The sequence below is a fragment of the Acinetobacter sp. WC-743 genome (genome assembly GCF_000335555.1).
Lineage (GTDB): Bacteria > Pseudomonadota > Gammaproteobacteria > Pseudomonadales > Moraxellaceae > Acinetobacter > Acinetobacter bereziniae.
Map to the genome: position 1 here is coordinate 1 of NZ_AMFQ01000069.1, position 56,492 is coordinate 56,492.

A 56,492-nucleotide genomic window follows, 5' to 3' on the forward strand; every position below is an offset into this window, starting at 1 on the left:
TATAGCTAAATATATAAAGTTTGCTACACTATAAAAAACCTTACTGACTGCTGTTATGCCTAAGCCATACTCCAATGATCTTCGATACAAAGCTCTAGACTACTACAAAGAATGCCAGAATAAGTCTAAAACATGTACTGTTTTTAAGATTGCAAGAACGACTTTAGATCTCTGGATTCAGCTCGAACATCTCCAAGGAAATGCGAATAGACCACATCCCGAAAAAGCAGGTCGACCCTATAAAATTAAAGACCTAAAGGCTTTCAAAATCTTTGTTGAAACAACATCATTTTCACAGGCTAAAGATCTGGTGCCATTATTTGAGCAAAGATTTGGTTATTCCGTCAGCTATGCCAATATCTTATTTGCTTTAAAAAAGCTGGGGTGGAGTTATAAAAAAAGAGTTTTCTCTACAGACAAGCCTGCAAAATAGGACGAGCAGTATTCCAATGGTTCCTGCCACAATGGAAACAGCAATATGGTGAAGAGTATATTTTATACATTGATGAATCAGGTATAAATACCAATGAGGTTGCTGAATATGGTTGGTCTGAGAAAGGAAAAGTTGTCGTGCATTAAGAACAGGTGGGCATGGAAGTAGACTAAATATAATCAGTGCTGTTCGATCAAGTGCAACGTTTAAATTCATTGCTCCCCTAATTTTTAAGGGCTCATGTGATCGCAATACTTTTACTGGCTGGCTTGAATATTTACTTAAAGATCTAACAAGAGATAAAAATGGTCAGCCTCAAAAATATTTACTAATTTTAGATAATGCTTCTATTCACAAAGGTCGAAAAATTGAGGAATTGGCTCGCCAGTACAATGCTAGGCTGATGTATTTGCCTGCTTATAGTCCAGACCTCAATCCAATTGAAAAAGCTTGGTCTATACTAAAAAGAAAAGTCAGACATATTGTTAGCCAACAACAGAAAACTATTCTTGAGGCTTTAGATATTGGGTTTAATCAAATGTAGCATAGTTTATTTAACTAGCTATAGTCAATCTGTTGAAAAATTCATACAGTAGAATATCATTTCTCTTGATCAATAAAATTAAAGCGATGAATATATTGTTCGATGATATAAGCCTTGCACTGCCACGCTTTAGCTCTAGAGTTTAAATTGTTTTGCGTAGGCGATACTTTACTTTTCAGAGATGAAAAGTAACAAAAATCTTCCGTTGAGCGAGGGGTACATCCTAATACCGCCGCTCAACATGGCGACATCCATGTCGCCTCGTGATAGCAATACTGTTTATGATTCAAAAGTACAAAATAAATGAATCAGCCAAATCACTTATGTGAATAATCAGGCGGTTTGACTATAAATATTAAAGTGAGTGCCAAAAGCAGTTTTATTTTTCTTAAAAAGTTTTGCACACTCATTTTCATAAGTTCAAGCCAATTATATTACTGATGATCTGCATGACGTGCATATATTAAACTGCTATGAAGTTAAAAATCCGATCAATTAAAAAATCCATATTAAGTCAAATTACTTTTAACCAATTGAATCGGTTCGAGCAATTCCTTGCCCAGTGAACTCAGCATTTCTCTTTCGATTAAACGGGTAATTGCATCTAATGGCAAATCATTTTCTTGTAAGCCAAAAGGTTCTTCGAGTTGCGCACTCAATGCATCCAAGCCTAAAAATAAATACGCAATTAAGCTAACAATCACAGGTGTCCAGATACCCAGACTGGCTTCTAAACTAAAAGGTAGAATTAAGCAGAAGCAATACACGGTACGATGTAGCAAGACTGAGTAAGAATAAGGTAGTGGCGTACTCAAAATACGATCGCAACCAGCCTGGATATTTCCCAAAGCAACAATATGTTGATTTAAACCTTGGTAGATAATATCTGAAATTTCACTTTGATGAAGAGATGACACCATTGTTTTTTGAATCTGCTCTAAAACATATTGTGAGGCATTGATGTGATGAGGCAGTTGATCGAATATAGAGTCATTTAAGGCAACTTTGTTTTTATAAAACTCAATGGGTTGATTCTGATTGCGTAGGCGATTTCTGAGCAAGCAAGTAAAAAGCATGACACGATACATGAGGACTTGACGTTGCTGTTCAAGTAAAACATGACTGTCTCGTGAAATATGGCGAGATGTGGCGATCAATGCACCCCACAATTTGCGACCTTCCCACCAGCGGTCATAACAAGCAGTATTTCTAAAGCTTAAGAAGATAGACAGGATGATACCAAATACAGTAAATCCAATTGCGGGTACGGCAGGAAAGGTAAAATAATGATGGGAGGATAAATAGACTAAAATTGTGGAGATCAGCACAACGAATGCCAATGCAGGCAAGACTTTGGGAAGAATGGTGCCATGCCAAGCAAAAAGTAGGGCAAAGCTATTACTTTTATCGCGAATGATCATACTGTCTACCTAAATGTAACGGCAACAGTGTTCCATAGGAAAAACCCTAAATGCAAGTTTCAGATAAGGAAATTAAAAAATACGGCTTAGAAAAGCCGTATTTGATTGATTTACGTCCGCCAACGTAACAACCAGTTTTCAATCCATTTCATCATGGTGTCTGTTAATTTACCAAGAACAGCCAATAAAATAATCGCGATAATTACAATATCTGGTCGTGAAGTTTCGCGACCATCACTGAGTAAATAACCAATCCCTTGTGTTGCTGCAATCAGTTCGGCTGCAATCATAAACATCCAAGCCAAGCTTAAACTATTTCTCAGCCCCACTAAAATTCCTGGTGAAGCTGCAGGAAGAACGATTTGAAAAATTATTTGCATATGGCTTAGTCGATAGACTTTTGCGACTTCAAATAATTTTTTATCTACATTATGAATGGCTGAAACTGTATTGGTATAGGTGGGGAAGAATGCACCGATGGCAATTAAAGTAATTTTTGAAGCTTCATCAATTCCTAACCACAATAGCAGTAGTGGAATCCATGCAAGGCTAGGGATTGATTTAATTGCAGAAAATGTCGGTTCTAAAAATGCTTCAATATGTTGGTTTAAACCAACAGCGATTGCAAAGATAAGCCCAAGTGCACTTCCTACAAAAAAGCCAAAGAAAACTCGCCATGTACTGGTATATACATGCGTGAATAAATCACCCTGTGCCAAATCTCGAAAAGATGCGAGTAAACTGCTGGGTGCTGGCAGTAAATAGGGTTCAATCCACCCTGTGCGAACAAGGTATTCGCATAGGAGTATGATCAAAACAGGGAGGGTGATTGCTTTTAGCCACTTCAATAAATGAGCTTTAATTACAGGGTTTTTAACAACTGTAGGCACATTTGTATGTGATGCTGAAGCAGAAATTTTGTTCATTATTTCCCTACAACCTTTTGCGCGTATTTACTGTCAAATAACTGATCGATGACTTGGTTAACATTGGTACCTTTACGTACTAACTCCTCTTCATTCAAAATCGCTCCTGCCTTCTTTAAGGCATTCAAATGTTTTGCTGTTGGAATGTTTTGGTCGAGATTGGTTCGGCTAAGTTGAAGTTTAGCAACTTCAAGTGGTAATTTTGCTTCACGGGCCAACAGTTCAGCTACTTTGTCAGGGTTGGCTTTTGCCCATTTACGTGCTTGTTCATAAGCTTTGATTACGGCATCTATAGCTTCAGGACTTTGTGCTGCAAACTGATCTTTAACACTTAAAACACTATAGCTATTAAATGAAACATTACGATAAAGCAGCTTAGCGCCAGATTGTAACTGCGCAGAAGCCATAAGTGGATCAAGCCCAGCCCAAGCATCGACCTGTCCTCGTTCTAAAGCAGTTTTACCATCTGGATGTTGTAAATGTACCAGTTGTACATCGCGTTTACTTAAGCCAACTGTTTCAAGTGCTTGGAGAGTGAAAAGGAATGGATCAGTCCCTTTGGTTGCCGCTATTTTCTTACCCTTTAAGTCCTTTAGTGATTTGATGGCTGAGTTTTTAGCCACCACCAACGCTGTCCATTCAGGTTGGCTTTGAATATAAACAGTTTTAATTGGGCTTCCATTGGCACGACTTAATACTGCAGCCAGCCCAGCTGTTGATGCAAAGTCGATACTGCCACTGTTTAGATATTCGAGCGAACGGTTACTCCCTTGGCTGAACACCCATTTGATCTCTGTTTTTGGCAAAGCTTTTTCTAAGAGTTTTTGCTCTTTGACGACTAAACTTGTTGGAGCATAATAAGCATAGTCGAGTTTTAATATTGTTGGGATAGCAGCGAAAGATGCTGTAACTGTTAAGCTAAGAGCAACGCCAGACACTAAAGCTGTTATTTTTTGACCAAAAGATTTCATAAATACCCCATAAAATTCAAAGAGAAAAACAGAGTAGATATGTATAGTTTTTATGGCATCAGTACAAAAAAGAATAATAGATAAGCACTTCAATAAAACAGAATTATCATTTTTTTTGCGATTAATTAATTGATTTTTATATACAATAATTATCCTAATCCGTTTTTGATGTATTTAGTAGATTAGTAGAAAGCGATAGTCAAAAAAATTCTTAGCACTTTTTGCGATTTAAACATAAAAAAACGGCTTGATTTCAAACCGTTTTTTATTGAACTACTTTTATATTGGATAATCTTCGAGGCTATCTGCAATTTCAACTTGGTCTAAGGCATTGGTTTCAAGTGCAAGACACAGTGCTACAATTTTCGCTGTATCTGCAATATTTTCTTTTTTCATTGCCAAACCAGATTGGATCGCTTCAATACGCTCTTGCTGGATATCAAGTGCTTGAGCAAGATCTGAAGCATTGTTGATATTCAGAAAGTCATTGATCGCATCTGCAACATCACGATCTGAAGCTTTTAAAATTCCTTCTATCAACTCATCTAAATGTTCAGTTTGAGCAGAAAGGGAATGGATAAAATTTTGAACTAGATTTTGCTCTAGTACATCAATCATCTTAATCATGTTAGTGACCTGAAAGCTGATTAAAGGGGAGGAGGGTACCACAGGAAGTAAGCAGAAAGACTGCTTTGAATTGAGTGAAAAATATACTAATAATGGCGAATTTGCAACCATGTTCAGATAAGCTGTAAAACTTTATACAAGCTTTTCAAATTTATAAGAATAAAATTAAAATACCTTAAATACATACTTGAGTAAGAACATGAAATCATTTTTGTAAAGCCATTTAAGCTTATTCTTTTAACCTAAATGTTTATGTTCGCGATAAGCACCAGGGCTTACACCAGTCCATTTTTTAAAAGCACGGTGAAATGCACTTGCATCTTGAAAGTTTAATAATTCGCTGATGTCTTGTAAGGTATGCGTTGTTTTGGTTAAAAGATCAATTGCCATGTCACAGCGAATATCATTTTTAAGCTGTTGATAGCTTGTACCTTCGCTTTTTAAACGACGCTGAATTGTTGCTTCAGAAATATTCAGTTGTTCAGCTAAATCACCTAACTCCAACCACGCACAAGGTGAAAGAGAAAGTAATTTTTTTCGTACCATAGAACTCAATGCCAAAGGATTCTTAAACCTTAACAGCAAGTTTTCAGGACTGTTTTTGATAAATGTATACCAAGATTTTTGGTCACGTTTAATTGGGATACTTAAGTAATTTGCATCGAATTGCAGATAGTTTTCGTCTGTTTGATAAGTGATATGTTCACAAAAGCGAACGCGATAATCTTGATCGTCTTCAGGAGCTGTGCATTTTAATTGTAATTGTTTGAGTAGAATACGTTGATCAGCTAACCAACAAATCAAACTATGAATCAGCATAATGTAGGTAGCATAACAGAACATGGCTTTAGTTTGTAATTTATCTGTAATGACAATGTAGGCATAATTTTCATCAATTACCAATTTACTGGAAAAATCATCAAGAACAAGATTAAAAAATTGTAGGATTTGTTCGATGGCAATGTGAAGTGTCTCGGCTTGCATCACCATCTTCGTGAGTAATTTATAGCAGCCACGGCGCATTTGATGAGAATCCATACCAAAGAATTCATCATTCATTTGATCTGCAATTTCAGTCCAAAGTTTTGCATAGCTTGAAACAGCAATTCTTGCTTTAGGCGCATTGAAAAGTTCAAGCGGAATCTCGGCATTGACTAAGATTTTTTCAATATCGAAGCCTTTGTTTTTTGCACCAATCAACGCCTCATGTACGAGTGCAATTGAGATGGTTCCTTTACTTTCAATGAAATGTTGATTGTTCACAGTATATTCCATTATCTTGTGAGCGCATTTAAGACGTGGTTAAGTGACCCAAAAATTCTAAATTGTCCAAATCCATCATACAGGATGCAACTTTTGGAAATTGTACTCAAGCTGGACTATGTTTACTCTTCATCTTAAGTCGAAAATGGGTTTAATTTAAAATCTATAGCTATTTATTTAAACAATGAATTAAGGAAGAAAAATGAAAATTGAAGGAAAAGTCTTTGTGGTAACAGGTGGTGCATCTGGACTCGGTGCTGCAACGGCAACACATTTGGTGGCTCAAGGCGCAAGCGTAATCATGGTAGATATGAACCATGAACTGGGTGAAGAAATGCAAAAACGTCTTGGTGAAAAATCCAAATTTGTACCATTGGATGTGACCAACGAAATTGCGGTAGAACAATTCTTTAAACAACTCGAACAAGATTATGGACAACTTAACGGTTTAATTAACTGTGCAGGTATTGGTCCTTCTGCAAAGGTATTAGGGAAAAACGGTATCCATGCTTTGGATGCATTTCAGAAGGTTTTAAATATTAATGTATCAGGTACATTTAATATGCTTCGTTTTGCCGCAGATGTCATCTCACGTTATGAACTTGCAGCTGGTGAAGAAGATCGTGGAGTCATTATCAACACAGCTTCAGTGGCGGCTTTTGATGGACAAATTGGGCAAACTGCATACGCGGCGTCCAAAGGAGCTGTTGTCGCAATGACTTTACCTTTGGCAAGAGAGTTGTCGCAACATGCAATTCGTGTCATGACCATTGCTCCCGGCATTATGGAGACACCGATGCTGAAAGCTTTACCACAAAATGTTCAAGATGCTCTAGGGGAAATGGTTCCTTTTCCAAAACGTCTTGCCAAACCAGAAGAATTTGCACAACTCGTTGGGCATATTTGTGAAAATAGTTATTTAAACGGAGAAACAATTCGTTTAGATGGCGCAATTCGTATGCAACCGAAATAAGCCAAACCCTCTTTATGCTTTCAGAAGCGGGTTGAGTCGTCTATTCAATACGCCATTTATAAAGCAAAACACCTGAAAAATAATGTCCCATACTGCTTAAAAGGCGGTATTGGGCAAATTTGACTTTATTTTATTGATCCGTTCCTGTGCTTGATTTTGAGATAGGAATTTAAATATTCAAAATTGTTAAAAACGAACTAAAAGGGAAGCTCGATGATACTCAATGATGATCAAAAGATGGTTCAAGAAATGATGCGGAATTATGCTCAAAATGAACTCAAGCCAACTGCTGCTGAACGAGATAAGCATTCACAATTTCCGAAACAGCAATTAGCAGCTTTGGGAGATTTGGGTGCATTAGGAATGACCGTATCAGAACAATGGGGCGGCGCAGGTTTGGACTATATGTCCTTGGTCGTTGCAATTGAAGAGATTGCGGCTGGTGATGGCGCGATTTCTACCATTGTGAGTGTACAAAACTCATTACCGTGTGGGATTATCCAAAAATATGGCTCAGAGCAACAAAAACACGATTATTTAATCCCTTTGGCAACAGGGCAATGGCTTGGTTGTTTTTGTTTAACAGAGCCACAAGCAGGTTCAGATGCTGGTGCTCTATTATGTAAAGCTGAACGGGATGGAGATACATGGGTCATTAATGGCACCAAGCAGTTCATCACTTCGGGACAAAATGCCCAAGTTTCAATTGTATTCGCCATGACGGATAAGACTGCTGGAAAAAAGGGAATTTCTTGCTTTATTGTTCCAACTGATACGGAGGGATATATTGTTTCCCGTATTGAAGACAAAATGGGGCAACACTGTTCTGATACTGCGACGATTGTTTTTGAAAACTGTCGGATTCCTGCTGGAAATTTATTGGGAAATGAGGGTGAGGGCTACAAAATTGCATTATCCAATTTAGAGTCAGGACGAATTGGCATTGCATCGCAATGTGTAGGTATGGCTCGTGCAGCATTGGATGCCGCCGTTGAATATGCCAATGCGCGTAAAGCTTTCGGTGTGGAACTGGTACAGCATCAAGCGGTGGCATTCCGACTGGCTGACATGGCAACTCAAATCGAGGCAGCACGTCAATTGATTTACCATGCCGCAAGTTTGAAAGATGCTGGCTTGCCTTGTTTAAAAGAAGCATCGATGGCGAAACTCTTTGCATCGGAAATCGCTGAAAAAGTCTGTTCAGATGCCATACAGATACATGGTGGCTATGGCTATGTTTCTGACTTTCCTGTTGAGCGGATTTATCGAGATGTGCGTGTTAGTCAGATTTATGAAGGTGCATCAGATATCCAGCGTTTGGTCATTGCACGTGCTGTGATTCAATAACACACAACTGAGAAAACTCCTTTTAAAAGCAAATATAGACCAGCTAAATGCTGGTCTTTCTATTGTTGTTTGGAACGCAAGTAGTAGTGTCCAAACACCGCAGAATGATTGAGGTATTTGGAAATTGTGTATGATTTCTAATCATGTTTATCTATACGCATAGGAACAAAATGCTGAATGATTCGGCATTTTAATAAGAGCTAGAACGCAGATATATGGAATTGCACATCGAGATGATGTGTGTAACAAATACAAGGATATTGTCATGAAAACATTGCAACAAGCTTATCTAGAATTCGACTATGCAAAGTTGATCGACGAACAACTGGCTGGAACCCCTCAATCAATCAATGCCTATGAAGAGTGTTGTGGGCGCTTTGTTGGTTTAAATAAAGTTGCTTTGATCTGGGAAGGAAAAAATGGTGAATCAGCACAATGGACGTTTGAGCAACTTGCAGAAGCTTCTGGACAGCTGGCAAATTATTTTCAATCGATTGGTTTAAAAGCAGGAGATTGTATTGCTGGATTATTGCCACGTACACCAGAATTACTCATTACTATTTTGGCAACATGGCGAATTGGTGCAATCTATCAACCTTTATTTACTGCATTTGAATCTAAGGCAATTGAACATCGTATAACAACAGCCAATACGCAGTTAATAGTCACCAATCAAGAACAACGTAGCAAATTAGATCAAATTGAATTACCTCATATTCTGACAGTCCATCTCAAGGACTCAAGTCAGATAAAAGAAGCTGATTTTTGGGAAGCGTTAACCAAGCAATCAGCCATACATAATCCGGTCATGTTAAATTTTGAAGACGATTTTTTAATGATGTTTACATCAGGAACTACGGGTTTAGCTAAATCAGTTCCTGTGCCACTCAAAGCTGTTTTAGCATTTAAAGAATATATGCGTCATGCCGTTGATTTACGCGAAGAAGATTCATTTTGGAATCTTGCCGATCCAGGTTGGGCATACGGTTTATATTATGGTATTACAGGTCCACTGGGACTCGGACACAGTATTATTATGGATGAACATGCATTCAGTGTCGATCATGCCTTAGAGGTGATACAGAAGTATAAAGTCAGTAATTTAACAGGTTCTCCTACGGCTTTTCGAATGTTCTTTGGCTTTAAAGAACAATTCGATGGTTCAATCAAAGACCATTTACGTGTAGTCAGTAGTGCGGGAGAGCCGTTGACTCCTGAAGTGATTCATTGGTTTAACCATGATCTAGGCGTTAATATATATGATCAATATGGACAAACTGAGTTAGGCATGGTGATTGGAAATCATCACGCTCTAGCACATCCAATCAAGGTAGGTTCGGCAGGTTTTGCAAATCCTGGGCATCGTTTTGCAGTTTTAAATCAAGATTATAAAGAAGTTAAAATGGGTGAGATCGGAACTTTGGCGATTGACTTCAAGCAATCACCGCTCACTTGGTTTAAAGGATATGGTGGTAATAACCGTAAATCTTTTATGGGAGATTATTATTTAACTGGAGATACAGTTCGACTTAATGAACTAGGTGGGATTGATTTTATTGGTCGTGCAGACGATGTCATTACAACGTCAGGCTATCGTGTTGGTCCGTTTGATGTAGAAAGCACTCTGTTGGAGTGTGCAGAGGTTTTAGAATCAGCCGTGATTGGTAAACCAGACCCTGAACGAACAGAAATTGTAAAAGCGTTTATTGTACTAAAACCTCAAGTTGTTTCATCTGATGAATTAAATGCAAAATTGCAAAACTATGTTCGATCACGTTTATCCAAGCATTCTTACCCACGTGAAATTGAATTTGTGGAAAGTTTGCCAAAAAGATCCAGTGGTAAAATTCAACGTAATTTACTCAAGCAACAGGAAGTGGCTAAGTTACAGCAACTGCAATTGGAGGCTTAATCTGTAATATTTTATAAAGCTGTTAAAGCCCCATGCTCTTGCACCCGAAAGGGTGCTTTTTTGTAAGAGAGCATTTGAAAATTTCCGCAATTTTAAGGGCTTATACTTACCCATATAATGTTTGATTATTCATCAATAAATAAATGCGTATAAATCTATCATTCAAATTCACGATATTGTCATTAATAAAAATTAATCTGCTGTAAATTTCAACAAACGTTAAAAATCATGCAAATTTTAAAACCTCATACGCTATGTTTAAGCCTAGCTTTATTGGGCTGTTCATTTCCAAGTTATGCTCAATTGATGTTTAGTCAATATATTGACGGCACAGCAAATAAAAAGGGATTAGAAATATATAATCCAGATGCATCCACCATTAACCTTGCAGATTATGAAATTCAACAATATACCAATGGAGTAACGAGCAAAACTGCAACATATACTTTACAAGGAAATTTAGCCAGTAAAGCAAAATTCATTCTAGGTCGTAGTGAATTACAGGCAGAAATTGGGAATAAAGTAAATCAGGTCGCTGGTTTGGCATTTAATGGTGATGATGCATTGGTGCTTTTATATAAAGGAACCCCAGTCGATCGTTTTGGGCGTATTGGTGAACGCCCAGCAAGTGGTGGATGGGGAACAACGATTACAAGCTATCAAAATAGCCTAAGTAGAATAAAAAATAAAAATGATGTGAGTTCAGTAGATCCAAATAGTGCTTTTGACTTGGATAGTGAATGGACAAAATGGTCAGATCGTAATGCCTTTAGTACCTATTTAGGAGGAGATACAGCAACACCACCAGCAACAGCAGTGAGCTGTAGTACAGCAGATACACCCATCGCAGATTTGCAATCTGCAACTCAGAATCAGCAGTACGTTGTTCGTGGTGTAATCACAGCTGACTATCGTTATCAAGATGGATTTTCAGGTTTTTATATCCAAACACCTGACACAAAAGCCAAAGCGAATTTAAGTAATGCCATTTTTGTGTATATTCCTGCTGGAAGTACAGTAACTGGTGGAAAAGTGGGTGAGGAAGTTATTCTCAAAGGACGTTTAACGACCTATCAAAATCAGTTGCAACTTGATCAACTCAACAACAATATTGGTACTTGTAATAATCAAGCTGCTAACTTGATCAGTGCAACACCGATTCAACTTCCATTTTCAAGTTTAACGGACGCAACTGGTCATTCACCTAAACGTTATCAGGGAATGTTGGTGAAAATGCCACAAACCTTAACGGTCAGTGAAAACTATGATTATGGTCGCTATGGTCAGTTGTCATTAAGTTTAGGACGTTTATATATCCCGACCAACTTATATCCAGCAAAATCAGCCGAAGCAATCGCATTAGCTAAAACCAACCTTTTATCAAAAATCATTTTAGATGATGGATATAATAATCAAAATAGAACACCTTGGCTTCCAGCGAATTTTAATGCTGCCAATACTCTACGTACAGGTTATCAGTTAAAGAATGTTGAAGGGATTTTAGAATATCGTTTCAATGCGTGGCGCATACAACCCATTCAAAATAAAACACCTCCAGAAATTGTTAAAGATACCAACCCTCGTAATTCAAATGTTCCGGCTAAAGACACTAAGCAAGTCCGTGTTGCGGCATTTAATGTATTGAACTATGACAACTCTCCGTTGATTGGTGTTAAACCTGATCGTGGTGCGAATACCTCTTCAGAATTTAATCGTCAACACGCAAAAACGGTGAGTGCGATTAAAGCAATTGATGCTGATGTCTATGGTTTGATGGAAATTGCCAACAATGGTTATGGTGATAAAAGTGCAGTCGCTTATTTGACCAAGGCTTTGGGGGCAGATTGGAAATATGTTATTCCACCAAATATGGATAAATTAGGTACTGATGTGATCGCAGTTGCGATTATCTACAACAGTAAGCGTGTCAAAACTGTGGGTAACCCAGTAGTTTATGATGACTTGACCCAGAAAAACCGTGTCACTATGGCACAAAGCTTCCAAGCGTTAACTGGGGGTAAAACCTTTACGGTCATACCGAATCATTTAAAATCCAAAGGCAGTTGTCCTGATGATAAAACGTCACCTGAAGCCAACCAAAATGATGGTCAAGGCTGCTGGAATCCAACCCGTGTAACTGCTGTACAAAAGTTAATTCAATGGATTGCAACAAATCCAACCAAAGCTGAAAAGCCTAATTATTTATTGGTTGGAGATATGAACAGTTATGCCAAAGAAGACCCAATCTTAGCCTTTGAAAAAGCCAACTATAAGGTATTGTTAAATGATGAAAAAATTGGTCAAGGTAAATTAGCATATAGCTATGTCTTTGGAGTTGCGAGTGATGCAACGGGTAATGGCGGCGCGGGTAATCTAGATCATGCCATAGCAGATGCAAACTTATATCCAATGGTTAAACGTACTTTTGCATGGCACATCAATGCAGATGAGCCAACAGCTTTAGATTATAATGAAGAGTTTAAAACAGAAGAACAAATTGCATCTTTCTATAGTGAAGATGCATTCCGTTCTTCTGATCATGATCCTGTTGTTGTAGATTTAGACTTAAATGAATCAACTACAACAAGTGGAAAAAGTAGTGGGGGAAGTACTGGATTATGGTCTTTACTTGGCTTGATGTTATTGACAGCAACATCGGTATTGGCACGCGCTAAAAAGAAATAAACTTGAACAGTCCAAACAAAGAGAAACTAGAGATCTAGTTTCTCTTTTTAAATTCAGTCATTTTTATCTTTTAAGGGCAAGATAGCACGGATGAGTGTAAATCCTTGCTGTGAATGTATTTCAAAACTCCCTCCAATTCGTTTCACACGAACCTGCATGCTTTGTAAGCCAACATGTAACCCTGACTGAACCTGATCTACTTCAAATCCGATGCCATTGTCTTGAATGGTTAAAATCAATTGCTGGCGTTCATTTTCAACTAGGGCGACCTCAACATCTGAAGCTTGACTATGTTTTATAATATTGGTCAATGCTTCTTCCGCTACACGCGACAAGGTTAAACAAATCAAAGGCGGTGGTTTGAGTAGCCAATTTTCAGCAAATACCCATGTCGATTCAATTTCCATTTCTTCGAAAAGTTGAACAAATCGATGTCTTAAAGGTGCAGCCCACATGATTGGATTTTCAGGAACTTTTTCACCTAAACTTGTACCTGAGTCAATCACTTGTCGGAGATCATTCCGTAAAAGTTTAAACATGGAGAGCACTTGTTGTTTTTCGATATGTTCACTATGCTCGAGTAAAATCATTGAACGTACAATTGAACCACCCAGCCCATCATGCAATTCATGAGACAAGTTTAAGCGTTCTTGTAAACGCATATTATCGATTTGCAGTTGGTGCTTTTTCTCTAAAGACTGTTCTAAATCAAAAGTAACTGTCTCAACGGTTTCTTCAAGCGTTTGATTGAACTTTTCAATTCGAGAAACGTTTTGTGAAATTCGATAAGCGAGAATAAAGGAAATTGCTAAACTTGTGATTGGTGCTGCAAATGGCGTCCAATAGAGCTCCTGATCATCATGATGGAGCATGATATAGAGGTCATGAACAATAATCACCAAGTAAATTAGAAAAATAAAGGCTAAAAGTAAAATGTCGACTTTGGGTTTTTTAAAAGCAATCCATTGAAACAGCAGGCAGTTAAAAATAAACACCAGACCTGCATAAAGAAATGTAATCAGTAAGCTTTTGGTCAAATATGCGTTAGGCGTAAAGAGTAATGCTATGATGCAAATCATGAAGCTTGCGAAAAGCAAACGTTCAAGATATGTGTATTGTTGAAGTGCAAAGCGCCATGCAAATAAACATAGACAATATACATAACCCACTAAAAAGACTAAATTCAGTCGAGCTGTCAATAAAGTATCTGTAAATGGAAGGGGTACGGTGGATATAATGTTATACGCAAATAACACCCAGAAAAATGAGGTTAAGCCAAACCATCCAAACGCTTTTTCTTCACGCCGAAACAACCAAATCGTAAAGCCAATGGTTCCTAGAACAAAGCTGATGATAATATTGATAAGAAATAAAGTACGTCGTTCGAAAATCAGTTGATCATTTTGATTGACAATATCTTCTGCACGCCCAAATCGAATTTTGCCTAAGCCAGAATGTTGTGATGAAACACCAACAACACGGACTAAAATTTCATTTTGCTTATTTTGCACAGAGGAAGACGGAAGAACCCAATATCTTGGCATGTTCCAACTTCTTGATAATGGTTCAACGAGAGACTTATCTTTCCATAACAATTCATTATTGCTATAAATTGCACCAGCTAAATTAATACGTTCTATCAAAAGTGCAACGGCTTGATGGTCTTGATTACATTGGTAACGCCATTGAATTTTATACCATGCGCTACCCGTATAGTGAGCCCAACGCTTTTCCCAGTCATCTGGTAATTGAACACGCTCCCAGCCAGATTGAGGAACATGTTCTGGTTGATTCGCCGTCGCTTGTGCAACCTCTATATTAAGAATTTCAAAATGACAGCTGCTATTTGCTTCAAGATGTTGATTTAAGAGATTTGCTTGAGCAAAAGATGCATTTTGCAACATAGCGAAAAGCAAATACAGAAAACCAATAATATTGAGAGTTAATCGAGTAAGCCCATGTTGCGTGCTGTATCGATGGCTTTGGCTCTGTTGCATACCGCAAGTTTCCGGTAAATATGTTTAATATGAGATTCAACGGTATAGCGAGATAAATTGAGTTGATCTGCAATTTCCTTATTGCTTAAACCCTGTGAAACCAGCTCTAAAATTCCAAGTTCTCTTTTTGATAAAATACTCTCATTTTCAATCGATTTTTGGCTATTTATCGGTTTATTTCCATTGTTTTTTTCATTGAAGTGTAATTGTTTTAAAATTTTTTGCGCGATAAATGGATCTATAGGCGCACCGCCACGTAAGACACTTTTAATTGAAAGTGCGACTTCAATATCATCACGTTCTTTAAGTACATACCCTGTTGCACCAGCACTTAATGCGTTGAGAATCGCATCTTCAGTACTCCACGCCGAGATTACTAAAACCGTAATGGTTGGATCATAGTTCTTTAAAATTTCAATAAACTCAATCCCATTTCCGTCAGGGAGACCTAAGTCAACCAAGGCAAAAGATGCAGATTGTGTTTCAAGTAATTCTTTGGCTTGCGCTAAACTTTGGGCAAAAGCTAAGTCTGATGTTGAATAGCCAATATTTACCAATATATCTGCTAGCCTTTTTTGTATAAGCGGTTCATCCTCTACTATGATGACAGGTACAGGTAAACTTAACTCATTGTTCATGATGTGAAAAAGCTCATTGATGCTTAATGTATCTAGTTTTTCAGATATTTAGATACTTCGCTATACCTGATAATAGGTATTTTTACGATTTAAACATGATTTAGAACATGAAAATTGGAGTTTTTCTGAGAGGATGTTTATGAAAAGCAAACAGCATACAACCTAAGTTGATGCCGTTTAAATTTTAAACATGCAGTTTACTCGCAGTAAAAGTACACCACATGCTTTATAACATTTCTCAAATCATGAAGTAGCGCTTGCTGTTGATGAACTAAATTGATCTACAAGCGTACGGCTTGCTTCATTCATACCGATCACTTCAACTTGAACATTATTCTGTAGAAATTTATTTTGTACCTGCTTTAACATATTGACCGAGGTGATATCCCAAATATGCGCATGAGTTAAATCAATAGTGACTTTTTCTGTTGTTTCATGAAAATCAAAAAATTGAAAAAACTTTTCGGCACTGCTAAAGAAAATCTGACCATAAACATAATAGTGACGGCTTTGGTCTTCGTATAATTCAGAACGAACACTGACTCCGCTTTCAAGTTTATTTACCAAGAACAGTGCAGATAATAGAACGCCAACCAATACACCCAAAGCTAAGTTGTGGGTCATCAATACAATAACAACCACTGTGAGCATGACTGTATTACTTTGTTTAGGATGTTTGGAAAAGTTTTTGAGCGAATCCCAATTAAAAGTTGTGAATGCCACCATAATCATAATTGCTACCAAAGCAGCCATTGGAATATATGCCAACCAATCTTTTAAAAAGACCACTAAACACAGTAAAAATACTCCAGCGACCAGCGTTGACAAACGTGTACGTGCACCAGAAGAAACATTGATAATCGATTGTCCAATCATTGCACAACCTGCCATACCGCCCATAAATCCACTGGCGATATTGGCAATACCTTGACCACGACATTCTTTATGACGATCGCCTTCAGTTTGCGTGACTTCATTGACAATTGTGGTCGTCATCATGGTTTCAAGTAAACCTACGGTTGCCAAAGTAACTGCATAAGGAAAAATGATTTTTAAAGTATCAAGGTTAAGCGGTATTTCAGGAATAAGAAAAATAGGCAAGGTATCGGGAAATTTACCTAAATCACTTACGGTACGCATATCTGTGTTGAACAGCATTGCGACCAGACTAAGTACAATGATGCATACCAAAGGTGAGGGAATCAGTCTGCCAATTTTTGGAATATATGGAAATAAATAGACAACAAGAAGTCCTAATCCAACAAATAGATAGGCGGTCAAATCCATTCGTTGCAATTCGGGAATTTGTGCGACAAAAATTAAAATTGCCAATGCATTCACAAATCCATACACCACAGATTGAGAAACAAAACGCATTAATTTTGCGACTTTGAAATAGCCCGCGAGGATTTGAATGATGCCTGTCAAGATTGTGGTAGCAAACAAATATTGTAGACCATGATCTTTGACCAAAGTCACCATAAGCAATGCCATAGCGCCTGTAGCAGCGGAAATCATGGCTGTCCGACCACCAAAAAAAGCTATGGTCACCGCAATACAAAATGAAGCATAAAGCCCGACTTGAGGGTCAACACCCGCAATTGCAGAAAATGCAATAGATTCAGGAATAAGTGCTAAGCCAACGACTAATCCAGCGAGTACATCTGTACGAATATTGGAAAACCATTCTGCTTTTTTCAGACTAATCACTACAAACCTTTCATCATTCTTTAAAGATGCGTATGTTAAAACATCTTTTAGTGAAAATGCAGCTAAGTTTGACTTGAAAAAGTCTTCGTTTTGCTGAATATTCAAGTTGTAGCAGTTTTATAAATTTAAGCTGATTTGCAAATTTCTATGTTTCTTGACTTGAAATTACCGATGAAGCCATTTACAACTTAAACAGTCATATAACAAGGATTAGATATGAAGTTATATTATTCACCAGGTGCATGTTCTTTAGCTGCTCATATTCTATTGAATGAAATTAATGTTGATTTTGATCTGGAACGTGTTGATTTAAAAACGCATAAGACAGAAAAGGGTGCTGATTATTACGAAATTAATCCGAAAGGCTATGTCCCCGCTTTAGAAATTAATCCAGGTTTGATTTTGACTGAGAATGTCGCGGTTCTTCCTTTTATCGCTCAACATGATCCAAAACAAGATTTGATCCCACCATCTGGTTTGGGACGTGCCAAAGTATTGGAATGGCTAGGTTATTTAAACTCAGAACTACATGATGAATATGCTGTATTTTTTGATCCAGCAATAACAGAAGATGAGAAAGTGCGTGGCTATGCTACATTAGATAAAATGTTGAAATATATCGATGATTATTTGGCAGAATCAGAATACGATTATTTGGTTAACGATCGTTTTGGTCCAGCAGATGCATATTTATTCGTGCTAACCAACTGGTCGAATTATATTCAACATGATTTAACACCGTTTACCAACATTGTAGCTTTACGCAATAAAGTGGCTGAACGCCAATCTGTGCAAATTGCAATGCGTGATGAAGGGTTGATTCCTTGATGCACTGATCATTTTAAAAACACCTTCGGGTGTTTTTTTATGCATGATCAATTGCCATCGCATTTCGATCAGTACTTTAAATCATGTGTTAATCATAATTGTTGATTTTTAGTCAATAATATTTTGCTTATTTTTGCATTTTTTGCGATAAAAATTATCACTATAGTGGCGCCATAAACTTAATACATAGCTGATACACAGGTGAGCAATGAGTAATATTTTGATTGTAAATGGCGCAAAACAGTTTGCACATTCAAATGGTGAATTAAACGATACCTTGACCACTTTAGCTGAACACGTATTATCTGATTTAGGGCATAACGTTAAAATCACTCGTACAGATTCATCTTATGATGCTCAAGAAGAAGTAGAAAAATACCTTTGGGCAGATACCGTGATTTATCAAATGCCAGGATGGTGGATGGGTGCACCGTGGACAATGAAAAAGTATATTGATGATGTATTTACCACTGGTCATGGAAGCTTATATGCCAATGATGGTCGAACTCGTTCTGATGCTGCAAAAAAGTATGGTTCGGGCGGCTTAATTCATGACAAAAAGTATATGTTGTCACTGACATGGAATGCACCTATAGATGCATTTGATGACCCAGAACAATTCTTTCATGGCGTGGGTGTAGATGGTGTCTATTTACCTTTCCATAAAGCCAATCAGTTTTTAGGAATGCAAAGCTTAGATACTTTTATCGTGAATGATGTCATCAAAGCACCTCACGTTGCGCAATATGAGCAGCAATATCGTGATCATTTGAATCGCCTTTTTGCTTAAGTAATGCAAATTAATAGCCCATTGACAATGCCGAGAAAGATAAAATGTTAACAATTATTGCTGAAATTTATGCTCATCCGAATGGCATACATAAACAACAGATTATTCAAGCCTTTAGGAAAATCACGCCAACAGTACTGCAAGAACAGGGCTGTCATGGCTATCAGCTTTTAGTTGATGCCAATGTCGATGTGAATTATCAAACTCAGGATGCTGATTTGATTGTCATGCTTGAAAAATGGGAAAGTATTGAGCATCTTAATGCTCACTTACAAACAGAGCATATGCAAGCATATCAGCTTGCAGTCAAAGACCATGTGGCTGAAGTTAAAATCCGTATTTTAGAGCACGGGTTCTAATACTGCTTTTCTTCAAACTGTTGCTTCTCCCTTTAGGAGAGGCTAACGGTGAACATAAAGCGCAAAGTTGATCTGCTCCAATTTGAGTAAAGGTGCTTTGTTTAATTTTGACTGTGATATTTGTGGTGAACGTTTAAGGTCAAGCTCAGGAGTGCTTAAGCTCTGTTTGAATTTTCTGGTTAAAAAATCAGTACTTTCACTACGACTATTGCCTGATGGTCGATCAAAGTAATGTAAATCGTAGCCAATTAGATAAAATGCTTGGTTTTGATAACGGAAGCTATATAAATTATTAAAAACCTCCCATGACTCACAACGAAACCCAAAATTTAGAGAGATTTTGAGTAATCCATTCTGGATAATGGGGGAGTGGTCTACGATCAGAGGGTCAATTAGGCATTTCTTTTCATTGCTGTTTTCCCTTGGCAGTGAATCGTTACTGGCGATTTGATGGTAAGTTTGATCATCTTTAAATAAAACCAGTAATTTTCGTTCATTTAGGTTCAGTCTTTGATTTTCTGAATTTTTATCATATGAGTCATGATGAACAATATTTTTGGGGTCAGTATTTTCAATAATCAAAGCAAGATCAGGTTGTTGATCACCATTTAAATCACCTTCAGCTTTACCCAGTATTTTCCAACCTTTTGGAATATACGTTTCAAGTCCAGTAGTTTCACCAATATCTGCCATAACCAAGTTTGAGCAGTTTGAGAGCGCAAAAAATAGACAGAATAAATTTTTACGATACATTGTTTTGATCCCATATAGTTTTTATTAAACTTATAATGAATTTGTTTTTATCATTCATTTAATGTCGGCTTGATCAAGTTTAAAACTTTTTTATTCATATTCTCCATAGTTTTTAAAGTCAATTCGTTCCAGTGTGAGTGCATATTTTTGTTTTAACTTTGACCATGATACTTGGGCAGTTTGTTTTTGATCTTCAAAGCCATTGCCACCCGTAGTTTTTTTGATTTTTCCTGTTAAAAAATTGATACTTTTTGCATTGGTTTCACCAGACGCACGATGGAAGTCATTAACATCATATCCAATCAGCTGAAAAGATTGATTTTGGTAGCGGAAAGTAAAAACATGATTGCTCACATACCATGAACCACAACTGAGCCAATAATGTAAATTAATTTGCACTAATCCATTTTTGATGGTGAGTGGATTACCTTCGCCTAAAGGGTCGGCAAGACAAGGAGATTCTTGGTCTCCTTCGCTGGGTAAAGTGGAATTACTTGCTGCAAGACGATAGCCTTGAGGGGATTTAAGTAAAATTAATAGCTTTCGTTGGTTTAAATTCAGTTGAGGGTTACCTAAGCGATCATTGGTCACAATATTTTTGGGATCAGTATTTTCAATAATCAAGGCAACATCAGTTTGCCGATCACCATTTAAGTCACCTTGTGCTTGACTCAATACTTTCCATTTTTTAGGAATAAATGATTGATAGGGTGTGGTGTTGTTTGCACAAGCTAAAGTTGAACAGGTCGTCAATGCACAAAATAAAACTAAATCAATTTTGTTTTTCATTATTTTTTTCTCCAATAAATTGAGCACTAAAATTGAAAACTAACGCTTCACTCTCCCAAGGTACAGTTTCCACAGTGTGGCTTTTGGCTGAATTGATTGTTTTCCAAATCACTTTAGGTGGCGTTTCAACTTCAGCAAAAATATTTGGAGTTGTGCTGAGTTTGGCTTTGTGTGTCAAAAAGTTAATACTAATTTCGTCTTGTTGACCAGTAATTTTATCCAGATAAGATGAGTCATAGCCAATTAAATGGAAGTGATTTCGGTTTAGTTTAAAACTATATGTGGTAATTAAACCATAGGTATTGCTACACGATGACATACTATTGAATAACAATTCCAAACGTTGATTTTTTATGTTTAAAGATGAATCATCAAGCGTATCTTCCGCACAAGGCTCATTTGCACGGTAGGTCCACTTTGGAATGTGTTGACTTAGTTTGAGTTGTAATTGCTGATCCGTTTTTAACAATATCAAAAGTTTACGTTTGTTTTGATGTTTGTTTTTCGCTTGGATGAGCAGTGCAATATCTTCTTTTCCATCCTGATTCAAATCACCCTTGGCTTGAGAAAGTATTTCCCAATCATGCGGTACAAATTTTTGTAGAGCGCCTGTTGATTGATTTGCAAAACTTATGACCGGTGAACAAGCCATCATGAAAAGACATGTATTTATTATTTTAAAAATCATTTTTCTCAATTGATTTATTAACTGTTTATTAAGATATTTTCAGTCTAAAAGAATTTCGAAAAACCCTTTTAGACAATCTAAGTCTTTGAGTGAATCATCAACAAGCGATTTGGTTGAAGTTATTTAAAGAAATAACCTGTTTCAGGTGAACTTGCATTTGCCATTCGCTTACGTGGCATGCGACCTGCCAAATAAGCTTCACGACCCGCTTCGACAGCTTTTTTCATTGCTGAAGCCATCAAAACAGGATTTTGTGCAGCAGCAATTGCTGTATTCATTAATACACCATCACAACCCAATTCCATTGCAATAGCTGCATCACTCGCTGTACCAACACCAGCATCGACCAACACTGGAACCTTTGCATTTTCTTTGATGATGGAAATGGTATGTGGATTTAAAATTCCAAGCCCTGAACCAATGAGGCTGCCTAAAGGCATAATCGCGACACAACCCATACTTTCAAGTTCTTGTGCAACAATTGGATCATCCGATGTATAAACCATCACTTCAAACCCATCATCAATAAGCGTACGTGCTGCTTCGAGTGTTGCGGTCACATTCGGGTACAGGGTTTTTTCATCACCCAAAACTTCAAGTTTGACCAAGTTGTGTCCGTCCAAAAGCTCACGTGCCAACATACAGGTACGTACCGCACTATTGGCATCAAAACAACCTGCGGTATTTGGAAGGATGGTATATTTCTCAGGTGGAATCACCGACAATAAATTCGGTTGATCTGGATTTTGTCCAATATTTACACGTCGAATAGCAACCGTCACAATTTCAGCACCACTCGCTTGGATGGCTAAATCTGTTTCCCGCATGTCTTTATATTTGCCTGTGCCGACAAGAAGACGAGATTGGAAGGTGCGTGAACCAATAATAAGTGGCGAGTTTTCAGTCGTTAAATCTAGCATGGGAGAGCTCCAAATTAGCCGCCACCAACCGCATGAATGATTTCAATACGATCTTTTTCAGCAATAGGGGTGAGTTCAAGTTTGCTTTTAGAAATGATCATTTCATTCATTTCAACCGCAAAGCGTTTACCTTCCAGTGAAAGTTCTTGAACCAGTTGTAAAAGATTTTGGCAAGAGGTTTCTTGGGGCTCACCATTTAAGAAAATTTGCATAGACATTCCATTTGATTGCGCAAATTGTGATTTCAAAAGTCAAAACAGAATTATTTTGCGTATTTTAATGCATTCCAGGCAAGCACCAACCATCCAGCAATCATCAGTGCACCGCCAATCGGTGTAATTGCACCTAAGCCACGTGGTAAGCCAAGTGCCATGATATATAGCGAACCGCAAAAAAATAGAATTCCGATTTGGATCAGCATAAAACTGGCTTTGATTGGAAGTTGAGGAATGACTTTACTGAGTATTGCCAATGCCAATAAACCGAGGGCATGATAGAAGAAATAATCAGTTGCTGTTTGCCACCAAGCCAACTGTGCTTCTGTTGCTCGGGTTTTTAAACCATGCGCCCCAAATGCACCTAAGATTACTGCAAGTGCTAAATTCAGTGCTGAAATTGCAATCCACATAAGCCATTCATCTGCATCAATTTGCGCATAACCATAACATAAAATTTAACTCGGATTAAAGGCAAAATCTATGAAGATACGAGATTCAATAAAACTTTAAGCAAAATAAAAGGGCAGATCGCCCTTTTATTAAAACCGATATTTTCACGGATAGAAGTTAGTTGGATGACATGGCAATCTTAATTTTATCCATGGCATTTTTTTCTAATTGGCGAATACGTTCAGCTGAAACATTATATTCTGCCGCTAACTCGTGTAATGTAGATTTATCATCATCTAACCAACGGCGTTGCAAGATATTTCTTGAACGATCATCTAACTGTTCCATCGCATCATGTAAAGCCGAAGTACTTTGTTCTTCATAATCTTCTTCTTCAACCAAACGCGCAGGATCATAACGGTTATCTTCTAGATATAATGCAGGGGCAACATGGGTTGAACCTTCATCATCGTCATCACCTTGAGCTTCGAAAGCTGCATCATAAGCAGTCAATCGACCTTCCATTTCCAAGACTTGTTCTGGTGTAACATTCAAGTCTTTGGCAATTGATTGTGCTTCTTCAAGGGTCAGTTTTTTGCTCGACTTTTTAAGACTACGTAAATTAAAAAATAATTTACGTTGCGCCTTTGTGGTCGCAATTTTGACAATTCGCCAGTTGCGGATCACATATTCATGAATCTCAGCCTTAATCCAGTGCACTGCAAAAGACACTAAACGCACACCCATATTAGGATCAAAACGTTTAACAGCTTTCATTAAACCGAGATTACCTTCTTGAATTAAATCACCTTGTGGCAAGCCATAACCTGCATAACTGCGGGCAATATGAACCACGAAACGTAAGTGAGACATCACTAACATTTTTGCAGCATCTAAATCTTGATCATAGAAATAACGATCAGCTAACTCTTTTTCTTGCTCAGCTGTCAAAATTGGAATCTGATTTACGGTGCTGATATAAGCACCTAAGTTAACACCTGGTGCAGATAAGGACAGGGGCATCAACTGATTGCTGCTGTCACTCATGAGTTCTCCTTATAGGAATTTCGTCGTATTACTAATGCATTCATCTTAATTCGAATATTGTACATAAGTAAGAAAATTTGGGTATAGAAATGTAAATATATATGCCAATTTGCAAAAAAAATTTTTAATTGAAAATAATTAAGATTCAATTAAGTAATGAAATTCATGCTCGGATACTTGAGTCAATTGACAGTCGAGCTGATGTATTTCGCAGTAACGGGCAATGTCGATCATACTATGTGGGTCAGATGACTTTAACAAGAACATTTGATGAGGCAGTGCTTTTTTTAATTCACGTTTCAACATTAACAAAGGCATAGGGCAGGGTTTACCCAGACTGTCAATTTCAATTGGATTTGTATCAATAGGTATTTGACCTAAAGTTTCATTCATTTTATGGCAAAAATATAACACTGTTATGGAAGTATTATTTTAGCAAGTTTCTTAGAACTACCCAACACAATTTGCAATATTCTTGCGTTGATAAAAAATAATATTTAAGGTGTTTAAAAAATAAGCTTGATATCGAAAATAATTATCAAAAAAAATTCTATTAATTGTCATAAACCCATGTTAAGCTCGTTGCGTATTTAGGATTTGTCAGAAACAATTGTTGTTTTGAACCCTATTACAAATGGATGTAACCGGGATTTTGTTAATAGTTTTACAGAATGATTACAAGCTTTGAAATTACAAAATATTTTAAAACTTTGTTTGCTCTGCTGTTTGCAACACCGGGTGGTCCCTTTTCTTAATAACTGAGGATTAACTTATGACAGCTCGTGAACAAGGCGTAGTTAAATGGTTCAACGACACTAAAGGCTTCGGCTTTATCCAACGCGCAGGCGGTGATGACGTTTTCGTTCATTTCCGTGCTATTCAAGGTGAAGGTCATCGTTCACTTCGTGACGGTCAACGTGTTGAATTCAGCGTTGTACAAGGTCAAAAAGGTTTTCAAGCTGAAGAAGTTCAGCCTTTAGACTAATCTTAAATTTTTAAAAATTTAAGTGGCGCTCCAATTTTTTATAAATTGGGGCGTTTTTTGTTTATAATGGGCGCAATTCAAAGTGTCTACAGTTAGAGCTCGTATTTATGTCATCAGGTTTCGAAACCCTTAATTTACATCCGCAACTTAAACAAGCGATTGATGCTTTAGGGTTTAAAGAAATGACCCCCATCCAACAAAAAGTATTGAAGTATACTTTGGCAGGTCATGATGCAATTGGGCGTGCTCAAACAGGTACTGGAAAAACAGCAGCATTCTTAGTCAGTATTATTAATGATTTGCTCAATAATCCGATTCAAACACAGCGTTTTCGTGGTGAGCCACGTGCTTTGATTCTTGCACCTACACGAGAGCTGGCGATTCAAATTGAAAACGACGCCAAAGATTTGGTGAAATATAGCGGTTTAAATGTCGTCACTTTGGTCGGTGGTGTAGATTTTGACAAGCAGAGAAAGCAGTTGGATCAAGGTTTTGTTGATATTTTAGTCGCAACACCAGGGCGTTTAATTGATTTTACTGAACAAAAAGAAATCTGGTTAGATCAAATTGAGTTTTTAGTCATTGATGAAGCTGACCGTTTATTGGATATGGGCTTTATCCCTTCAGTAAAACGCATTGTGCGTTTTTCTCCACGTAAAGAACAACGTCAAACTTTAATGTTTTCAGCTACTTTTAGTTATGACGTACTTAATCTTGCACAACAATGGCTTTTCGAACCTGTCACTGTAGAAATTGAACCTGAAAAGAAAACCAATGCTGATGTTGAGCAACGCGTTTATGTGGTCGAAAAGAAAGACAAATATAAGTTATTACGTGAAATTTTAACGGATGAACCAATCGAAAAAGTGATGATTTTTGCGAATCGTCGTGATCAGGTCCGTAAATTGTATGATCATTTGAAGGCGGATGGTTATAAAGTGGTCATGCTGTCTGGCGAGATTGCACAAGACAAGCGTTTGAAAATGCTAGACCAATTTAAAAATGGTAAACATAACATCATGATCGCAACAGATGTTGCGGGTCGTGGTATTCATGTAGATGGTGTATCGCATGTGATCAATTTCACTCTACCTGAACAGTCTGATGATTATGTACATCGTATTGGGCGTACTGGGCGAGCTGGAACACAAGGGGTAAGTATCAGTTTCTTGTCGGAAGATGATGCCTTTAATTTGCCAACGATTGAAAAAGCCATTGGACAGAAATTACCTTTGACCCGTTTAGAAGGTTATTGCTAAACACATAAATTAACTTGGCATAGATCAAATTAAAAATCCCACTTTAATCGTGGGATTTTTAATTCAACTCATCGTATTAGTTGGCTTTACAGCTAAAGGTTAAAGTGCTTTGGTAGTCAGTATCTTTTTCAATACCATAATTTTTACCCATGACCGAGCCGATTACGCCAGCCGCAGCAGTGATCATTTTACCCGTCTGCTCATCGACCACACCATTTAAACTGCCATGATATTCAGTTTTTTCATTGATTAAGACAGGTGCCGCTTTTTTGCCACAAGTTTTGTTGGCAGCAACAATGGCGTTGTTTTTTGCCGTAATTTGATCTTTGCCTAAGCCTGTGACTTCATATTGATTGTCGGCTTTTTGAATTGCTAATGTTTGTGTTGGGTTTGATGCACATGCACTAAGAAGTAGTGCAGAACTGGCAAGGAGCGAAAGAGCTGTAAATTTATTCATATTGACTCCAAATGATCAGTGAAAAATAAAAAGAATTTTATTAATTAGCTATGATTTGAACATAGAATATGTGCTAAATATTGAAAAACATGTATAAATTTTGCAGTTTTTATGGGACTTATTGCTAAAAACGCCTATTTGTTGGTCATGATAATTCTCAGAAAATAAAGTTTTGTCTGAGAGTTATTAAAAAAAATAGACATAGCTGTTGAGTAAATTTCTGCTGAGATAGCGTAATGATTTTAGAGTGTGCTAATCTTACAAATAGTTCATTTAAATAGATTACAGCTAGGTCAATGTCAGATTTAAATTTCAAAGCAGTACATGACAATATCCACAAACGTCAGTCCATTGGTCATTTGATTGAACCTGCGCCCTCACATGAGCAACTGAATGTGGCATTTCAGGCAGCGCTTACAGCACCCGACCATCATCGTTTAAAACCGACACAATTTATTGTGATCGAAGGTGAACAGCGCGAAGCTTTTGGTGAGTTATTGGCTCAATCTATTGCGGACTTAGGGGAAACTGACCCAGTTCAAATTGAACGGGTAAAACATCATCCATTTCGAGCACCGATTTTGGTTTTGGCTGTGACTAAATTTCAAGATCATCCCAAAGTTCCATTTTTTGAACAGACATTAAGTAGTGGTGCAGCGATTCAAAACTTTTTATTGTCTTTACAAGCACAAGGTTTTGCAACAATGTGGCGTAGTGGGGCAGTGGTTGAATCTAAACACCTAAAGTTAGCACTTGGTTTAGATGAACGTGATTTAATTTCAGGTATTGTTTATGTGGGTACTGCTGCAAAAGAAATTGCACCGCGTCCCGAAAGTGACACTCAAGCATATGTTCATTTTTGGCAGAATTAATCACAAAAATAACGAGATCTCAACTGTGAAAACTCGTTAAACATTTACATGTAATATTTAGGATAGGTTTTTAGGATAATAATAATGTCGGATTTACGCTTTAAAGATTTAATTGAACCCGTGGTATTGGATCAAAAAACAGCATTACGTGTGACTGTACTCGGTGGTGGTAGTTTCGGCACAGCAATGGCGAACACAGCAGTACGCAATGGTTGTGACACCATGATTTGGATTCGTGATGAAGCTATCGCGGCAGAGATCAATGCGACGCATATCAACAAACGCTATCTTCCAGACTTTCAATTAGAAGCAGGGCTACGTGCTGAGTCAAATTTGGAAAAGGCTGTACGTGACCGTGACATTATTCTGGTTGCTATTCCTAGCCATTCATTTCGTGATGTGTTGCGCCAGATCAAGCCGTTCATTAGTGCACAAGCTGTGGTGTCTTTAACCAAAGGTATTGAAGCCAAAAGTTTTAGTTTCATGAGTGATATTATTCGTGAAGAACTGCCAGAAGTACCTTATGGTGTACTTTCTGGTCCAAACTTAGCCAAAGAGATTGTGGCTGGACAACCTGCAGGTACTGTCATCGCAAGTGACAGTGAGTTGGTGCGTTATGCAGTACAACAGGCTTTACACAGTGCATTATTTCGGGTCTTCGGCAGTGATGATGTACATGGTGTCGAGCTTGGCGGTGCATTGAAGAATATTTACGCTGTGGCAATGGGTATGGCTGTGGCGTATAAAGTAGGTGAAAACACACGAAGTATGATTTTAACCCGAGCATTAGCAGAAATGAGTCGTTTTGCTGTTAAGTTGGGTGCTAATCCATTGACATTCCTTGGCTTATCTGGCGTTGGGGATTTATTTGCAACCTGTAATAGTCCATTGAGTCGAAACTATCAAGTTGGTTTTGCATTAGGTTCTGGAAAGACACTGGAACAAGCGACAAAAGAACTGGGGCAAACCGCAGAAGGCATCAATACCATTGTACAAGTAAATGCGCGTGCTAAAGAATTGGATGTTTATATGCCAATTACCACAGCACTTTATGAAGTTATTTTTGAAGGTGCACCACCACTCAATATCGCAGTTTCCTTGATGAAAAATGGACATCGAAGTGATGTAGAGTTTGTGTTGCCACATAATGAGGTTTAATTGATTACAATTTGAGGTTGAGAGATAGATTTGTAACAAAGCCTCGTTATAATCAGTGCGGTATTAAAAAGGAAATCTTATGCAACTGACTTTGGTGCGTCATGGTGAAGCAGCCCCAGCAATCAATGGTGTGGACAGTAAACGTCCTTTAACAGAACGTGGGCATTTACAAGCGGAACAAACAGCACAATTTTTAAAAGAAACAGTACAACCAGATGTATTTGTTGTGAGCACGTTATTGAGAGCACAGGAAACATTGTCCCATATACAGGCTTATTTTCCTGAAGTATCAGTATTGATCTGTGACAAAATTAAGCCTGAAGATGATGCAAAATTAGCAATTGAATGGTTGTCACAATTACCATTTGAACGTATTGTGGTGGTATGTCATATGAATGTGGTTGGGCATATTGCTGAACAACTGACACATGAGCATTTTAATCCTTTTGCCTTGGCAGAAGCTCGTATTTATGAGCAAACGGTCATTGCAAATGGTCTATCTACTCAAAATAAAGCCTTTATTCCAACTGTATAAAAGCATTGTTAAAAGAACACACGGCAGAAAACGATAAATGTTGTACTTATGGATGCCTGAAGCCAATGGGGTTTGGCAATGGTCTCGAGGAAGTGATTGGACTACATCTTCGAGTCTGGAACAATTAATACAAGATATTAAACTTTACCAAGGTGAAGAAGCGGTTGTGTTCTTTCCAAGTCGTGAAGTGCAAATTCTTCAACAAAAGTTTAGCAAAGCTCAATATAAACAATTGGGCGCAGATGGTGTGAAATATTTACTTGAAGAATATGTCATTTTACCGATTGACCAAATGAAAGTGTTTTCGCACTTTCAGCAACCCGATCAAGTTTCAGTTTTGGGTGTGAATCAACATACGATCACTACAATTCAGCACTCTTTGTCTTTGATTCCTTTAAAGATTGTTTCTTTATTGCCTGACTTTCTAATGTTGCCTATTCCTGAAGAAAATCAGCTGATCTTAGCCAATGTCAATGGGCAATTGTTGGTGCGTGAGAATGAGTTTCTAGGTAATTCAATCGATGATCTTGGTCTGTATTTGGATTTTGCAGATCGAGAAAAAACTTTTTTATATGGTGCGTTGACTGATGCACAAGCGACCAGTTTATTTGCTGTAGCGACGGCTGAACAACGTGAGCCATTTAATTATCAGTTTACTGAAATTAAAAAGGCAAAGCAGCATCCATTTAATGTCTTGCCTAAAGCCAAACAGGCAAATGACGGAGTGTCTCGTTATTGGCAAGCATGTGCAGTTTTAGTGGTGGCTTTGATTGTTGCACAGCTGAGTTATGATGCTCTGCGTTGGTTTAAACTGAAAAAAGTTGCCGATCAAACAGCATTGATTGCAGTAGATCAGTATAAAAAATGGTTTCCCAATGAACAGCGAATTACTGAGGAATCTGTTCAACGTCAGTTTAAGAATAAACTAGAACTTAGTCAGGGTGCCAATACACAGGCATTGCAATTGCTCAGTCGTGTTGGTCCAATTTTGATGCAGCATCAGATTATTGCCAATCGGGTTAATTATGAAACTTCTGTCTTGAATATGGATTTAGTTGCCAAGAGTTCAGAAGCATTACAGACATTGGTCACGCAGTTAAACCAACAAGGTTTTAAGGCGGAGCTGGGTAATATTCAGACACAGGGTGCGACTGTGGTTGGTTTAGTGAAGATACAATGATGAAAACAATGGAAAGCTTTCAAAACCGTTTAGACACGTGGTCCGAAAAGATGACTGACAATTTAGAAAAAATGTCAGCACGTGAACGTATTATGGTTATTTTCACAACGATTTTTGTAATAGTTGCCGCCGTTGGTGCAGCCTTGTGGTATACCCATAAAGCTGCTGAAAAACAGCAGTTGCGTTTAAATGAAATGAAAGACCTCGTGGTTTGGATGCAAAGTAATGTAGTCACCATGAAACCTGCGGATGATTTAGCATTAACCACCGCAGATAAAATTCAACGTGTTGCACAACAACAAGGACTTTCAGTGGCTTCACAACAGGTTGGTGAACAATTTCAAATTGTTGCACAACATCAGAATTATGCTGTTCTGGCAAACTTTCTGACTCAAATCGCGCAGATGGGTGTTAGCTTGGAAAAGATGGAACTGGTTAAAGAGGGCGCACAGATTAAATTAACAGCGACGGTACAGTAAGTACTGAAAATAAACACAGTTCAAGCATAGCCTTTTCAGCATACTGTGCCTATAATGTGGCAACTTAAAAAGCAGTAGACTTTTATAGCTATGTTGTATTCACTTGCTCGCCCTTTGTTGTTTTCTTTAGCACCAGAGCGTGCACATGAACTCACATTATCCATGCTTAAATCTGCCCATAAATTGGGTGCGATGCGTCAAGCTGTTGCGTCAAAACCAGTCACCTGTATGGGGATTGAGTTTCCTAATCCAGTTGGATTAGCTGCAGGTTTGGATAAAAATGGTGCATATATCGATGCCTTAGCGGGTTTGGGTTTTGGTTTTATTGAAATCGGAACCATTACACCTAAACCACAAGAAGGCAATCCACACCCACGTCTTTTCCGTATTCCACAAGCAAAAGCCATCATTAACCGTATGGGTTTTAACAATGATGGGGTAGACAAATTGGTTGAGAATGTCAAAGCAGCAAAATTTAAAGGCATTCTTGGAATCAATATCGGGAAAAACGCCACAACGCCTGTTGAAGATGCTGTTTCAGATTATTTAATTTGTCTAGAAAAAGTTTATCACTACGCATCTTACATTACGGTGAATATTTCTTCACCAAATACGAAAAATTTGCGCTCTTTACAAAGTGGTCATGCACTGACTGAACTTTTAGAAACCCTCAAAAAACGTCAGTTAGAGTTGGCTGAAGAATTACAGCACTATGTTCCACTTGTTCTCAAAGTTGCACCAGATTTAGATGCAACAGATATTGAATTTATTGCTTCACAATTGTTGCAGTTTAAAATTGATGGGCTTATTGTAACCAATACAACTTTATCTCGTGAAGGTGTCGAAGGTCTACCATTTGGTGATGAAGCTGGTGGGTTATCTGGAGCACCTGTATTTGAAAAGAGCACAGCTTGTTTGGCTGCCTTTTCAAAACTATTACAGGGTAAAATTCCGTTAATCGGTGTTGGTGGAATTTTATCGGGTGAACACGCTGTTGCAAAACAACAGGCAGGTGCGAGTTTGGTTCAAATTTATAGTGGTATGATCTATACAGGTCCTACACTGATCAAAGACTGTGTTAATGCTATGACCTAAATATGAATACCCTAGACATTATCATACTGATTATATTGCTCATTGGAGGGCTAAACGGTTTGCGACAAGGATTCGTGAAAGCCTTTGCGAACTTGATAGGATGGATTTTTGCACTGATTGTTGGTGCTAAATATGCCAATATCATCGCACCTTCCATGTCTGCACTCAGTCAAGATCCTGTGGTGCAAAAAATTGCAGCATTTGCATTTATTGTCTTGGTTATTATCGTTTTAACATGGATTGCAACAGCAATTCTCAATCAAATTTTAAAGAGCTTAAAACTAGGTCCTTTAAATCGTTTGGCAGGTGGTGCACTGGGGACCTTGAAAGGTTTATTCATTGTCCTCATAACAATGCAAGGATTAGGTCCTTGGGTTGACAGTTCGCCAACGTGGAAACAGTCAAAATTTATTCAAACACTTTTGCCGTTTGCACCCTTAGCTTCAGAAATTTCTAAAGATGCTGCAAATGAAGCATTAAATCATATACATTCACAAGCGCATCCCGATGACGCTGCTGTGAGAAATACTGAACGATCATCAACATCTGAAGAGGATGATCAATCAGCACATTCGACAAAAAATCCGTTTTATTAGTCCTAGCTGGTCTGCGAGGTAGTTATGTGTGGAGTCGTTGGTATAGCAGGTAAAGCACCTGTAAACCAAATGTTATTTGATGCGTTGACGATGTTACAACATCGTGGACAGGATGCAGCTGGGATTGTGACTTGTCATAATGGTCGTCTTTTCTTGAGAAAAGACAATGGTATGGTTCGTGATGTATTCCATACTCGCCATATGCGCGCATTGCTCGGTAACTATGGTATTGGTCATGTTCGTTATCCAACTGCTGGTTCTTCAAGCAGTGCTGAAGCGCAACCTTTTTACGTAAACTCACCTTATGGAATAACTTTGGCGCACAATGGTAATCTTACCAATGCTGCTGATATTCATGATGATCTGTTTAAAACTGACTTGCGTCATATGAATACAGATTCTGACTCAGAAGTCTTGCTGAATGTGTTTGCACATGAATTGCAAAAATGTGCCTCATTAACACCATCTCCAGACGATATTTTCCATACAGTTAAACGTGTACATGAGCGTTGCAAAGGTGCCTATGGTGTTGTTGCAATGATTACTGGACATGGTTTGGTGGGGTTCCGTGATCCAAATGGTATTCGTCCATTAATCTATGGTTCGCGCCTGACTGAAAATGGTGAAAAAGAATATATCATTGCTTCAGAGTCAGTTGCGATTACTGCATTGGGCTTTAAAGTTGAGCGTGATATTGAGCCGGGTGAAGCGGTATTTATCAACGCTGAAGGTGAGTTCTACTCCCAGCAATGTGCCAGTCAACCACGTTATCGTCCGTGTATTTTTGAATACGTGTATTTTGCACGTCCAGATGCCACTATAGATGGAATTTCTGTCTACAAAGCACGTTTGAAAATGGGTGAGACGCTGGCGAAGAAAATTCTTCGTGAATGGGGTGAAGCGCATGATGTTGATGTGGTTATCCCGATTCCTGATACAAGCCGTACATCTGCTTTAGAATTGGCGAATATTCTCGGGGTGAAATTCCGTGAAGGCTTTATGAAAAACCGTTACATCGGTCGTACCTTCATTATGCCAGGTCAACAACAACGTAAAAAATCTGTACGTCAAAAGTTAAACCCAGTTGAACTTGAGTTTAAAGACAAGAACGTGTTGTTGGTGGATGATTCTATCGTACGTGGTACAACCTGTAATGAAATCATTCAAATGGCACGTGACGCAGGTGCAAAAAATGTTTATTTTGCCTCTGCTGCACCGATGGTGAAATATCCAAATGTGTATGGGATCGATATGCCAGCTAAAGCAGAATTGATTGCATCTCATCGTAGTGTTGAAGAAATTCAAAATATTATTGGCGCTGATCGTTTGATTTTCCAAGATTTGGATGACTTAAAAGCTGCGGTGAGAACCAGTAAAGTACCAGAAGTTCAAGAGTTTGATTGTTCGGTTTTTGATGGCGTTTACGTGACTGGCGATATTGACGAACAATATTTAAATGATCTTGAGCAAAGTCGTAATGATACTGCGAAAAAGCAAAAAGATGGTTATATTGATGTCAATATTGACGCATCTTCGGTTGATCTATGTGGTATTAAAGAAGAGATGTAAATCAGAATTGATTTTCATTGAGAAAAAGCGGGAAGTTCCCGCTTTTTTCATTTATAGTGTTTTGCAATGTAATGAGGAATTTTACATTGAAAGATGTCAGCCATTATTTGATAAAAAACAAGAATATGTTGTGGTCTGCAAGTATCTGTTTGCTTGCAGTCATATTGACTATTTTTATTCTCAATACCGTTTTGGGGTTATTGGTACATTATGTCGATCGTGAACAGCAAATTTGGTGGCATGTTTTAAGCCCTTACTGTGTTGGGTTGATTATTATCATTATTGGCTGGTCAATTGCCTATGAATTTTATGTTTTTCGTACTGGTGGGCACTCATTAGCCAAACAGTTAAAAGCACGTCGTTTAAGTCAGATCGAAAGTACCCCAGAAGAAAGTGTAGCAATTCATCTTGCAGATAAATTTGCAGAAACTTTTGAGATTGATGCACCGACTTTATATGTTTTACCGGATGAAGTTGGTGTTAATGCCTTAACTGCAGGTTTCCACCCAAGAGATACTGTAATTATTTTAACTTGGGGTGCATTACAGAATCTTGACGAATTAGAACTTTACGGGTTGTTGGGGCATGAGTTTAATCAAATTTTGTCTGGCGAAGCCCGTGAAAATACTCGACTTAAGATCCTTTATAGCGGACTGATTACATTTAGTCAGTTAGGAAGCAAAATTGCCAAGCAAGGTTTTAATCGCTACAACGCCAAAGGTAATCAACATAAATTTGAAACCAGTTTTGTTGCTGTGGGCGGTGTGATTTGGCTATTGGGTAGTATGGGAATTTTAATCAATCGTTTGATTAAATATTTCACATTGGGTGGACGTACTTTTTATAATGACTATAAAACGAAGAAGTTATTGCTGAATAATGCTAATGTGCAGACTTTATTACGTATTTATGTGCATCATGCAGGTTCGCAAATTCATAGTGAATTTTCAGAAGCAATTGCGCATATGTGCTTTGCCAATTCACTGAGTCCACAAAGCTGGTTGAATATTCACCCCAACATTGAAGATCGGATCTATGAGTTGAATCCGACTTTATTGCAAGATTTGCAATTAGAAAATTTAAAAAAGTTGCGCAGTCAGCCGTTATTTAGCTTGTTGCGTCCATTAGAAGAGTCTTCTGGTGAAGTTTATAATCCGTGGGTGTCACCACAGCCATTGCCTTTGTTACGTTTATCGCCCATTAGCTTTGCCCTGAATGATGCGATTAAACCCTTAAATCCAGAAGTGCGCCGTCAAATAGAACGCTCAGATTTAATCCAGCGTGCAATGCAGACTGCGACTGGGTCACGTGAGGTTATGGTTGCAATTTTAATGATTCGGCAATATCGAGAGTTTATACCATCTGATGCTGCGGTGAGTCGAGCCATTATTGACTCATTGTTAAGTATGGATGGGCGTATCCATATCCAAATTTTTCATGATGCTTGTGAAAATCTGGGGAATATGCCTGCAACGAGTGCGCGTCAATTTGTAACGAAACTTGCGAAAATTATTCAGGAAGATGGCGAAATAGGCTTGTTGGATGCGCTGTTAATCGAGCGGGTAAAAGCTGAATTACATTTGCTACCGATGCATACACCTTCATCACTTGAAACAGTGAAACCTCAGATTGTGCGTTTAATTGATGCCTTATTGCACGTTCAACAAATCAACAGTGCCAATCAGCTTGATGTGCGTTATGAGATTTTAGAACGTGTTTTATCTAAAGATGAATTAGAGCTATTTGAAGAAATATCTGATGAGCCGATTGATTTAGGAGAAATCTTAAATGACATTGCAGGCTTGTTGCTACGTGATCGTTTAAGTATTCTTGGTGTTGCAGAAATTTGCTTATGGAATGATCGGATTATTACCCAAGATGAATTGGATGTATTGCAATTGTTGTATTGGCGACTTGGTTTTAAGTCAGATGATATTGTAGATCAAATGCAGAAGAAAAATAGTGTAATGATTATTTAAGCGAGCTTTTAGAAACAGAGCTTTTAGAAATACAACTTTTAGAAATAGAGTTAAGAAAGAAAGCTAAGAAAAAGTGAAGCATTTTAAAGCAAAGCAATGGTTCTAACACCGTGCACAGTGCACAGAGACATGATGTTAGAACCGAAGCTTTAATTAACTTGCCATTGCATCTACAGAAAGTTCAGCAACAGTTGGTTTGGCTTTTTCAGCTTTTAGACCTAATTTATTAAATAACTGTTTGTCTTTGCCTTCACCGGCATTTGGTGTGGTTAATAACTTTTCACCACTAAATAACGAGTTTGCACCAGCCATAAATGCGAGGGCTTGATCTGAATCGCTAAGTGATTCACGACCAGCAGAAAGACGAATATAGCTATGTGGCATGATAATACGTGCAACAGCAATGGTACGAATCCACTCAGTAACATCAAGCCTTTCTACATCAGCAAGCGGTGTTCCTTCTATTGGAACTAACATATTGATGGGTACAGATTCAGGATGTACAGGCAGGGTTGCTAATTCATGTAATAAACCAATGCGGTCATTGCGGTTTTCGCCTAAACCCACAATTCCACCACTACAAACTTTCATACCTGCGTTACGCACATGATCTAAAGTGTTTAAACGATCATCAAAAGTACGGGTGCTGATAATGTGTGAATAATATTCACGGGAAGTATCTAGGTTGTGATTGTAATAATCTAAACCTGCTTCATGAAGACGCTCAGCTTGTGATTGGTTGAGCATACCTAGCGTCATACAAGTTTCTAGACCGAGTGCTTTCACTTCACGCACCATTTCTAAGACATATGGCATATCGCGTTCATGTGGATTACGCCAAGCTGCACCCATACAGAAACGAGAAGAGCCAGATTCAAGTGCTTCTTTGGCTTCACTGATGACTTTCTCTACGGCGATACGCTTTTCAGCTTCTAGTTTTGAGTCATAGCGTGCAGATTGCGAACAATATTTGCAATCTTCAGGGCATTTTCCTGTTTTAATTGAAAGTAGAGTACTGACTTGAATGCTATTTGCTTCAAAATGCTCACGATGAATTTGTTGAGCCTTAAAGACTAAGTCTAAGAAAGGCTGTTCATATAAAGCTTGAATTTCTTCACGAGCCCAGTCATTACGTACTGTCATTAGTTTAATCCATGATCATCATTATCTATCCCTGTATATAATACATAATTCATGCCAATTCCATAGGGCAAAAATGTCCAAATATGATGGTAACTTACGATTGAAAAGTTCAATCATATAGAAAACTAAAATTATAAATATAGTCGCAAAGTTAACCAGATTTCTTGAAATTTACTTACTAAATTTTATTTTTAAGATTTTAAAAATTCCGGGTTTTAGTCATTAAAAATTAAAAAAAATAATAACTTTGCAAAGATCTGAACATTAAAAGTCAGTCGTTTGATAGATCAAGAATATATTTATAATGAAGATTTTTTATTCAGTTGCTCTGCAATAGCCCAGTCAATATGGACTTGCACAACTTCATCATGCGATGTGCGATGTTGGGTCAAAGCTTGAATAATTTCGCTTGAATATGGTGCATTGCCTAAACCTATTGCGATATTTCGCATAAAACTTTGATAGCCTGTGCGGCGAAGTGGGCTACCTTCAGTGCAACTTAGAAATGTCTGTTCATCCCAGTGCCAGAGGTCTAATAAACTCATTTGGTCCAAACCATGTCGGGGGTTAAAATCTGTGATGGATGCAGTTTTAGCAAAACTATTCCACGGACAAATCAGTTGGCAATCATCACAGCCAAATACACGATTTCCTATACCACGTCTCAAGTCTTCAGGGATGACTCCTTTATATTCAATGGTTAAATATGCGATGCATTTACGTGCATCAAGCATATACGGTTCGACAATGGCTTGAGTTGGACAGATGTCAATGCAGGCAGTACATGAACCACAATGTGATGTTGCTGGTTCATCAAATGGTAAATCCAGTGAAGTAAAAAGCTCACCTAACACAAAAAAGGAACCTGATTTTTTATGAATGAGTAGGGTATGTTTGCCTGTCCAACCCATTCCTGCATTTTCGGCAAGTGATTTTTCAAAAACAGGCGCGGAATCTGCAAATGGGCGTGATTCAAATTCACCCACTTTATCTTTAATGATTGTGGCTAAAGTTTTTAAACGCCCACGCATAATTTTATGATAATCACGCCCACGAGCATAACGTGCGATGATGGCCAAATTAGGCTCATCAGGAACATAGCGTGGTTTAGGTGTTTCGACCAAATAATTCATTCGCACACAGATGATACTTTTTGTGCCTGGAACCAATAAGGTAGGATCAGCTCGTTTTTCTAGATTTTCCTCTAAAAACTTCATGTCACCATGATAACCACGCTTTAAATATTCTTTAAATCTTGGTAATTCAGCTTGAGCATCAGGACGTGCAATGACACAATCAGCAAAGCCCAGTTGCAAAGCCTGTTGTTTGATCCAAGCTTTTAATTCTTGAGGATCAAGCTGTTGCAAAGAAATTGATGAAGTGGTTGATGTTGCTGACATAGTGATCAATGTGCTGAAAAGAGTGAAAATAAAAGGATAAATACATGCAAGCTGAAGTTTATCATAGCCATGAAATTCAAGCATGGGAACGTCGATGGTTTAGTCAACAAAATAGTGCTTTTGGTTTAATGCAACAGGCAGCATGGTCGATTGCTCAGCATTTGCTTCAACTCTTTCAAAATAACTACCCCAAAGTTAAAACGATCGCAGTTTGGTGTGGTCATGGAAATAATGCAGGCGATGGTTACTGTATTGCTAGTTATTTAAAGCAAAGTGGCTATGCGGTAGAAATATTTGCCGCAGAGATTGGTGCATCGACTGACTTGAAGCAAGCCATTCAACTGGCTGAACAAAATCAATTAAAAATTCATTCGGATTTTGATCTTCAAGCGTCTTTTGATTGTCATATCGATGCCTTGTTTGGTATTGGTTTAAATCGTGATTTAGATCAAGCATGGCAAACCATCATTCAAAATTTTAATACGCAAACAGGGATTAAAATTGCTGTCGACCTACCAAGTGGTTTAAATGCCAATACAGGTCAACCACAACCTATTGCGGTCAAAGTAGATTATACATTTACTATTTTGGGGCTTAAAGCTGGACTATTTACAGGGCAGGGTAAAGAATATTCTGGACAAATTGAAACGATTTCTCTGATTCCAACTGACTCAGCACTAAAAGCAGTAGCACAATTAGCACCTCAAAAAATTCAATTGCCACAACGTCAAGCCTTTGGACATAAGGGCAGCTATGGGCATGTATTGGTCGTTGGTGGTCATGCAGATATGGGTGGAGCAGTGATCCTAGCTGCTGAGTCTGCATTTTGTGCGGGTGCTGGAAAAGTGAGTATTGTCTGTCACCAAAAACATCATACGGCTATTTTGGCGCGATCCCCTAATATTATGGTCAAAGATATTAATGTGCTTACCGAAGATGAGATTCAATCTCTAATCAATCATGTGGATGCAGTGAGTTTTGGTATGGGCTTAGGTCGAGATGATTGGGCTGAACAACAATTTGTAAAATGGTTTAAACCCATCTGTGCAAGTACACATTTACAGGTGGTTTTTGATGCAGATGCTTTATGGTTTTTGGCAACGCAAAACACCCAACTCAGTCCAAACACTTATCTGACACCACATCCCGGAGAGGCAGCGAAACTACTCGATTGCTCCATTGCTGAGATTGAGTCTGATCGTATAGCTGCCATCCACAGGCTAAAAAAGAAATACTCAGGCAAGTGGGTATTGAAAGGAGCAGGCAGCTTAATTCTCGAAGATAAGCTGTGGATTTGTACTGCAGGCAATCCTGGTATGGGCACTGGCGGAATGGGAGATGTTTTGGCAGGAATGATTGCCAGTTTAAAGGCTCAATTTGCCGAAAATGTGCAATTACATGATATTGTCACTTTACATGCACAGGCTGGTGATTATCTTGCACAACAAGGTATTCGTGGTTTACAGGCACAACATATGGCACATGCTGTGTACCGTGTGATTAATTCGTGTCAGGAGTAAAATAGACAATGTATGCGGTTAAACTGTTGATATATGGTAATGTACAAGGTGTTGGCTATCGTCGCTGGTTTGAGAAAGAAGCACTACAGTTAGAACTCAAAGGTTATGTCAAAAACTTAGTATCTGGTGAGGTTGAAGCGGTTGTCGTTGGAGATGAGCAAGCAATTTTACGTTTAATTCGTCATTGTTATGTCGGACCGTTAAGGGCTGAGGTCACCAGTATTGAACAGTACAAAATCAATCATGATTTAGATTTTACTGATTTTGAAATGATTCGTTAAATCAGCCATTTGGCATAAAAATACTTGTAGATATATTAAAATGATCACTAAAATATTTTTATTCAGTTGCTTTTTGATGTGTAGTATTCACAGTAGTGTTGTTGCGCAAACAAATGAAAAAATGGCTGAAAATCATCATGCTAAAACTATTCTAAAAGATTTAGACTTTAAAACAGTGATCAATACTTTTTATCAAAAACAGCTTCAAACTACAAAGATTGATCAATTGGATCAGCAAAATATTTCCTATATCGGCATTAAAAATGCAGAATATACCAATGCTTTAAATAGTGATGATGCGGTGGTGGTGTTTAGTCCCGCTCGTACCTATCGAAATGCACAAAATGAATTACGTTATGTGTTCACAACGACTGAAGTTTCAGTAGATAAAAATAACCATGAGCTTAATTTTTGTGGGGCATGTGCGACTTTTACCCGAGTTTACATCTTTAAGAAAAATGCTTCTTCACAATTTGAACTGATCAGCCAAAGTCAGGATGAAAACAGTTGGATGAATGCTGATTTTAATTATTTGCCATATCCGACCTCAGATATTGTAAAAAATATTCGTAAAGTGGGACCACAAATCAAAGCCTATGTGGAAGAACAAGAATTTAGTCGTCAAGGTTACTCAAGCACCACTTTATATATCGTTCCTTTTGATGAAAAACCGTATATTAAAAAGTTAATTGTTGCAGAAATTGGCAATGACAATGAAGTCTCAGGGAGTGAGCAAATTTATAATACCCAAGGTGATTATCAATTCCTAAGCACCGTACATGATGGTTTATATGATATTGAAATTGCCTATACAGGTACCCAACGAATTTATATCGCAGATCGTGCTAAAATTATCCCTATAAATGAAACCCATGTTTATCACTACAATGAGAAACAGCAAAAATATATTCGAGTGAAATAAAATGTTAGAGAAGTATTTAATTGTTGGAATTGTTTTTGCAGCATGTATTGTGTTGATTATATACACGCAGATGGATAGTCGTAAAAAAGAAGATAAAACACTGAGCTTCAAAGAGAAGTTACAGAAAGAGTTTCCGAATTATAAAATTCTTGAACGAAATCAAAGTTTCATTATTTCTCGTGAGGGTAGTAACCCACGTATTCCAGAAGAATTGGTCTTAATTCGAGTCGATCCAGAACAGAAGAAAAATTTGAGAAACTCAGGAAAGATGTTGATTGCAACGTACTCTAAACAACCCAGTATTCGAGAGGTGCGTAAAGATGCACTGCCTTATTTAAATTAACTGAGGCGATTGAAATATAGCGAAGTGGATTCTTATTTAAAAATTTTCTAATTCGATAAAATATTTTGGCTTGATCTAAGAACGTATAAAACTTGATTTTGTATATTTACAGGCTAGGTACAGATGAGGCTTCATCTGTACCTTGATTTATAAATTGTAGATTGTGTGAATATATTAGCGTCTACGACTACTATTGCGGCTACGTCCTCGTGCCATACCACCTAAGGCATTCAGTACGGCTAACTTACTCATACTGCCTGAAGCATGTGCGTGGCAAATTGCGGCTGCAAGCGCATCAGCAGCATCTTGTTGAGGCTTCACTGAAAGATTCAAAAGCTTCATCACCATCATTTGCACTTGTTCTTTGTCTGCAGCACCATAACCGACAACAGATTGTTTAATTTGCCGAGCAGTATATTCAGCAACTTGCAGATCTAAATTGACCAAGGCTGCAATAGCCGCACCACGGGCTTGACCTAGCTTTAATGCTGAGTCTGGGTTTTGTGCCATAAACACTTGTTCAACCGCTGCTTCTGTCGGACCATGGAATTGAACAATACGATCGATTCCTGCAAAAATTCGTTTTAAACGTTCAGGCATTTCGGTTGTTTCAGTACGAATCGTACCTGCATCAATAAAAGAAAGTTTTTGACCATCTTTTTCAATAATCCCGTAACCTGTTAAACGTGAGCCGGGATCAATTCCAATAATTAAGGGCATAATACTGTTTATCGTAAATCTTGTTTTGATTATATGATGCTATCCAGCGATTGTAAGTAAAATTTTAACTTATTGGCTGTATAATCAAACAACAAACAGGAGTGTTTGCTTGAAGAGTTTTGTACAAATTAAAAACCAGCATGTGTATTGGATTCATCGTTTAATCACATTGATCTATCTGCTGGGTTTTATCTTACTCGGTTTTGGAATATTGCAGAAATTTGACTTAGATGCATTGATTGCCTTTTTGATATTAGTATTCGTTTTCGGCTGGATGATGTATTTGCATTTTATCGCCTCATTAGAAGCTGAAAAAGGTTCAGAAAGAGGGCGTCGTATTTCGCGATTTATTGCAGTGATTTTAGTGTTTCTATTTCCGATTGGGACAATATTGGCACTGTATTTATTTTATAAAACATCCTCTAATGAATGGCAAAAATAAAGAAATTAGAGATTAAACACAAAATTACCCTTTAAAAATTTGGGAAAGCCCTTATAAATATATAAGTGATGAAATTCATGGCATTTAATGTATGACTTTCAAAGCTGAAATTTAATTTATCTTTGAGATGCTTTGTTTCGATGAAACTTTTTCCTATTATTTTGATTGGTATCATTCTTGAAATTGCTGTGTGGATTGGCGTTGCACAATTCATTAGTGGTTGGTACGTATTCTTCTGGTTTATCATTGCTTTTGTGATTGGTTTAAATCTATTACGTTCCAGCACTTCAACCATCATGCCACAATTACAGCAAATGCAAATGACAGGAATGATGGGAAATGATCCTGCGATTGCTAAAAAAATGGCAACAGCATTTGCCGGCATTTTGTTGATGATTCCTGGTTTGATCACAGATGTTTTAGCCTTGTTGGTGATTTTACCGCCTGTTCAGAATGCAATTAAAAATGCAGGAATGAAATATATGGCGAAAAAGCAGCAAGCCATGATGAATAATATGATGGGTGGAATGGGTAATATGGGGGATGCGCAAGGGCAAAATCCATTTGCAGATTTAATGCGTCAAATGCAGGATATGCAAAACCAACAATCTGGTGGTCAATATCGTGATTCCACAATTATTGATGGTGAAGCACATGAGGTTGAACCAGAACATAAGCAAATTGAACTCAAAGATGTGAATAAAAAATAAAACCATCTCAAATATGATTTAATTTGAAAGCTGAGTTGAAAGATTCAGCTTTTTTTATCGCTAAAATTTGTAGTTTTCAATTCAATATGTTTGATCAACAAAATATTGATCATGTCGGGTGACGATTTTTGTTGGGTTGAATGATGTAGCTTTGATTGAGATCGACATCGGAATATTAGGTACTTGATTGTTTAGGTATACTTTCTGAGCGAACAAACAATATCACTATTCAAGATGTAGGATTATTTTTTAAATGATTGATCAAACGGTATAATTGGCTCGCCCTAAGCGATAAGATTAAATTATGTCGATGTTATTGACCATTTGTGCACTACATTTTGTAGCACAACTCAGTCCAGGACCAGATGTTTTATTGGTTGCTAAAAGCTCAGCATCTACTACACGTGCCAATACACTTAAAATTATATTGGGCATATCTGCAGGTGTCGTGGTTTGGGTGATTTTAACGCTATTGGGCTTTACGGTTTTATTAGAACATTGGCCTTGGATTCAGCAAATGTTGATGTTGATTGGTGGATTCTTTTTGGCTCGAATGGGTTACGCCATGCTAAAGGGTGGTATTGCCACACTTAAACAAAATACCAATCTCGATGGGGTCATTGAACATGCACCTAAAAATTATTTCCTTTTGGGACTTTTTACAAATTTAGCTAATCCTAAAATTGTGATTTATTTCAGTAGTGTTTTTTCATTGGCGTTAAGTTCAAGTGCAGGATTAAACTTAAAACCACAATTGGCAGTGATCATTCCGATTCAGACATTTCTAGTGTTTAGTCTATTGATGTTGATTATGTCGGTTCCTAAAATAAAAGCAATCTATCAACGTTCTGGAAGCTATATCGATATTCTCTCTGGAAGCTTCTTCTTATTATTTGCAGCCTTCCTTTGGGTGGATGTACTTAAAATGTTTTATTGATTTTCATTATTTTGAAAAGTTGTTTTTTCATCATCGACATGTTTTGTTGGGTTCTCGCCAAGCTGTTCTTGGGTCTGATAACGATGTGGATCTAAAGTTTTGATATTGTTTTCGGACTCAGCGTATCTTCGACTACGGTTGGCGCGTTCACGTAAACCACCTTTTTTGATCAGTTGTACCAAAATAATCTCCAAAAAAATTTAATATTTGTCTAGGGGGGGGAATTATACATAGAATGTGCATGATACAGGATATTGAATACTGGTAGTGTGTGGTGTATAGGTTTGAATTGAGAGTGTTTTTTGGGTTTTAAGCTAAATTTTATCTAAGTTTATGAATTTTAAAGCAAATAAATAGAAACAAAATTTGCTTGTCAAACATTACTATTCATGTAAACTAAAAATGTAGTTAAATTTTTACATTACTTATATGGATATAATAGTAGTGTAATAAATAAAAACAATAATAGTGCGACAAGAAGGAGATCCAAAGATGATTTTACAATATCATTGTGCTTGCTGTAATGAAACAGTGACTTCGACACAAAAAGTTTGTCCGAAATGTGGCTCTCAGCATATCAAAAGCCCATATGGCTTATGGACTTTTTGCTTAGTGGCTTGTTTGATTGTGGCTGTCACCTTTAAAGTTGGGCATTTATATATTCAAAATCATAATACTGAAGCGCCTGAACAAATTTCAATATTGAGTGTTTTACAACAGGATGCTAAGCCTGGTTCACAGTAATTGATTTTTTATTTTCCAAAATAAGATGAAGTACATGCAAATAATAGAGATAAAAGGAAGATAAGTGTTTTTTGATTAAATTTAAATTGAAACTGCTAGAGAGGAGGGAATTTTTTGAGGTATATATTTCCATATCTTTAACAAACAAAAAAGCTCGCATCTGCGAGCTTTTTTACGATGAATTTTTGAGAAATTATAGATTTGCTGATGCTTTAAGCGCTTCAACTTTATCTGTTTTTTCCCATGTAAATGCAGTGTCTGAACCTTCGCGACCAAAGTGCCCATAAGCAGCAGTTTGCTTATACATTGGCTGAATCAAATCAAGCATACGGGTAATGCCATAAGGGCGTAAATCGAAGTGTTCACGTACCAATTGAATAATCAATTCATCGGATACCTTACCTGTATTGAAGGTATTGATTGAAATTGAAGTTGGTTCAGCCACACCAATTGCATAAGACACTTGGATTTCACACTTATCAGCAAGTCCTGCTGCAACAATATTTTTTGCCACATAACGACCAGCATACGCTGCTGAGCGATCAACTTTTGATGGATCTTTACCAGAGAAAGCACCACCACCATGACGAGCCATACCGCCATAAGTATCGACAATAATTTTACGACCAGTTAAACCACAGTCACCCACTGGACCACCAATCACAAATAAACCAGTTGGGTTAATATGGAATTTGGTTTCAGCATGGAACATTTCGGCAGGGATGATCTTTTTCACGATTTCTTCAATCACTGCTTCTTTTAAATTCGCTTGTGAAATTTCAGGATCATGTTGAGTAGAGAGTACCACCGCATCTAAACGAACAGGCTTACCATTTTCATAAGCAAACGTAACTTGGCTTTTGGCATCTGGACGTAACCACGGCAATGTGCCATTACGACGTAATTCAGCTTGTTTTTCCATTAAGCGGTGTGCATATGAAATAGGTGCTGGCATCAGCACATCTGTTTCACGGCTCGCATAGCCAAACATTAAGCCTTGGTCGCCTGCACCCTGATCTTCAGGTTTTTGACGATCAACACCTTGCGCAATTTCAGGTGATTGTTTACCAATCATGTTGATCACAGCACATGTTGAGCCATCAAAACCAAGATCTGTATGGTGGTAGCCAATACCATTGACCGTGTGACGGACAATCGATTCAAAATCGACATTTGCTGTCGTGGTGATTTCACCCGCAAGAATCACCGCACCAGTTTTTACTAATGTTTCGCAGGCAACCCGTGCATATGGGTCTTCTTTTAAGATTGCATCCAAGATAGCGTCACTGATTTGGTCAGCCATTTTATCTGGATGGCCTTCGCTCACAGATTCCGAAGTAAAAACAGCATACTCGCGCATGAAAGTCCTATCACAGTAATTTATAAAGACGCAATATGTTACATCGACTTCAGCCTGAGGACTAGCATTACCTGATTAAAAATCATGAATAAAATTCATTTTTATGTGTTTTTAATTGATATGTTCATTAGGAAAGTTGATAAAGGTGCCTGATTTGGGCACATATTGCCGATTTTTAAAAAACAACAAGTTGTTTTAATTGAGCTATTTATTGGTTTTGCGATTAAATTAAACTTTGCTTAGCTCTCTTCATTTTTCATTGTGATCGTGATGAAAACTCACTTTAAAAATCTACTGTAGTGCTTTGAGTTTATATAACGGTTGATGCAAAATCATGACGGTTATCGATCAGTTTTAATGTCGTTTCGGCTGTATTTCGTTTATTTTTTAATTAATTTGCAACCAAAAGGGATAAATATAGACTTAAGTCTTTACCCTGATCGTTTTTTTTAAGACAATACATCACAGTTTTTGAATATCTATTCATCTTCCTATATTTTTTATTTATTGGACTCTGATCTATGACAACCCCGTTGAATGAACGTCGTATAGCTAACGCAATTCGTGTATTGGCTATGGATGCTGTGCAAAAAGCCAATTCTGGACATCCAGGTGCACCAATGGGGATGGCAGATATCGCTGATGTCGTATGGCGCGAATTTTTAAATCATAATCCAACAAATCCGCAATGGGCAAACCGCGACCGCTTTGTATTGTCAAATGGTCATGGTTCAATGTTGCAATATGCGCTGTTACATTTAACCGGTTACGATCTTTCTATTGAAGATATTAAACAGTTCCGTCAATTACATTCTAAAACTCCAGGTCATCCAGAATTAGGTTATGCACCAGGTATTGAGACGACGACTGGTCCATTGGGTCAGGGTATAGCCAATGCGGTTGGTTTTGCACTGGCTGAAAAAACTTTAGCTGCGCAATTTAATAAAGATGACATTAAAGTTGTAGACCATTTTACTTACTGTTTCTTGGGTGATGGTTGTTTAATGGAAGGTATCTCCCATGAAGCATGTTCACTTGCTGGAACTTTAGGGCTTGGAAAACTGATCGCTTACTATGATGACAACGGTATTTCTATTGATGGTGAAGTAGAAGGCTGGTTCTCAGATGACACTGAAGAGCGTTTTAAAGCTTATGGTTGGCAAGTTCTTCGTGTAGATGGTCATGATGCTGATGCTATTCGCGCTGCAACAGTTGAAGCACGTGAAGAAATTGCAAAACCAACGTTGATTATCTGTAAAACCATTATTGGTTTAGGTTCACCGAACAAGCAAGGTAAAGAAGATTGTCACGGTGCGCCATTAGGTAATGATGAAATCACATTAACCCGTGAAGCATTAGGTTGGAAAGAAGAAGCATTTGTTATTCCTTCTGATATTTATACGGCTTGGGATGCGAAAGCGAAAGGTTCAGCGACTGAAGCAACTTGGAACGAAACTTTTGCTGCCTATGCTGCAAAATATCCAACTGAAGCAGCTGAATTTAAACGCCGCGTAGAAGGTGATTTACCAGCAGATTTCTTGGCACAAGCAGATGCATATATTGCTGAAGTCAATGCCAAAGGTGAAACAATTGCAACGCGTAAAGCGAGTCAAAATGCTATTCAAGCGTTTGCACCTTTACTTCCTGAAATTTTAGGTGGTTCTGCGGATTTGGCAGGTTCAAACTTAACCTTGTGGAAAGGTGCCAAAGGTGTTGAGTCTGATCCTGCAGGTAACTATGTACATTATGGTGTACGTGAGTTCGGTATGACTGCGATTGCCAATGGTGTTGCCTTACATGGCGGTTTCATTCCTTATGTTGCAACATTCCTGATGTTTATGGAATATGCACGAAATGCAGTACGTATGTCTGCTTTGATGAAGCAACGTGTGATTCATGTCTATACACATGATTCAATTGGTTTAGGTGAAGATGGTCCTACACACCAACCAGTAGAGCAAATTGCTTCTCTACGTGGTACTCCAAATTTAAATACATGGCGCCCATGTGATACGGTTGAAGCTTCGATTTCTTGGAAATCTGCATTAACACGTAAAGAAGGTCCAACAGCATTAATCTTCTCTCGTCAAAATTTACCATTCCAAACACGTACTCAAACACAAATTGAGAATGTTGCAAAAGGTGGTTATGTATTGGCTGAAGAAAAAGGTGAATTAAAAGCAATCATTATTGCAACAGGTTCAGAAGTTTCATTGGCGATGGAAGCACATGCACAACTTGAAGGTGTACGTGTGGTATCTATGCCATGTGCAGAAGAGTTTGTTAAACAAGATGCTGCGTACCGTGAAGCAGTATTGCCATCAAACATCCGTGCGCGTGTTGCTGTTGAAGCAGGTCATGTGGATTACTGGTGGAAGTTTGTCGGTTTAGATGGCAAAGTTATTGGTATGACAACTTATGGTGAGTCTGCTCCTGCAAAAGACTTGTTCCAATTCTTTGGGATCACTACAGAAGCTGTGGTTGCTGCTGTAAATGAGTTAACTGCTTAATATTCAGCTTTTTAAAGCGATATGAACGCCCCAAAGTGGGCGTTTTTATTTTGTAGATAGTTTTTTAATGTTGTCGGTAAATTCAGCAAATTTTAGTAGCAGTTTTTAGCAAAAGGTATATAGTTGTGCCATTTATTCTGTATTCATGAAATATGGTGATACATATACCATAAGTGAGGAAAATATGAGCCTTTATGAACAGATTAGTGATGAAATCACTTTGATGGATGCGGGTGAGCAAAAGTGGATTGGGCAGGATTTACCACTTGAATCCATGGTTGCAGTAGAGTTGCTATTACAGGACTTTCAAGAAGACAAAATCATCAAGATTCGACGCAAAAACCATGAAAAGCACTCTGGCTTAAAACAGGTTGATCGTGTCTTGGTTGAAAAGCTTTAAGACTAAAAAGCCCCGAAAGGGGCTTTTTTATTTGAAATTTGATAAAATTATGAATTAATGATTACAATAAAATTAATAATTTAGAGTGTATTTTTTAATGGGTTGCACTTAGAATTAAAGGAATTTAAAAATATGGTGCAACAAAAGTGCAACAAGGTTAGACAATGGCTACTTTTCAAAAACGAAATAATCGTGTCACTGCTACAGTAAGAATTAAACCGCATCCACCGAAAAGCAAAACCTTCGAAACGTTGCGTGATGCGAAATTTTGAGCGCAAGAATTAGAAGTAAAATTGAGAAATGAAAAGGCTCAGATATTTAATCACATTATTTTTGAAGATGCCCTTAAACTGTACCGAGACGAAATATCGGTTAAGAAGAAAGGGTCAAGACAAGAAATAGGAAAAATCAATTTTATTTTAAAAGATATGGATTGCATATCCCACTGGTAAAACTCTCAAAAGAAATGTTAATTGCATGGAGAGAAGATAGACTTACTAAAGTAAAGGGTGCAACAGTTCGAAGACAGCTTATTGTGTTGGCAGGTTTTTTTTCTTGTTGTTTTGATGTAAAACTTTGGTTAAGTACAAGCCCCTTAGATGATGTTAAATTTCCTAGTGATTCTAACCATCGTGAACGTGTTATTTCGGATGAGGAAATTGGAATAATGATGGGAGGATTGGATGGTGAGGTTAGTAATATTTTCTTATTTGCTTTAGAGACAGGGATGCGTCAGTCTGAAATTTGTGAAATGACTTGGGATAGAGTTTACATAACTAAAAGATTCGTTAGATTGCTTGTGAAAATTGAGACTTCTACTGACATTTTGGTACATTTTACCTCGTGTCATAGGAGTTTGAATTTTGAGTACAAAAGCCCAACGGGAAATTGCCCATAAATTAAAAGTGTTTGCTCATGCTGAACAAAATGGCAATGTTGCATTGACCTGTCGATATTTTGGTATTTCACGAGATACTTTTTATCGTTGGAAGAAGAATTATAAATCCAAAGGAGAGATAGGATTAGTCAACAGTAAGCCATGTCCACATAACCCTAAGCTACGCACGCCTGCTGAGATTGAAGATAAGATTATTTATTTACGTCAACACTATCATTTTGGACAACTACGGATCAGTTGGTATTTATGGCGTTATCACCAAATTAAGATTTCAGCAGCTGGGGTATACCATGTTTTAAAACGGCATGGTATGAATCGATTACCCCAAAATCAGCGTAAACGTTCTATTCCTATTCCTCAACGTTATGAAAAACAAGTACCAGGGCATCATGTTCAAGTTGATGTAAAGTTTCTATTTTTTAAAGATCAAAATGGAAAACAAGTCAAACGATATCAATATACCGCTATTGATGATGCAACTAGAATTAGGGCATTAAAGATTTATGAGAAACATAATCAAGCCAATGCTATTGATTTCGTCAATTATGTGATCGACAAATTTCCTTTCCGTATTCATACCATTCAGACTGACAACGGTCATGAGTTTCAGTCTAAATTCCATTGGCATCTGAATGATCTTGCCGTTCATCATCGCTATATTAAACCCCGAACACCTAAACATAACGGTAAGGTCGAACGATCTCATAAGACGGATAAAATGGAGTTCTACCAGCTATTAGACTACACCGATGATGTGGATTTAAAAGCCAAGCTGGCTGAATGGGAGGCATTTTACAATTATGCCCGACCTCATGCAGCCATGAATGGCAAAAGACCCTATGAGCGATTAAAAGAAAAGTTATGCTAAAATCTTGGTGTCAGTGGAGGTACTAGTATTCACAACGAAATTAAGCCGTAGTTCAATAAACGGAATGTTGTATGCAGGCGAGTTTTATATTGAAGGACATGATAAAAAACTAAAATTGAAAAAAAGCTTGCGTTTAAATGAGAAGTGTGAACTATTACTTATAGTTGAAAACTATGCATAAAACACATTGGCTACAGAATTTAAGATTTACATGCCCACTAGACCCATCTAGTGGACATTTTTTGTCTGAACATTTGTGAGGCAAATATGTGAAAAAATTCAATTCATTTTTAAAAAATGACTCTAGGGTTATTGATATTATATAACTCTAGGGTTATTATTAACTCATCAAGACAGATGGAGTTAAAATGAAAAGTCTGGAATTGATCAAGATCATCGAAGCAGATGGTTGGTATGAGGTAAGAGTTAGAGGTAGTCACCATCACTTCAAACATCCTACCAAAGAGGGACTAGTTACAGTACCTCATCCCAAAAAGGATTTACCAAAAGGCACTGTGAAAAGCATCTTGAAGCAAGCGGGTCTAGAATGACCCGCTTCACCCAGACTTGATTTTCTCTATAAAGAGGTGAGTATGTTATATCCAATTGCAGTAGAAAAAGGCTCAGATGTTGAAGCCTATGGTGTGATTGTTCCAGACATCAAAGGATGCTTCTCAGCAGGTGATACTTTTGAAGAGGCATTGACTAATGTGAAAGATGCAATTGCAGGTCATTTAGAAATATTAGCCGAAGATGGTGAGGAAATTCCTTTAGCCTCTGAGGTAAGTAAATATTTAAATGATGATGACTTTAAAGGCTTTATTTGGGCTGTTGTTGATGTTGATGTAAGCCGTTATTTAGGTAAGGCTGAAAAAATCAATGTGACTCTACCAAGTCGGTTAATCCGCTTGATTGATGACAAGGTAGGCAAAGACAGACAATTTAAATCACGTTCTGCATTCTTAGCCGCTGGTGCTGAAAAAATGCTTAGAGCGTAATCTTTCATTGAAGCTCACAGAAATGTGGGCTTTTTTGTTGCTTGGATATTTGAGCTTATATTTTTTGTGCATTTTTTTATAAAATATAAAAATCAAATAGGTCGGATTAAGCCAAATAAATTGTCATAAATGTGGAACTAGAAATATTCTTGAAGCCCTTAAGTGTGGTCGTTGTGGCAATGATTTATTAAAGCAAAGCAAAAAGAAAAACACAAAGAAATGCTATTTTTATTCTTTCTAATTATGTTTTTCATGATCACAAAGCCATATGTCGTGAAATTATTTTATTAACCAGTTAAATAATGAATTCAGATCAAGCCCCTTCAGAGGGGGTTTTTAATGCCTAGAGGAGAGTGGGATGAATAGAGTTGAAGCATAAAAGAACCTGAAACTACTTGAACAAGATAAAGCGCGCTTACTCTCACTTAATCATCTCAATTAAACGTGGACGTTTAAGAATCAGTGTGAGATGAGGGTGAAGCGGATTAATGAGTATGTGAAGAATATTGATTGGGGTTGAATACTACATATCGTCAATGATAGTTTTATTAACAATAATCTCCATAGTTAACTAAAAATATGAAATTAATCATCATTATCTCATTTATTTTTACTCTGACAGCATGTGTAGGTATGCCTAAGAGCTCACAAGAACTTCAGGAAAAAAGCAATACTAGATATCAATTCATTGTTGATAAGGAATTGGGTACGGTTGAGAGTAGTTTTGATGAATTTTTTAAGAAATGCTACTACAACTTAGACCATTCAAAAATATACTTAAATCATGCGCGAGTTGGGGTTGATCAAGGGTTTGATAAAACCAAAGATAGCAACCATATCAAATATTCTATTTATTTTGGTTCAGCACCAAAAACGAAAAAATATGGATTAGATGTAGATTTATCAAAAATCTCAGACTCAAACAGTATTAAAGTGGAATTGGTGGCAGCAACCGGAATGTGGAAACGTAGTTTTCCGAAATATGAAAATGTTGCTAATGGTGGAAAAGAAAGCTGCCCTTGGTAACATAAGTAAAACCTCCTCCGGGAGGTTTTTTATTGGGTGAAGAAAGTAAAGAAAAAAAGAAAACCACATAGCCTAATCAAAACGGTTGCCTAACTCTCAGCACTAAGTGCCTGCGTTTGCTGAACGTCCGAAACGTACCCGTACCTATAGATAGACTATGTGGTGTAAGTGGATTTTAGTCCAATTTAGTAATTTAGAAAATGGATTGCAAAAAAATAAAAGCCCAATTAAGGGCTTTTAATAAAGACTTCACTGTTAACGTGATTCTTTTGGGGTGGCGTCCTTCGTTCTTTCGGTTGCCCACTGGCTGGTTACAGGTTCTGGCAACAGGTTAGCAAATGCTATTAAACCCAACGGCAGAAACCCTGTGAAGTATAAATACAACCATCGGGAAGTCCTTGCTCCTGCATTAAGAATTATAAGTTTTGAATTGAAGTAAATCAATGAGGAGATTCCTTTATGGAAGATATCGAGCTTCCGAAAGGGAGTGAGCCACTTAAAAACAAGCAACATGAATTGTTTTGTCATGAGTATTTGATTGATCTAAATATCACTAAATCAGCGATTAGAGCGAAGTTTAGTGAGAAGTCAGCTCGTCAGTATGGATGGGTTGTATTTAGTCGACCTGAAGTGCAAGAAAGGATTGATTTCTTGAAGTCACAGCATATTAAAGAGCTTGGTATTGATGCTTTTTACATTCTTAAAAATCTAAAGTCTATTGCTGAGTGGTGCATGCAGACCGAGCAGATTTTAGATAAAGATGGCATGCCTGTTTTTATTTGTAGTGGTGATGATGAGTATGCTGCGGCATATAAGTTGAACATACTGGCGCACTCAAAGCAAATGAATTGATGATGAAGCATTTAGGCATGTTAAGCGACAAAGTTAAGCATGAGCATACTGGTGCTGATGGTGGTCCAATTGATTTAAGCATAAGGGTGGTATTTGAAAATGATGAAGAAGAAAGTACCCCTTAAGTTCAAGCCCCTTGGCACGTGGACAATGCAAAGTCTTACAGCAACTCAACAACGTATATCTGATGCAAATCAGCGTATTGCAATCGTTGAATCAAAATTAATTCGTCTTGATACAGATATCGCTGTATTGAGTAAACGTAATGCCAAGGATTATGAAGATGAATAAAGAACTAACTAAAACTATTATTGCTTTTGTAGCCTTGGCAATGGTGGTCTTATCAATTGTAGGGCTATTTTTTATAGATATTCCAGACCGTAACCGTGATTTATTCAATATTGTGCTCGGTGCGATTATAGGATGGGGAACAACTGTATTTGGCTTCTACTTTGGCAATTCTGACAAAGCCATGAAGGAGAAAGGCAATGAATGACCAATCACAACAAATTGCTCAAGTCTATTCTTGGTTAAGAGCAATGTCAGGCGGTAAATTGACTCAAGAACAGGTCGATGCGGGCGATGCAATTATCGCAATGAATGGCTTGCCTCCCTTTGCTAAAGTCATTGGATTTAATATTGGTACTTCTAGACAGCGTGATATTTCAGAAAACGGATTTCAAATCATTCGTGAGTTTGAAAGCTTTCAGTCTAAAGCGTATTTGGACACTGGGGGAGTCTGGACGATTGGCTACGGTACAATTAAATATCCCAATGGTGCACGAGTTTCAAAAGGCGATACGTGTACACAAGCACAAGCTGAGATGTGGCTTAAAAACGATTGCAAATGGGTTGATGCTTGTTTAGATAAATATGTAAAAGTGCCAACAACTCAAAACCAGTTTGATGCGCTTGCTTCTCTTGTCTATAACATTGGTGAAACAGCATTTGTAAAAAGCACTTTATTAAATTTACTAAATCAAAGCGCTTATCAAAAAGCTGCCGATCAATTTGATCGTTGGGTGTTTGACAACGGCAAGAAGATTCAAGGCTTGGTAAATCGTCGTAAAAAGGAAAAAGAGTTGTTTTTAAAAGCCCTCTGATTGAGGGCTACATTAAATCTACATCAATTTGAAAAACTCATTTTCATCGGATTTTTCCTCTATTGCTTATTTTTTATTCTATAGTTTAGCTTCACAATTAAAAGGAAATTAAAATGAAAAAGTTAACAATAGCAATGCTAACAGGGTTGATGAGTGTGAGTGGATGGAGTGCTTGTACTTATAATTTGGATGTGACACAGGCTACTTTGGATGCAAATCAACCTGGAACAAAAGTTTTCCCAATAAGAAATAACCAAAAAAGTTCCTTTTTAATATCACCAACAAATGGACAAACACCTAAATATGTTGCTGTAGATAATAATTCATTTACTCAGCAAAGTCTGGCACTAATCACTCCACCAGTAAATGGATTATTTGCTTATGAATTTAAAATTAAAATTCCTACATATAATCTACAGAGCGGAGAAGGTTTAACTTTTTTCCCAATTATGGGTACTGGTGTAAATGGAGGGAATAATACCCAAGGTATTGTCATGATGTATCTAAATGATTCAATGATGAATGTATTTAGTTTGAATGATAGTAATAGTAAAAATGCAATAATTTTTTCACCTCAAGTAACTACTTCTGGTTATCAAACACTTGGTATTTATGTTAACCAAGATTCAAAACAGGTAGGATATATTCTAAATGGAGTGAATCAAGGCTATGTATATAATTATTCTCAAATAGCTACAGGGTATAAATTTGGATATACAGCATCTTTAAATGGGTTTAATTCATCATCTCCAAACATTGGCAAGGAAATTTCGATCGAACTGGTCACAGACGCCACAAAAATGACCCAAACCTATCCAACAGGCACAAAAGATATCTGTGGCAATACTATTTAACGAAACACCCTTTTACTAACTCTCTAAGTGGGAGTTAGTTTTTTTATTAGGTTTTAAGATAAAATTCA

62 protein-coding genes and 1 pseudogene are annotated in these 56,492 nt (G+C 37.5%); 41 read left to right on the forward strand and 22 right to left on the reverse strand.

All coding sequences use genetic code 11. The features are described 5' to 3' along the window. Positions 1 to 55: 55 nt before the first annotated feature. On the forward strand, positions 56 to 433 hold the full coding sequence (locus ACINWC743_RS08710; protein ID WP_005029849.1) for an IS630 transposase-related protein: 378 nt from the start codon (positions 56 to 58) through the stop codon (positions 431 to 433). Between the two features lie 142 nt (positions 434 to 575). Continuing rightward, positions 576 to 977: pseudogene (locus ACINWC743_RS25285) on the forward strand (transposase); the annotation flags it as partial. A 509-nt stretch (positions 978 to 1,486) separates the two neighbouring features. On the opposite strand, the gene ACINWC743_RS08720 reads toward ACINWC743_RS25285, so the two are convergent. From ACINWC743_RS08720 to ACINWC743_RS08740, 5 genes are all read right to left on the reverse strand, one after another. After that, positions 1,487 to 2,398 (reverse strand): bestrophin family protein, encoded by a 912-nt coding sequence (locus ACINWC743_RS08720; RefSeq protein ID WP_009585182.1) that lies wholly within the window; start codon positions 2,396 to 2,398, stop codon positions 1,487 to 1,489. Between the two features lie 110 nt (positions 2,399 to 2,508). After that, entirely contained in the window at positions 2,509 to 3,324 is an 816-nt protein-coding gene (locus ACINWC743_RS08725; RefSeq protein ID WP_005032182.1) for an ABC transporter permease, read from the reverse strand. Continuing rightward, positions 3,324 to 4,295, reverse strand: a complete 972-nt coding sequence (locus tag ACINWC743_RS08730; RefSeq protein WP_009585169.1) for an aliphatic sulfonate ABC transporter substrate-binding protein — start codon at positions 4,293 to 4,295, stop codon at positions 3,324 to 3,326. The genes ACINWC743_RS08725 and ACINWC743_RS08730 overlap by 1 nt, the downstream gene beginning before the upstream one ends. 279 nt (positions 4,296 to 4,574) lie before the next feature. Further along, the gene (locus ACINWC743_RS08735) at positions 4,575 to 4,922 is read right to left on the reverse strand and encodes a hypothetical protein (protein ID WP_004824377.1); all 348 of its coding nucleotides are present in this window, start codon (positions 4,920 to 4,922) and stop codon (positions 4,575 to 4,577) included. 237 nt (positions 4,923 to 5,159) lie between these two features. Next, entirely contained in the window at positions 5,160 to 6,197 is a 1,038-nt protein-coding gene (locus tag ACINWC743_RS08740; protein ID WP_035300775.1) for an AraC family transcriptional regulator, read from the reverse strand. A 190-nt stretch (positions 6,198 to 6,387) separates the two neighbouring features. Here ACINWC743_RS08740 and ACINWC743_RS08745 point away from each other — a divergent pair, with 190 nt between their 5' ends. The 4 genes from ACINWC743_RS08745 to ACINWC743_RS08760 all read left to right on the forward strand — a co-directional run bounded on the left by ACINWC743_RS08745 (position 6,388) and on the right by ACINWC743_RS08760 (position 13,102). Next, a complete protein-coding gene (locus ACINWC743_RS08745) occupies positions 6,388 to 7,158 on the forward strand; it encodes a 3-hydroxyacyl-CoA dehydrogenase (protein WP_004824374.1) in 771 nt (256 codons plus the stop codon). 213 nt (positions 7,159 to 7,371) lie between these two features. Then, positions 7,372 to 8,505, forward strand: coding sequence for an acyl-CoA dehydrogenase family protein (locus tag ACINWC743_RS08750; RefSeq protein ID WP_009585177.1), 1,134 nt, complete (start codon positions 7,372 to 7,374; stop codon positions 8,503 to 8,505). Positions 8,506 to 8,770: 265 nt separating this feature from the next. Then, entirely contained in the window at positions 8,771 to 10,417 is a 1,647-nt protein-coding gene (locus ACINWC743_RS08755) for an AMP-binding protein (protein WP_009585190.1), read from the forward strand. A 228-nt stretch (positions 10,418 to 10,645) separates the two neighbouring features. Further along, on the forward strand, positions 10,646 to 13,102 hold the full coding sequence (locus ACINWC743_RS08760) for an ExeM/NucH family extracellular endonuclease (RefSeq protein WP_009585185.1): 2,457 nt from the start codon (positions 10,646 to 10,648) through the stop codon (positions 13,100 to 13,102). Between the two features lie 53 nt (positions 13,103 to 13,155). On the opposite strand, the gene ACINWC743_RS08765 is transcribed toward ACINWC743_RS08760, so the two are convergent. From ACINWC743_RS08765 to ACINWC743_RS08775, 3 genes are all read right to left on the reverse strand, one after another. After that, entirely contained in the window at positions 13,156 to 15,099 is a 1,944-nt protein-coding gene (locus tag ACINWC743_RS08765) for an ATP-binding protein (RefSeq protein ID WP_035300778.1), read from the reverse strand. Then, positions 15,045 to 15,737, reverse strand: a complete 693-nt coding sequence (locus ACINWC743_RS08770) for a response regulator transcription factor (RefSeq protein ID WP_009585195.1) — start codon at positions 15,735 to 15,737, stop codon at positions 15,045 to 15,047. The genes ACINWC743_RS08765 and ACINWC743_RS08770 overlap by 55 nt, the downstream gene beginning before the upstream one ends. Positions 15,738 to 15,980: 243 nt before the next feature. Further along, the gene (locus ACINWC743_RS08775) at positions 15,981 to 17,447 is read right to left on the reverse strand and encodes a SulP family inorganic anion transporter (protein ID WP_009585154.1); all 1,467 of its coding nucleotides are present in this window, start codon (positions 17,445 to 17,447) and stop codon (positions 15,981 to 15,983) included. A gap of 216 nt (positions 17,448 to 17,663) precedes the next feature. Between ACINWC743_RS08775 and gstA the strand changes: the two genes are divergently transcribed. The 3 genes from gstA (at position 17,664) to ACINWC743_RS08790 (ending at position 19,424) form a co-directional block, all read left to right on the forward strand. After that, a complete protein-coding gene (gene gstA / locus ACINWC743_RS08780; RefSeq protein WP_004824362.1) occupies positions 17,664 to 18,275 on the forward strand; it encodes a glutathione transferase GstA in 612 nt (203 codons plus the stop codon). A 208-nt stretch (positions 18,276 to 18,483) separates the two neighbouring features. After that, positions 18,484 to 19,065, forward strand: a complete 582-nt coding sequence (locus ACINWC743_RS08785; protein WP_004824360.1) for an NAD(P)H-dependent oxidoreductase — start codon at positions 18,484 to 18,486, stop codon at positions 19,063 to 19,065. A gap of 44 nt (positions 19,066 to 19,109) precedes the next feature. Further along, positions 19,110 to 19,424 (forward strand): putative quinol monooxygenase, encoded by a 315-nt coding sequence (locus tag ACINWC743_RS08790; RefSeq protein WP_005032167.1) that lies wholly within the window; start codon positions 19,110 to 19,112, stop codon positions 19,422 to 19,424. 42 nt (positions 19,425 to 19,466) lie between these two features. On the opposite strand, the gene ACINWC743_RS08795 is transcribed toward ACINWC743_RS08790, so the two are convergent. From ACINWC743_RS08795 to ACINWC743_RS08830, 8 genes are all read right to left on the reverse strand, one after another. Next, positions 19,467 to 20,177 carry a hypothetical protein gene (locus tag ACINWC743_RS08795; RefSeq protein WP_009585165.1) on the reverse strand — a complete coding sequence of 237 codons (711 nt, stop codon included), beginning with the start codon at positions 20,175 to 20,177 and terminating at the stop codon, positions 19,467 to 19,469. Between the two features lie 90 nt (positions 20,178 to 20,267). Continuing rightward, entirely contained in the window at positions 20,268 to 20,966 is a 699-nt protein-coding gene (locus ACINWC743_RS08800) for a hypothetical protein (RefSeq protein WP_009585159.1), read from the reverse strand. Further along, positions 20,950 to 21,618, reverse strand: a complete 669-nt coding sequence (locus tag ACINWC743_RS08805) for a hypothetical protein (protein WP_227561165.1) — start codon at positions 21,616 to 21,618, stop codon at positions 20,950 to 20,952. The genes ACINWC743_RS08800 and ACINWC743_RS08805 overlap by 17 nt, the downstream gene beginning before the upstream one ends. Before the next feature lie 155 nt (positions 21,619 to 21,773). Continuing rightward, positions 21,774 to 22,574, reverse strand: a complete 801-nt coding sequence (locus ACINWC743_RS08810; protein ID WP_009585186.1) for a thiazole synthase — start codon at positions 22,572 to 22,574, stop codon at positions 21,774 to 21,776. A gap of 14 nt (positions 22,575 to 22,588) precedes the next feature. After that, on the reverse strand, positions 22,589 to 22,786 hold the full coding sequence (gene thiS / locus ACINWC743_RS08815) for a sulfur carrier protein ThiS (protein WP_004824354.1): 198 nt from the start codon (positions 22,784 to 22,786) through the stop codon (positions 22,589 to 22,591). A 50-nt stretch (positions 22,787 to 22,836) separates the two neighbouring features. Continuing rightward, positions 22,837 to 23,202, reverse strand: a complete 366-nt coding sequence (locus ACINWC743_RS08820) for a DUF423 domain-containing protein (RefSeq protein ID WP_009585188.1) — start codon at positions 23,200 to 23,202, stop codon at positions 22,837 to 22,839. A 157-nt stretch (positions 23,203 to 23,359) separates the two neighbouring features. After that, the gene (gene rpoH / locus ACINWC743_RS08825) at positions 23,360 to 24,229 is read right to left on the reverse strand and encodes an RNA polymerase sigma factor RpoH (RefSeq protein ID WP_004824351.1); all 870 of its coding nucleotides are present in this window, start codon (positions 24,227 to 24,229) and stop codon (positions 23,360 to 23,362) included. A 138-nt stretch (positions 24,230 to 24,367) separates the two neighbouring features. Further along, positions 24,368 to 24,622 (reverse strand): sulfurtransferase TusA family protein, encoded by a 255-nt coding sequence (locus tag ACINWC743_RS08830; protein ID WP_009585171.1) that lies wholly within the window; start codon positions 24,620 to 24,622, stop codon positions 24,368 to 24,370. A 379-nt stretch (positions 24,623 to 25,001) separates the two neighbouring features. Between ACINWC743_RS08830 and ACINWC743_RS08835 the strand changes: the two genes are divergently transcribed. Continuing rightward, positions 25,002 to 25,214, forward strand: a complete 213-nt coding sequence (locus tag ACINWC743_RS08835; protein WP_004824348.1) for a cold-shock protein — start codon at positions 25,002 to 25,004, stop codon at positions 25,212 to 25,214. Between the two features lie 107 nt (positions 25,215 to 25,321). Then, on the forward strand, positions 25,322 to 26,473 hold the full coding sequence (rhlB, locus tag ACINWC743_RS08840; RefSeq protein WP_004824345.1) for an ATP-dependent RNA helicase RhlB: 1,152 nt from the start codon (positions 25,322 to 25,324) through the stop codon (positions 26,471 to 26,473). Between the two features lie 76 nt (positions 26,474 to 26,549). Here rhlB and ACINWC743_RS08845 read toward each other — a convergent pair whose 3' ends face one another. Continuing rightward, positions 26,550 to 26,930 carry a hypothetical protein gene (locus ACINWC743_RS08845; protein WP_009585180.1) on the reverse strand — a complete coding sequence of 127 codons (381 nt, stop codon included), beginning with the start codon at positions 26,928 to 26,930 and terminating at the stop codon, positions 26,550 to 26,552. A gap of 296 nt (positions 26,931 to 27,226) precedes the next feature. Between ACINWC743_RS08845 and ACINWC743_RS08850 the strand changes: the two genes are divergently transcribed. From ACINWC743_RS08850 to ACINWC743_RS08890, 9 genes are all read left to right on the forward strand, one after another. Beyond that, positions 27,227 to 27,802, forward strand: a complete 576-nt coding sequence (locus tag ACINWC743_RS08850) for a nitroreductase (protein WP_009585175.1) — start codon at positions 27,227 to 27,229, stop codon at positions 27,800 to 27,802. An 84-nt stretch (positions 27,803 to 27,886) separates the two neighbouring features. Continuing rightward, the gene (locus ACINWC743_RS08855) at positions 27,887 to 28,960 is read left to right on the forward strand and encodes an NAD(P)H-dependent glycerol-3-phosphate dehydrogenase (protein WP_004824339.1); all 1,074 of its coding nucleotides are present in this window, start codon (positions 27,887 to 27,889) and stop codon (positions 28,958 to 28,960) included. Positions 28,961 to 29,039: 79 nt separating this feature from the next. Then, positions 29,040 to 29,495, forward strand: a complete 456-nt coding sequence (gene sixA, locus ACINWC743_RS08860; RefSeq protein ID WP_004824336.1) for a phosphohistidine phosphatase SixA — start codon at positions 29,040 to 29,042, stop codon at positions 29,493 to 29,495. Positions 29,496 to 29,532: 37 nt separating this feature from the next. Continuing rightward, the gene (gene gspL / locus ACINWC743_RS08865) at positions 29,533 to 30,675 is read left to right on the forward strand and encodes a type II secretion system protein GspL (RefSeq protein ID WP_035300784.1); all 1,143 of its coding nucleotides are present in this window, start codon (positions 29,533 to 29,535) and stop codon (positions 30,673 to 30,675) included. Beyond that, positions 30,675 to 31,154 (forward strand): type II secretion system protein GspM, encoded by a 480-nt coding sequence (locus ACINWC743_RS08870; RefSeq protein WP_010591075.1) that lies wholly within the window; start codon positions 30,675 to 30,677, stop codon positions 31,152 to 31,154. The genes gspL and ACINWC743_RS08870 overlap by 1 nt, the downstream gene beginning before the upstream one ends. Before the next feature lie 90 nt (positions 31,155 to 31,244). Then, a complete protein-coding gene (locus ACINWC743_RS08875; RefSeq protein WP_009585152.1) occupies positions 31,245 to 32,249 on the forward strand; it encodes a quinone-dependent dihydroorotate dehydrogenase in 1,005 nt (334 codons plus the stop codon). A gap of 2 nt (positions 32,250 to 32,251) precedes the next feature. Beyond that, on the forward strand, positions 32,252 to 32,845 hold the full coding sequence (locus ACINWC743_RS08880) for a CvpA family protein (protein ID WP_035300787.1): 594 nt from the start codon (positions 32,252 to 32,254) through the stop codon (positions 32,843 to 32,845). 24 nt (positions 32,846 to 32,869) lie between these two features. Further along, positions 32,870 to 34,414 carry an amidophosphoribosyltransferase gene (gene purF, locus ACINWC743_RS08885; protein WP_004824330.1) on the forward strand — a complete coding sequence of 515 codons (1,545 nt, stop codon included), beginning with the start codon at positions 32,870 to 32,872 and terminating at the stop codon, positions 34,412 to 34,414. 86 nt (positions 34,415 to 34,500) lie between these two features. Further along, positions 34,501 to 36,393 carry a M48 family metalloprotease gene (locus ACINWC743_RS08890; RefSeq protein WP_009585160.1) on the forward strand — a complete coding sequence of 631 codons (1,893 nt, stop codon included), beginning with the start codon at positions 34,501 to 34,503 and terminating at the stop codon, positions 36,391 to 36,393. Between the two features lie 153 nt (positions 36,394 to 36,546). Here ACINWC743_RS08890 and bioB read toward each other — a convergent pair whose 3' ends face one another. Further along, positions 36,547 to 37,536: a biotin synthase BioB gene (gene bioB / locus ACINWC743_RS08895; protein ID WP_009585174.1), complete on the reverse strand. Its 990-nt coding sequence runs from the start codon at positions 37,534 to 37,536 to the stop codon at positions 36,547 to 36,549. A 299-nt stretch (positions 37,537 to 37,835) separates the two neighbouring features. Continuing rightward, positions 37,836 to 38,936 (reverse strand): tRNA epoxyqueuosine(34) reductase QueG, encoded by a 1,101-nt coding sequence (gene queG / locus ACINWC743_RS08900; RefSeq protein WP_009585158.1) that lies wholly within the window; start codon positions 38,934 to 38,936, stop codon positions 37,836 to 37,838. A gap of 44 nt (positions 38,937 to 38,980) precedes the next feature. Here queG and ACINWC743_RS08905 point away from each other — a divergent pair, with 44 nt between their 5' ends. The 4 genes from ACINWC743_RS08905 to ACINWC743_RS08920 are packed head-to-tail and all read left to right on the forward strand — an operon-like array spanning position 38,981 to position 42,002. Continuing rightward, positions 38,981 to 40,456, forward strand: a complete 1,476-nt coding sequence (locus tag ACINWC743_RS08905) for a bifunctional ADP-dependent NAD(P)H-hydrate dehydratase/NAD(P)H-hydrate epimerase (protein WP_009585176.1) — start codon at positions 38,981 to 38,983, stop codon at positions 40,454 to 40,456. A gap of 8 nt (positions 40,457 to 40,464) precedes the next feature. Next, positions 40,465 to 40,737 carry an acylphosphatase gene (locus ACINWC743_RS08910; RefSeq protein WP_004824321.1) on the forward strand — a complete coding sequence of 91 codons (273 nt, stop codon included), beginning with the start codon at positions 40,465 to 40,467 and terminating at the stop codon, positions 40,735 to 40,737. A 40-nt stretch (positions 40,738 to 40,777) separates the two neighbouring features. Continuing rightward, positions 40,778 to 41,659: a hypothetical protein gene (locus ACINWC743_RS08915; protein ID WP_228129104.1), complete on the forward strand. Its 882-nt coding sequence runs from the start codon at positions 40,778 to 40,780 to the stop codon at positions 41,657 to 41,659. A gap of 1 nt (position 41,660) precedes the next feature. Beyond that, a complete protein-coding gene (locus ACINWC743_RS08920) occupies positions 41,661 to 42,002 on the forward strand; it encodes a hypothetical protein (RefSeq protein WP_005032140.1) in 342 nt (113 codons plus the stop codon). 174 nt (positions 42,003 to 42,176) lie between these two features. On the opposite strand, the gene ruvC is transcribed toward ACINWC743_RS08920, so the two are convergent. Next, positions 42,177 to 42,722 (reverse strand): crossover junction endodeoxyribonuclease RuvC, encoded by a 546-nt coding sequence (ruvC, locus tag ACINWC743_RS08925; protein ID WP_004824318.1) that lies wholly within the window; start codon positions 42,720 to 42,722, stop codon positions 42,177 to 42,179. A 109-nt stretch (positions 42,723 to 42,831) separates the two neighbouring features. Here ruvC and ACINWC743_RS08930 point away from each other — a divergent pair, with 109 nt between their 5' ends. The 3 genes from ACINWC743_RS08930 (at position 42,832) to ACINWC743_RS08940 (ending at position 44,811) form a co-directional block, all read left to right on the forward strand. Continuing rightward, on the forward strand, positions 42,832 to 43,164 hold the full coding sequence (locus tag ACINWC743_RS08930; protein ID WP_009585193.1) for a hypothetical protein: 333 nt from the start codon (positions 42,832 to 42,834) through the stop codon (positions 43,162 to 43,164). A 140-nt stretch (positions 43,165 to 43,304) separates the two neighbouring features. Continuing rightward, positions 43,305 to 43,874, forward strand: a complete 570-nt coding sequence (locus tag ACINWC743_RS08935; protein ID WP_004824315.1) for an FxsA family protein — start codon at positions 43,305 to 43,307, stop codon at positions 43,872 to 43,874. Between the two features lie 304 nt (positions 43,875 to 44,178). Then, positions 44,179 to 44,811 carry a LysE family transporter gene (locus ACINWC743_RS08940; protein ID WP_009585183.1) on the forward strand — a complete coding sequence of 211 codons (633 nt, stop codon included), beginning with the start codon at positions 44,179 to 44,181 and terminating at the stop codon, positions 44,809 to 44,811. On the opposite strand, the gene ACINWC743_RS08945 is transcribed toward ACINWC743_RS08940, so the two are convergent. Next, complete coding sequence (locus ACINWC743_RS08945; protein WP_009585170.1) at positions 44,805 to 44,993, reverse strand: hypothetical protein; 189 nt, start codon at positions 44,991 to 44,993, stop codon at positions 44,805 to 44,807. The genes ACINWC743_RS08940 and ACINWC743_RS08945 overlap by 7 nt on opposite strands. 310 nt (positions 44,994 to 45,303) lie before the next feature. Between ACINWC743_RS08945 and ACINWC743_RS08950 the strand changes: the two genes are divergently transcribed. Further along, positions 45,304 to 45,555 (forward strand): hypothetical protein, encoded by a 252-nt coding sequence (locus ACINWC743_RS08950; RefSeq protein WP_004824312.1) that lies wholly within the window; start codon positions 45,304 to 45,306, stop codon positions 45,553 to 45,555. A 193-nt stretch (positions 45,556 to 45,748) separates the two neighbouring features. Here ACINWC743_RS08950 and metK read toward each other — a convergent pair whose 3' ends face one another. Beyond that, on the reverse strand, positions 45,749 to 46,915 hold the full coding sequence (metK, locus tag ACINWC743_RS08955; protein WP_004824311.1) for a methionine adenosyltransferase: 1,167 nt from the start codon (positions 46,913 to 46,915) through the stop codon (positions 45,749 to 45,751). Positions 46,916 to 47,436: 521 nt separating this feature from the next. On the opposite strand from metK, the gene tkt reads away from it, so the two are divergent. The 13 genes from tkt to ACINWC743_RS09010 all read left to right on the forward strand — a co-directional run bounded on the left by tkt (position 47,437) and on the right by ACINWC743_RS09010 (position 56,424). Then, a complete protein-coding gene (gene tkt, locus ACINWC743_RS08960) occupies positions 47,437 to 49,425 on the forward strand; it encodes a transketolase (RefSeq protein WP_009585179.1) in 1,989 nt (662 codons plus the stop codon). A gap of 184 nt (positions 49,426 to 49,609) precedes the next feature. Then, entirely contained in the window at positions 49,610 to 49,825 is a 216-nt protein-coding gene (locus ACINWC743_RS08965; protein ID WP_004824308.1) for a hypothetical protein, read from the forward strand. A 433-nt stretch (positions 49,826 to 50,258) separates the two neighbouring features. Beyond that, positions 50,259 to 50,723, forward strand: a complete 465-nt coding sequence (locus ACINWC743_RS23535; RefSeq protein ID WP_151776137.1) for a tyrosine-type recombinase/integrase — start codon at positions 50,259 to 50,261, stop codon at positions 50,721 to 50,723. After that, the gene (locus ACINWC743_RS08975) at positions 50,689 to 51,591 is read left to right on the forward strand and encodes an IS481 family transposase (RefSeq protein WP_009585157.1); all 903 of its coding nucleotides are present in this window, start codon (positions 50,689 to 50,691) and stop codon (positions 51,589 to 51,591) included. The genes ACINWC743_RS23535 and ACINWC743_RS08975 overlap by 35 nt, the downstream gene beginning before the upstream one ends. 368 nt (positions 51,592 to 51,959) lie before the next feature. Continuing rightward, positions 51,960 to 52,142, forward strand: a complete 183-nt coding sequence (locus ACINWC743_RS08980; protein WP_004831652.1) for a type II toxin-antitoxin system HicA family toxin — start codon at positions 51,960 to 51,962, stop codon at positions 52,140 to 52,142. A 42-nt stretch (positions 52,143 to 52,184) separates the two neighbouring features. Continuing rightward, positions 52,185 to 52,589: a type II toxin-antitoxin system HicB family antitoxin gene (locus ACINWC743_RS08985; RefSeq protein ID WP_009585162.1), complete on the forward strand. Its 405-nt coding sequence runs from the start codon at positions 52,185 to 52,187 to the stop codon at positions 52,587 to 52,589. A 579-nt stretch (positions 52,590 to 53,168) separates the two neighbouring features. After that, positions 53,169 to 53,615: a hypothetical protein gene (locus ACINWC743_RS08990; protein WP_227510941.1), complete on the forward strand. Its 447-nt coding sequence runs from the start codon at positions 53,169 to 53,171 to the stop codon at positions 53,613 to 53,615. A 459-nt stretch (positions 53,616 to 54,074) separates the two neighbouring features. After that, complete coding sequence (locus ACINWC743_RS08995; RefSeq protein WP_009585166.1) at positions 54,075 to 54,467, forward strand: terminase small subunit; 393 nt, start codon at positions 54,075 to 54,077, stop codon at positions 54,465 to 54,467. After that, complete coding sequence (locus tag ACINWC743_RS25080; protein ID WP_264753069.1) at positions 54,467 to 54,592, forward strand: hypothetical protein; 126 nt, start codon at positions 54,467 to 54,469, stop codon at positions 54,590 to 54,592. Before ACINWC743_RS08995 ends, ACINWC743_RS25080 begins: the two co-directional genes overlap by 1 nt. A gap of 25 nt (positions 54,593 to 54,617) precedes the next feature. After that, entirely contained in the window at positions 54,618 to 54,758 is a 141-nt protein-coding gene (locus tag ACINWC743_RS23850; RefSeq protein WP_009585155.1) for a hypothetical protein, read from the forward strand. After that, positions 54,751 to 54,963 carry a hypothetical protein gene (locus ACINWC743_RS09000; protein WP_009585187.1) on the forward strand — a complete coding sequence of 71 codons (213 nt, stop codon included), beginning with the start codon at positions 54,751 to 54,753 and terminating at the stop codon, positions 54,961 to 54,963. Before ACINWC743_RS23850 ends, ACINWC743_RS09000 begins: the two co-directional genes overlap by 8 nt. Then, positions 54,956 to 55,570, forward strand: coding sequence for a lysozyme (locus ACINWC743_RS09005; RefSeq protein ID WP_009585173.1), 615 nt, complete (start codon positions 54,956 to 54,958; stop codon positions 55,568 to 55,570). Before ACINWC743_RS09000 ends, ACINWC743_RS09005 begins: the two co-directional genes overlap by 8 nt. Before the next feature lie 113 nt (positions 55,571 to 55,683). Then, positions 55,684 to 56,424, forward strand: coding sequence for a DUF4882 family protein (locus tag ACINWC743_RS09010; RefSeq protein WP_009585153.1), 741 nt, complete (start codon positions 55,684 to 55,686; stop codon positions 56,422 to 56,424). Positions 56,425 to 56,492 lie beyond the last annotated feature (68 nt).

What these genes read in the sequence shown, in the direction of transcription:
- ACINWC743_RS08710 (WP_005029849.1), top strand. Translation starts at nt 56, where the DNA reads ATGCCTAAGCCATACTCCAATGATCTTCGATACAAAGCTCTAGACTAC.
- ACINWC743_RS08720 (WP_009585182.1), bottom strand. Translation starts at nt 2,398, where the DNA reads ATGATCATTCGCGATAAAAGTAATAGCTTTGCCCTACTTTTTGCTTGG.
- ACINWC743_RS08725 (WP_005032182.1), bottom strand. Translation starts at nt 3,324, where the DNA reads ATGAACAAAATTTCTGCTTCAGCATCACATACAAATGTGCCTACAGTT.
- ACINWC743_RS08730 (WP_009585169.1), bottom strand. Translation starts at nt 4,295, where the DNA reads ATGAAATCTTTTGGTCAAAAAATAACAGCTTTAGTGTCTGGCGTTGCT.
- ACINWC743_RS08735 (WP_004824377.1), bottom strand. Translation starts at nt 4,922, where the DNA reads ATGATTAAGATGATTGATGTACTAGAGCAAAATCTAGTTCAAAATTTT.
- ACINWC743_RS08740 (WP_035300775.1), bottom strand. Translation starts at nt 6,197, where the DNA reads ATGGAATATACTGTGAACAATCAACATTTCATTGAAAGTAAAGGAACC.
- ACINWC743_RS08745 (WP_004824374.1), top strand. Translation starts at nt 6,388, where the DNA reads ATGAAAATTGAAGGAAAAGTCTTTGTGGTAACAGGTGGTGCATCTGGA.
- ACINWC743_RS08750 (WP_009585177.1), top strand. Translation starts at nt 7,372, where the DNA reads ATGATACTCAATGATGATCAAAAGATGGTTCAAGAAATGATGCGGAAT.
- ACINWC743_RS08755 (WP_009585190.1), top strand. Translation starts at nt 8,771, where the DNA reads ATGAAAACATTGCAACAAGCTTATCTAGAATTCGACTATGCAAAGTTG.
- ACINWC743_RS08760 (WP_009585185.1), top strand. Translation starts at nt 10,646, where the DNA reads ATGCAAATTTTAAAACCTCATACGCTATGTTTAAGCCTAGCTTTATTG.
- ACINWC743_RS08765 (WP_035300778.1), bottom strand. Translation starts at nt 15,099, where the DNA reads ATGCAACAGAGCCAAAGCCATCGATACAGCACGCAACATGGGCTTACT.
- ACINWC743_RS08770 (WP_009585195.1), bottom strand. Translation starts at nt 15,737, where the DNA reads ATGAACAATGAGTTAAGTTTACCTGTACCTGTCATCATAGTAGAGGAT.
- gstA (WP_004824362.1), top strand. Translation starts at nt 17,664, where the DNA reads ATGAAGTTATATTATTCACCAGGTGCATGTTCTTTAGCTGCTCATATT.
- ACINWC743_RS08785 (WP_004824360.1), top strand. Translation starts at nt 18,484, where the DNA reads ATGAGTAATATTTTGATTGTAAATGGCGCAAAACAGTTTGCACATTCA.
- ACINWC743_RS08790 (WP_005032167.1), top strand. Translation starts at nt 19,110, where the DNA reads ATGTTAACAATTATTGCTGAAATTTATGCTCATCCGAATGGCATACAT.
- ACINWC743_RS08795 (WP_009585165.1), bottom strand. Translation starts at nt 20,177, where the DNA reads ATGTATCGTAAAAATTTATTCTGTCTATTTTTTGCGCTCTCAAACTGC.
- ACINWC743_RS08800 (WP_009585159.1), bottom strand. Translation starts at nt 20,966, where the DNA reads ATGAAAAACAAAATTGATTTAGTTTTATTTTGTGCATTGACGACCTGT.
- ACINWC743_RS08805 (WP_227561165.1), bottom strand. Translation starts at nt 21,618, where the DNA reads ATGGCTTGTTCACCGGTCATAAGTTTTGCAAATCAATCAACAGGCGCT.
- ACINWC743_RS08810 (WP_009585186.1), bottom strand. Translation starts at nt 22,574, where the DNA reads ATGCTAGATTTAACGACTGAAAACTCGCCACTTATTATTGGTTCACGC.
- thiS (WP_004824354.1), bottom strand. Translation starts at nt 22,786, where the DNA reads ATGCAAATTTTCTTAAATGGTGAGCCCCAAGAAACCTCTTGCCAAAAT.
- ACINWC743_RS08820 (WP_009585188.1), bottom strand. Translation starts at nt 23,202, where the DNA reads ATGTGGATTGCAATTTCAGCACTGAATTTAGCACTTGCAGTAATCTTA.
- rpoH (WP_004824351.1), bottom strand. Translation starts at nt 24,229, where the DNA reads ATGAGTGACAGCAGCAATCAGTTGATGCCCCTGTCCTTATCTGCACCA.
- ACINWC743_RS08830 (WP_009585171.1), bottom strand. Translation starts at nt 24,622, where the DNA reads ATGAATGAAACTTTAGGTCAAATACCTATTGATACAAATCCAATTGAA.
- ACINWC743_RS08835 (WP_004824348.1), top strand. Translation starts at nt 25,002, where the DNA reads ATGACAGCTCGTGAACAAGGCGTAGTTAAATGGTTCAACGACACTAAA.
- rhlB (WP_004824345.1), top strand. Translation starts at nt 25,322, where the DNA reads ATGTCATCAGGTTTCGAAACCCTTAATTTACATCCGCAACTTAAACAA.
- ACINWC743_RS08845 (WP_009585180.1), bottom strand. Translation starts at nt 26,930, where the DNA reads ATGAATAAATTTACAGCTCTTTCGCTCCTTGCCAGTTCTGCACTACTT.
- ACINWC743_RS08850 (WP_009585175.1), top strand. Translation starts at nt 27,227, where the DNA reads ATGTCAGATTTAAATTTCAAAGCAGTACATGACAATATCCACAAACGT.
- ACINWC743_RS08855 (WP_004824339.1), top strand. Translation starts at nt 27,887, where the DNA reads ATGTCGGATTTACGCTTTAAAGATTTAATTGAACCCGTGGTATTGGAT.
- sixA (WP_004824336.1), top strand. Translation starts at nt 29,040, where the DNA reads ATGCAACTGACTTTGGTGCGTCATGGTGAAGCAGCCCCAGCAATCAAT.
- gspL (WP_035300784.1), top strand. Translation starts at nt 29,533, where the DNA reads ATGTTGTACTTATGGATGCCTGAAGCCAATGGGGTTTGGCAATGGTCT.
- ACINWC743_RS08870 (WP_010591075.1), top strand. Translation starts at nt 30,675, where the DNA reads ATGAAAACAATGGAAAGCTTTCAAAACCGTTTAGACACGTGGTCCGAA.
- ACINWC743_RS08875 (WP_009585152.1), top strand. Translation starts at nt 31,245, where the DNA reads ATGTTGTATTCACTTGCTCGCCCTTTGTTGTTTTCTTTAGCACCAGAG.
- ACINWC743_RS08880 (WP_035300787.1), top strand. Translation starts at nt 32,252, where the DNA reads ATGAATACCCTAGACATTATCATACTGATTATATTGCTCATTGGAGGG.
- purF (WP_004824330.1), top strand. Translation starts at nt 32,870, where the DNA reads ATGTGTGGAGTCGTTGGTATAGCAGGTAAAGCACCTGTAAACCAAATG.
- bioB (WP_009585174.1), bottom strand. Translation starts at nt 37,536, where the DNA reads ATGACAGTACGTAATGACTGGGCTCGTGAAGAAATTCAAGCTTTATAT.
- queG (WP_009585158.1), bottom strand. Translation starts at nt 38,936, where the DNA reads ATGTCAGCAACATCAACCACTTCATCAATTTCTTTGCAACAGCTTGAT.
- ACINWC743_RS08905 (WP_009585176.1), top strand. Translation starts at nt 38,981, where the DNA reads ATGCAAGCTGAAGTTTATCATAGCCATGAAATTCAAGCATGGGAACGT.
- ACINWC743_RS08910 (WP_004824321.1), top strand. Translation starts at nt 40,465, where the DNA reads ATGTATGCGGTTAAACTGTTGATATATGGTAATGTACAAGGTGTTGGC.
- ACINWC743_RS08915 (WP_228129104.1), top strand. Translation starts at nt 40,778, where the DNA reads ATGATCACTAAAATATTTTTATTCAGTTGCTTTTTGATGTGTAGTATT.
- ACINWC743_RS08920 (WP_005032140.1), top strand. Translation starts at nt 41,661, where the DNA reads ATGTTAGAGAAGTATTTAATTGTTGGAATTGTTTTTGCAGCATGTATT.
- ruvC (WP_004824318.1), bottom strand. Translation starts at nt 42,722, where the DNA reads ATGCCCTTAATTATTGGAATTGATCCCGGCTCACGTTTAACAGGTTAC.
- ACINWC743_RS08935 (WP_004824315.1), top strand. Translation starts at nt 43,305, where the DNA reads ATGAAACTTTTTCCTATTATTTTGATTGGTATCATTCTTGAAATTGCT.
- ACINWC743_RS08940 (WP_009585183.1), top strand. Translation starts at nt 44,179, where the DNA reads ATGTCGATGTTATTGACCATTTGTGCACTACATTTTGTAGCACAACTC.
- ACINWC743_RS08950 (WP_004824312.1), top strand. Translation starts at nt 45,304, where the DNA reads ATGATTTTACAATATCATTGTGCTTGCTGTAATGAAACAGTGACTTCG.
- metK (WP_004824311.1), bottom strand. Translation starts at nt 46,915, where the DNA reads ATGCGCGAGTATGCTGTTTTTACTTCGGAATCTGTGAGCGAAGGCCAT.
- tkt (WP_009585179.1), top strand. Translation starts at nt 47,437, where the DNA reads ATGACAACCCCGTTGAATGAACGTCGTATAGCTAACGCAATTCGTGTA.
- ACINWC743_RS08965 (WP_004824308.1), top strand. Translation starts at nt 49,610, where the DNA reads ATGAGCCTTTATGAACAGATTAGTGATGAAATCACTTTGATGGATGCG.
- ACINWC743_RS08980 (WP_004831652.1), top strand. Translation starts at nt 51,960, where the DNA reads ATGAAAAGTCTGGAATTGATCAAGATCATCGAAGCAGATGGTTGGTAT.
- ACINWC743_RS08985 (WP_009585162.1), top strand. Translation starts at nt 52,185, where the DNA reads ATGTTATATCCAATTGCAGTAGAAAAAGGCTCAGATGTTGAAGCCTAT.
- ACINWC743_RS08990 (WP_227510941.1), top strand. Translation starts at nt 53,169, where the DNA reads ATGAAATTAATCATCATTATCTCATTTATTTTTACTCTGACAGCATGT.
- ACINWC743_RS08995 (WP_009585166.1), top strand. Translation starts at nt 54,075, where the DNA reads ATGGAAGATATCGAGCTTCCGAAAGGGAGTGAGCCACTTAAAAACAAG.
- ACINWC743_RS25080 (WP_264753069.1), top strand. Translation starts at nt 54,467, where the DNA reads ATGATGAAGCATTTAGGCATGTTAAGCGACAAAGTTAAGCATGAGCAT.
- ACINWC743_RS23850 (WP_009585155.1), top strand. Translation starts at nt 54,618, where the DNA reads ATGCAAAGTCTTACAGCAACTCAACAACGTATATCTGATGCAAATCAG.
- ACINWC743_RS09000 (WP_009585187.1), top strand. Translation starts at nt 54,751, where the DNA reads ATGAATAAAGAACTAACTAAAACTATTATTGCTTTTGTAGCCTTGGCA.
- ACINWC743_RS09005 (WP_009585173.1), top strand. Translation starts at nt 54,956, where the DNA reads ATGAATGACCAATCACAACAAATTGCTCAAGTCTATTCTTGGTTAAGA.
- ACINWC743_RS09010 (WP_009585153.1), top strand. Translation starts at nt 55,684, where the DNA reads ATGAAAAAGTTAACAATAGCAATGCTAACAGGGTTGATGAGTGTGAGT.